This window comes from Actinopolymorpha alba DSM 45243, from assembly GCF_000373925.1.
Taxonomy (GTDB): Bacteria; Actinomycetota; Actinomycetes; order Propionibacteriales; family Actinopolymorphaceae; genus Actinopolymorpha; species Actinopolymorpha alba.
This window is the reverse complement of record NZ_KB892762.1, coordinates 1-57,671: the sequence shown is the minus strand read 5'-3', so window position 1 is coordinate 57,671 and position 57,671 is coordinate 1. Positions and strand designations below refer to the sequence as shown.

At 68.8% G+C, this 57,671-nt stretch carries 49 protein-coding genes, 1 tRNA gene and 1 pseudogene (1 of these 51 running past the window's edge); 33 read left to right on the top strand and 18 right to left on the bottom strand.

Annotated elements, in window-relative coordinates:
- Nucleotides 1-218, top strand: partial view of an NAD(P)H-binding protein gene (locus B141_RS0120860; RefSeq protein WP_020577125.1) — the end only. The gene continues 586 nt to the left of window position 1, outside the view; 218 of the gene's 804 nt are visible here — the last part of the coding sequence; its start codon lies beyond the left edge, outside the window; the stop codon is at nt 216-218.
- A 20-nt stretch (nt 219-238) separates the two neighbouring features.
- On the opposite strand, the gene B141_RS0120855 is transcribed toward B141_RS0120860, so the two are convergent.
- Nucleotides 239-886, bottom strand: a complete 648-nt coding sequence (locus B141_RS0120855) for a Crp/Fnr family transcriptional regulator (protein ID WP_040421950.1) — start codon at nt 884-886, stop codon at nt 239-241.
- Between the two features lie 232 nt (nt 887-1,118).
- Between B141_RS0120855 and nth the strand changes: the two genes are divergently transcribed.
- Genes nth through B141_RS0120835 form a run of 4 tightly spaced genes read left to right on the top strand, consistent with a single transcriptional unit; the run spans nt 1,119 to nt 4,397 of the window.
- Entirely contained in the window at nt 1,119-1,808 is a 690-nt protein-coding gene (gene nth / locus B141_RS0120850) for an endonuclease III (RefSeq protein WP_020577123.1), read from the top strand.
- Nucleotides 1,805-2,512, top strand: coding sequence for a TlpA family protein disulfide reductase (locus tag B141_RS47640; protein WP_020577122.1), 708 nt, complete (start codon nt 1,805-1,807; stop codon nt 2,510-2,512). The genes nth and B141_RS47640 overlap by 4 nt, the downstream gene beginning before the upstream one ends.
- The gene (locus B141_RS0120840; RefSeq protein WP_020577121.1) at nt 2,509-3,222 is read left to right on the top strand and encodes an NUDIX hydrolase; all 714 of its coding nucleotides are present in this window, start codon (nt 2,509-2,511) and stop codon (nt 3,220-3,222) included. The genes B141_RS47640 and B141_RS0120840 overlap by 4 nt, the downstream gene beginning before the upstream one ends.
- Complete coding sequence (locus B141_RS0120835) at nt 3,219-4,397, top strand: MarP family serine protease (protein ID WP_020577120.1); 1,179 nt, start codon at nt 3,219-3,221, stop codon at nt 4,395-4,397. Before B141_RS0120840 ends, B141_RS0120835 begins: the two co-directional genes overlap by 4 nt.
- A gap of 152 nt (nt 4,398-4,549) precedes the next feature.
- Here B141_RS0120835 and B141_RS0120830 read toward each other — a convergent pair whose 3' ends face one another.
- The 4 genes from B141_RS0120830 to B141_RS0120815 all read right to left on the bottom strand — a co-directional run bounded on the left by B141_RS0120830 (nt 4,550) and on the right by B141_RS0120815 (nt 8,414).
- Nucleotides 4,550-5,464, bottom strand: a complete 915-nt coding sequence (locus B141_RS0120830) for an alpha/beta fold hydrolase (RefSeq protein WP_020577119.1) — start codon at nt 5,462-5,464, stop codon at nt 4,550-4,552.
- Nucleotides 5,465-5,587: 123 nt separating this feature from the next.
- Nucleotides 5,588-6,001, bottom strand: coding sequence for a phage holin family protein (locus tag B141_RS0120825; RefSeq protein WP_020577118.1), 414 nt, complete (start codon nt 5,999-6,001; stop codon nt 5,588-5,590).
- A gap of 174 nt (nt 6,002-6,175) precedes the next feature.
- A complete protein-coding gene (gene nhaA, locus B141_RS0120820) occupies nt 6,176-7,438 on the bottom strand; it encodes a Na+/H+ antiporter NhaA (RefSeq protein ID WP_020577117.1) in 1,263 nt (420 codons plus the stop codon).
- 133 nt (nt 7,439-7,571) lie between these two features.
- Nucleotides 7,572-8,414 (bottom strand): TrmH family RNA methyltransferase, encoded by an 843-nt coding sequence (locus tag B141_RS0120815; protein ID WP_020577116.1) that lies wholly within the window; start codon nt 8,412-8,414, stop codon nt 7,572-7,574.
- A 626-nt stretch (nt 8,415-9,040) separates the two neighbouring features.
- Between B141_RS0120815 and B141_RS0120810 the strand changes: the two genes are divergently transcribed.
- From B141_RS0120810 to B141_RS0120795, 3 genes are all read left to right on the top strand, one after another.
- Complete coding sequence (locus B141_RS0120810; RefSeq protein WP_020577115.1) at nt 9,041-9,961, top strand: coiled-coil domain-containing protein; 921 nt, start codon at nt 9,041-9,043, stop codon at nt 9,959-9,961.
- Between the two features lie 293 nt (nt 9,962-10,254).
- Entirely contained in the window at nt 10,255-10,917 is a 663-nt protein-coding gene (locus B141_RS0120800; protein WP_020577114.1) for an MOSC domain-containing protein, read from the top strand.
- Nucleotides 10,918-11,241: 324 nt separating this feature from the next.
- A complete protein-coding gene (locus B141_RS0120795; protein ID WP_020577113.1) occupies nt 11,242-12,975 on the top strand; it encodes an HNH endonuclease in 1,734 nt (577 codons plus the stop codon).
- Between the two features lie 513 nt (nt 12,976-13,488).
- Here the strand turns inward: B141_RS0120795 and B141_RS0120790 are convergent.
- Nucleotides 13,489-13,977, bottom strand: a complete 489-nt coding sequence (locus B141_RS0120790; RefSeq protein ID WP_026257422.1) for a GNAT family N-acetyltransferase — start codon at nt 13,975-13,977, stop codon at nt 13,489-13,491.
- A gap of 205 nt (nt 13,978-14,182) precedes the next feature.
- On the opposite strand from B141_RS0120790, the gene B141_RS0120785 reads away from it, so the two are divergent.
- The 4 genes from B141_RS0120785 (at nt 14,183) to B141_RS0120770 (ending at nt 17,491) form a co-directional block, all read left to right on the top strand.
- Entirely contained in the window at nt 14,183-15,784 is a 1,602-nt protein-coding gene (locus B141_RS0120785; protein WP_020577111.1) for a flavin monoamine oxidase family protein, read from the top strand.
- A complete protein-coding gene (locus B141_RS0120780) occupies nt 15,781-16,419 on the top strand; it encodes a Rid family hydrolase (RefSeq protein ID WP_020577110.1) in 639 nt (212 codons plus the stop codon). Before B141_RS0120785 ends, B141_RS0120780 begins: the two co-directional genes overlap by 4 nt.
- Before the next feature lie 155 nt (nt 16,420-16,574).
- On the top strand, nt 16,575-16,763 hold the full coding sequence (locus B141_RS41815) for a hypothetical protein (RefSeq protein WP_040421934.1): 189 nt from the start codon (nt 16,575-16,577) through the stop codon (nt 16,761-16,763).
- A gap of 71 nt (nt 16,764-16,834) precedes the next feature.
- A complete protein-coding gene (locus B141_RS0120770) occupies nt 16,835-17,491 on the top strand; it encodes a hypothetical protein (RefSeq protein ID WP_020577108.1) in 657 nt (218 codons plus the stop codon).
- A gap of 64 nt (nt 17,492-17,555) precedes the next feature.
- Here the strand turns inward: B141_RS0120770 and B141_RS41810 are convergent, their stop codons facing one another.
- Complete coding sequence (locus tag B141_RS41810) at nt 17,556-18,845, bottom strand: MFS transporter (RefSeq protein ID WP_020577107.1); 1,290 nt, start codon at nt 18,843-18,845, stop codon at nt 17,556-17,558.
- 51 nt (nt 18,846-18,896) lie between these two features.
- On the opposite strand from B141_RS41810, the gene B141_RS0120760 reads away from it, so the two are divergent.
- On the top strand, nt 18,897-19,283 hold the full coding sequence (locus tag B141_RS0120760) for a MerR family DNA-binding protein (RefSeq protein ID WP_020577106.1): 387 nt from the start codon (nt 18,897-18,899) through the stop codon (nt 19,281-19,283).
- Nucleotides 19,284-20,157: 874 nt separating this feature from the next.
- Here the strand turns inward: B141_RS0120760 and acs are convergent.
- The 6 genes from acs to B141_RS0120730 form a co-directional block, all read right to left on the bottom strand.
- Nucleotides 20,158-22,125 (bottom strand): acetate--CoA ligase, encoded by a 1,968-nt coding sequence (gene acs, locus B141_RS0120755; protein ID WP_020577105.1) that lies wholly within the window; start codon nt 22,123-22,125, stop codon nt 20,158-20,160.
- Between the two features lie 220 nt (nt 22,126-22,345).
- Nucleotides 22,346-24,022, bottom strand: a complete 1,677-nt coding sequence (locus B141_RS0120750; protein WP_020577104.1) for a solute symporter family protein — start codon at nt 24,020-24,022, stop codon at nt 22,346-22,348.
- Complete coding sequence (locus B141_RS0120745) at nt 24,019-24,357, bottom strand: DUF485 domain-containing protein (RefSeq protein WP_040421947.1); 339 nt, start codon at nt 24,355-24,357, stop codon at nt 24,019-24,021. Before B141_RS0120745 ends, B141_RS0120750 begins: the two co-directional genes overlap by 4 nt.
- 138 nt (nt 24,358-24,495) lie before the next feature.
- The gene (locus tag B141_RS0120740) at nt 24,496-25,215 is read right to left on the bottom strand and encodes an NUDIX hydrolase (protein WP_020577102.1); all 720 of its coding nucleotides are present in this window, start codon (nt 25,213-25,215) and stop codon (nt 24,496-24,498) included.
- Between the two features lie 20 nt (nt 25,216-25,235).
- Nucleotides 25,236-26,150 (bottom strand): class I SAM-dependent methyltransferase, encoded by a 915-nt coding sequence (locus B141_RS41805; RefSeq protein WP_020577101.1) that lies wholly within the window; start codon nt 26,148-26,150, stop codon nt 25,236-25,238.
- Nucleotides 26,151-26,518: 368 nt separating this feature from the next.
- Nucleotides 26,519-27,580, bottom strand: coding sequence for an HAD family hydrolase (locus B141_RS0120730; RefSeq protein WP_237742759.1), 1,062 nt, complete (start codon nt 27,578-27,580; stop codon nt 26,519-26,521).
- Nucleotides 27,581-27,981: 401 nt separating this feature from the next.
- Between B141_RS0120730 and ssd the strand changes: the two genes are divergently transcribed.
- The 7 genes from ssd (at nt 27,982) to B141_RS45900 (ending at nt 33,220) form a co-directional block, all read left to right on the top strand.
- Nucleotides 27,982-29,076 carry a septum site-determining protein Ssd gene (ssd, locus tag B141_RS0120725; protein ID WP_020577099.1) on the top strand — a complete coding sequence of 365 codons (1,095 nt, stop codon included), beginning with the start codon at nt 27,982-27,984 and terminating at the stop codon, nt 29,074-29,076.
- Complete coding sequence (locus B141_RS0120720) at nt 29,073-30,263, top strand: TadA family conjugal transfer-associated ATPase (protein ID WP_020577098.1); 1,191 nt, start codon at nt 29,073-29,075, stop codon at nt 30,261-30,263. The genes ssd and B141_RS0120720 overlap by 4 nt, the downstream gene beginning before the upstream one ends.
- Before the next feature lie 76 nt (nt 30,264-30,339).
- Nucleotides 30,340-31,065 (top strand): type II secretion system F family protein, encoded by a 726-nt coding sequence (locus tag B141_RS41800; RefSeq protein WP_020577097.1) that lies wholly within the window; start codon nt 30,340-30,342, stop codon nt 31,063-31,065.
- Nucleotides 31,062-31,862, top strand: a complete 801-nt coding sequence (locus tag B141_RS0120710; RefSeq protein WP_020577096.1) for a type II secretion system F family protein — start codon at nt 31,062-31,064, stop codon at nt 31,860-31,862. The genes B141_RS41800 and B141_RS0120710 overlap by 4 nt, the downstream gene beginning before the upstream one ends.
- A 173-nt stretch (nt 31,863-32,035) precedes the next feature.
- Nucleotides 32,036-32,212: a DUF4244 domain-containing protein gene (locus B141_RS50800; protein ID WP_020577095.1), complete on the top strand. Its 177-nt coding sequence runs from the start codon at nt 32,036-32,038 to the stop codon at nt 32,210-32,212.
- Between the two features lie 163 nt (nt 32,213-32,375).
- Nucleotides 32,376-32,765 carry a TadE family type IV pilus minor pilin gene (locus B141_RS41795; protein WP_157181157.1) on the top strand — a complete coding sequence of 130 codons (390 nt, stop codon included), beginning with the start codon at nt 32,376-32,378 and terminating at the stop codon, nt 32,763-32,765.
- Nucleotides 32,762-33,220, top strand: a complete 459-nt coding sequence (locus B141_RS45900; RefSeq protein ID WP_020577093.1) for an Rv3654c family TadE-like protein — start codon at nt 32,762-32,764, stop codon at nt 33,218-33,220. The genes B141_RS41795 and B141_RS45900 overlap by 4 nt, the downstream gene beginning before the upstream one ends.
- Nucleotides 33,221-33,255: 35 nt before the next feature.
- On the opposite strand, the gene B141_RS0120690 is transcribed toward B141_RS45900, so the two are convergent.
- Both B141_RS0120690 and B141_RS0120685 read right to left on the bottom strand, forming a co-directional pair.
- Nucleotides 33,256-34,038 carry a hypothetical protein gene (locus B141_RS0120690; RefSeq protein WP_026257419.1) on the bottom strand — a complete coding sequence of 261 codons (783 nt, stop codon included), beginning with the start codon at nt 34,036-34,038 and terminating at the stop codon, nt 33,256-33,258.
- The gene (locus B141_RS0120685; RefSeq protein ID WP_420313600.1) at nt 34,035-36,359 is read right to left on the bottom strand and encodes a DEAD/DEAH box helicase; all 2,325 of its coding nucleotides are present in this window, start codon (nt 36,357-36,359) and stop codon (nt 34,035-34,037) included. The genes B141_RS0120690 and B141_RS0120685 overlap by 4 nt, the downstream gene beginning before the upstream one ends.
- Before the next feature lie 267 nt (nt 36,360-36,626).
- On the opposite strand from B141_RS0120685, the gene B141_RS0120680 reads away from it, so the two are divergent.
- The 10 genes from B141_RS0120680 to B141_RS0120635 all read left to right on the top strand — a co-directional run bounded on the left by B141_RS0120680 (nt 36,627) and on the right by B141_RS0120635 (nt 53,654).
- Nucleotides 36,627-36,968 carry an STAS domain-containing protein gene (locus B141_RS0120680; protein WP_026257417.1) on the top strand — a complete coding sequence of 114 codons (342 nt, stop codon included), beginning with the start codon at nt 36,627-36,629 and terminating at the stop codon, nt 36,966-36,968.
- Between the two features lie 409 nt (nt 36,969-37,377).
- Complete coding sequence (locus tag B141_RS0120675) at nt 37,378-39,693, top strand: sodium-translocating pyrophosphatase (protein WP_020577090.1); 2,316 nt, start codon at nt 37,378-37,380, stop codon at nt 39,691-39,693.
- A 370-nt stretch (nt 39,694-40,063) separates the two neighbouring features.
- Nucleotides 40,064-41,368, top strand: a complete 1,305-nt coding sequence (locus B141_RS0120670) for a hypothetical protein (protein ID WP_020577089.1) — start codon at nt 40,064-40,066, stop codon at nt 41,366-41,368.
- 55 nt (nt 41,369-41,423) lie between these two features.
- Nucleotides 41,424-43,028: a DUF7059 domain-containing protein gene (locus B141_RS0120665; RefSeq protein ID WP_020577088.1), complete on the top strand. Its 1,605-nt coding sequence runs from the start codon at nt 41,424-41,426 to the stop codon at nt 43,026-43,028.
- Between the two features lie 280 nt (nt 43,029-43,308).
- Complete coding sequence (topA, locus tag B141_RS0120660) at nt 43,309-46,047, top strand: type I DNA topoisomerase (protein ID WP_020577087.1); 2,739 nt, start codon at nt 43,309-43,311, stop codon at nt 46,045-46,047.
- A gap of 223 nt (nt 46,048-46,270) precedes the next feature.
- Nucleotides 46,271-48,538: a dTMP kinase gene (gene tmk / locus B141_RS0120655; RefSeq protein WP_020577086.1), complete on the top strand. Its 2,268-nt coding sequence runs from the start codon at nt 46,271-46,273 to the stop codon at nt 48,536-48,538.
- Nucleotides 48,539-48,854: 316 nt separating this feature from the next.
- On the top strand, nt 48,855-50,090 hold the full coding sequence (locus tag B141_RS0120650) for a DNA polymerase III subunit delta' (RefSeq protein ID WP_020577085.1): 1,236 nt from the start codon (nt 48,855-48,857) through the stop codon (nt 50,088-50,090).
- Nucleotides 50,091-50,132: 42 nt separating this feature from the next.
- Entirely contained in the window at nt 50,133-51,758 is a 1,626-nt protein-coding gene (locus tag B141_RS41785; RefSeq protein ID WP_157181156.1) for an alpha/beta hydrolase, read from the top strand.
- Nucleotides 51,759-51,906: 148 nt separating this feature from the next.
- A complete protein-coding gene (locus tag B141_RS0120640) occupies nt 51,907-53,529 on the top strand; it encodes an alpha/beta hydrolase (protein WP_020577083.1) in 1,623 nt (540 codons plus the stop codon).
- A gap of 51 nt (nt 53,530-53,580) precedes the next feature.
- A tRNA-Thr gene (locus tag B141_RS0120635) sits at nt 53,581-53,654 on the top strand.
- An 89-nt stretch (nt 53,655-53,743) separates the two neighbouring features.
- On the opposite strand, the pseudogene B141_RS52875 reads toward B141_RS0120635, so the two are convergent.
- Nucleotides 53,744-54,246 (bottom strand): annotated as a pseudogene (locus B141_RS52875) (tyrosine-type recombinase/integrase).
- Nucleotides 54,247-54,429: 183 nt separating this feature from the next.
- On the opposite strand from B141_RS52875, the gene B141_RS41775 reads away from it, so the two are divergent.
- The 3 genes from B141_RS41775 to B141_RS0120615 all read left to right on the top strand — a co-directional run bounded on the left by B141_RS41775 (nt 54,430) and on the right by B141_RS0120615 (nt 56,196).
- Nucleotides 54,430-54,987 (top strand): GNAT family N-acetyltransferase, encoded by a 558-nt coding sequence (locus tag B141_RS41775; protein WP_020577082.1) that lies wholly within the window; start codon nt 54,430-54,432, stop codon nt 54,985-54,987.
- A 268-nt stretch (nt 54,988-55,255) separates the two neighbouring features.
- Nucleotides 55,256-55,762, top strand: coding sequence for a hypothetical protein (locus tag B141_RS0120620; RefSeq protein ID WP_020577081.1), 507 nt, complete (start codon nt 55,256-55,258; stop codon nt 55,760-55,762).
- A 71-nt stretch (nt 55,763-55,833) separates the two neighbouring features.
- Entirely contained in the window at nt 55,834-56,196 is a 363-nt protein-coding gene (locus B141_RS0120615; RefSeq protein WP_157181155.1) for a hypothetical protein, read from the top strand.
- A gap of 725 nt (nt 56,197-56,921) precedes the next feature.
- On the opposite strand, the gene B141_RS0120610 is transcribed toward B141_RS0120615, so the two are convergent.
- Nucleotides 56,922-57,287: a hypothetical protein gene (locus B141_RS0120610; protein WP_157181154.1), complete on the bottom strand. Its 366-nt coding sequence runs from the start codon at nt 57,285-57,287 to the stop codon at nt 56,922-56,924.
- Nucleotides 57,288-57,472: 185 nt separating this feature from the next.
- On the bottom strand, nt 57,473-57,671 hold a 199-nt coding region (locus B141_RS41770; RefSeq protein WP_040421928.1), incomplete at its 5' end, for a DUF6966 domain-containing protein.

The window sequence follows — 57,671 nt, the reverse complement described above, 5'->3', positions numbered from 1 at the left end:
CGCTCGGTCGGGAGATCCAGTTCGTCGAGGAGACCCGCGAGCAGGCGATCGCCCGGCTGGCGCCGGGGATGGGGGAGTTCGCCGGGTGGTACGTCGACGGGAAGGCCGCGCTGGTGGAGCATCCGCAGCGCGCGGTGCCGACCGTCGAGACGATCACGGGACGACCCGGCATGACCTTCGCGGAATGGGCGGAGAGGTACGCCGGTGAGTTCCGCTGAGCCAAACCGGGGTGTTGTCTTCAGCGGGCGCGGTTGGCGAGCCGGTCGACGTCCAGGATGACGACCGCCCGCTGCTCCAGCCGGATCCACCCGCGGTGGGCGAAGTCCGCCAACGCCTTGTTGACGGTCTCCCGGGACGCCCCGACGAGCTGCGCGAGCTCCTCCTGGGTGAGGTCGTGGTGGACGTGAACCCCGGTCTCGGTGGCCTTGCCGAACCTCCGGGCGAGGTCGAGCAGAGCCTTGGCGACGCGGCCGGGTACGTCGGAAAAGACCAGGTCTGCGACGGCTTCGTTGAGGCCGCGCAGCCGGGAGGCCAGCTGCAGCAGCAGTCCCCGCGCCACCTCGGGCCGCCCGGTCAGCCAGGTGGCGAGCTGCTCCTGCCCGAGCGCGAGCAGTGTCGCGTCGGTGACCGCCGTGACGGTGGACGAACGCGGGCCGGGGTCGAAGACCGACAGCTCGCCGAACATCTGGCCAGGACCCAGCACCGAGAGGAGGTTCTCCCGGCCATCGGATGACGTCCTGCCCATCTTGACCTTGCCGTCAATGACGACGTACAGCTCCTCGCCGGCGTCCCCCTCGTGAAACAGCACCTCGCCGCGACGAAGCCGCACCTCGTGCATGGCGGCGCGAAGCGCGGACGCCGCGCTTTCGTCGAGCCCCGCGAACATCGGTGCCTGCCGCAGCACGTCGCTCACTCCGTGATCCTCCTCCGAGGCGCCGGCACCGTGCCGGTCGCCGTCTTAGTGTGCCGCGCCGCCCTGCGAACGTGGTAGCGAGGCCACGTAGGCTGACCGCGTGACTCCCCCCACCGCGGCAACGACCGGATCCTCTACCCCGTTCTCGACCAAAGCCGCACCGGGTCGGACACGCGCCGGCGGCGGGCCGGAGAGCCGGCTCGCGTTGGTACGCAGGGCGCGCCGGATCAACCGGATCCTCGCCGAGACCTACCCCCAGGCGCACTGCGAGCTGGACTTCGACAACCCCTACCAGCTGCTGGTCGCCACCATCCTGTCCGCGCAGACGACGGACAAGCGGGTCAACCTGGTGACCCCAGCGCTCTTCGCGAAGTACCCCACACCGGCCGATCTCGCCGCCGCCAACCCGGCGGACGTCGAGACGATCATCCAGTCGACGGGGTTCTTCCGGGCGAAGTCGAAGTCGATCATGGGCATGGCCGCCGCGTTGTGCGAGCGGTACGACGGTGAGGTGCCGGGCAAGCTCAAGGATCTCGTCACCCTGCCCGGCGTCGGGCGCAAGACCGCGAACGTCGTCCTCGGCAACGCCTTCGGCGTACCCGGCATCACGGTGGACACCCACTTCGGGCGGCTGGCGCGGCGGTTCGGTTGGACCACGCAGACCGACCCAGACAAGGTCGAGGCCGAGGTGGGTTCGCTGATCCCCAAGAGCGAATGGACCATGCTGTCGCACCGGCTGATCTGGCACGGCCGCCGACGCTGCCACTCGCGGCGTCCCGCCTGCGGTGCCTGCCCGGTGGCGCCGTTGTGTCCGTCGTACGGCGAAGGGCCTACCGACCCGGCAGTGGCGGGGAAGCTCGTACGCAGTGACGCGGAGGCCCTGGACGAGAAATGACGCGTCAGGGCCGGGGCACGCGGGTGGCGGTGGCCGTCGCTGGGTCAGCGGCGGCCCTGCTGATGCTGGTGGGCTGTACACGACCGGAGGTTGGCGGGGTCGGTCCGCGGGTCGCGCCGACCCAGGAGGCTGACCGGGGTACGCATGGGGCGGGCGGGTCGACGCTGGACTCCCCGGAGTTGGCGAGCCTGCGAGCCCAGGCGCGGGTCGCGCCGTGCCCCGAGCCGTCGCGCTCCGCTGGTGCTTCCGGAACTGCCGCGGATGCCGGCCCCGCCGGCACCCGGCCGCTGCCCGAGGTCACCCTGCCCTGTCTCGGGCAAGGCCCCGACGTCGCGCTGGGCGCTTTGTCCGGCCGCCCGTCTGTCCTGAACGTCTGGGCCCAGTGGTGTCCCCCCTGTCGCAAGGAGGCGCCCCACTTCCAGGCGTTGTACGAACGCGCGGGTGACCGGCTGCTGGTCCTCGGCATCGACTACGACGATCCACGTCCGGAGTTGGCGCTGAAGTTCGCCCACGACCTCGGACTGAAGTACCCCCAAGTGGCCGATCCCGACAAACGGCTCAGGGCGCCGTTCGGCATCATCGCCCTCCCCGCCACGATCTTCGTCGACGCGCGCGGGCGGGTCGTCCACATCGCCCACCAGGTCTACGAATCCGAGCAGACGCTGCGGCGCGACGTGCGAACCTATCTGGGGGTGGAGCTGTGAGCACGAGTCCGCGGGCCGGCGCCGACGGGCTGCCGCCATGGCTGCGACCGGTGGTCGACCTGGCATTGCGGGCTCAGCCAGCCGACTTCGCCCGCGCCCTCCCACCCGACGGAGGTGGCCGGGCGTCGGCCGTGCTTCTGCTCTTCGGTGACGGCCCGACCGGCCCCGACATCCTCCTCATCGAGCGCGCCCACACGCTGCGTTCCCACGCGGGGCAGCCGGCGTTCCCCGGCGGCGTGGTCGATCCGACGGACACCGGGCCGGTGGCAGCGGCCCTGCGCGAGACCGTCGAGGAGACCGGACTCGATCCCACCGGTGTCGAGGTGTTCGCGACGCTGCCCGACCTCTACCTCCCGCCGTCCGGGTACCTGGTGACCCCCGTGCTCGCCTGGTGGCGTACCCCCTCGCCGGTCGCGGTGGTCGACCCCGCCGAGGTCGCGTCTGTGCATCGGGTCCCCCTCTCGACCCTGGTCGACCCGGCGAACCGGCTCCGCGTCCGACACCCGTCGGGTTTCGTCGGTCCGGCGTTCACTGTTGCGGGGCTCATCGTTTGGGGATTCACCGGCGGGATCCTCGACCGCCTGCTCGCGCTCGCCGGCTGGGAACGCCCATGGGACCGCGACCGGGTGGAGAACCTCCCGGCGCACCTGATCGAGCTCTCCCGGGGACCACAGACGACCCGGGACGCGAACGTACGGGGGCCACAGTGAATCTCTTCGACCTGATCCTGGTATTCCTCGCGATCGGGTACGGCGTGTCGGGATACCGCCAGGGCTTCCTCGTCGGCGCGCTCGGGGTCGCCGGACTCATCGGTGGCGGGCTCGCCGGTGCGTTGCTCGCGCCCGTCATCCTCGACCAGTTCGCGCCGAGCGTCACCGTGTCGCTCATCGCGCTCGCCCTCGTCCTTGGTGGTGCGCTGCTCGGTCAGACCGTGGGCGCGAGCCTCGGGGGTGCGCTGCGCGACCGCGTGACCTGGCGGCCGGCGCACGTCGTCGACGCGGGTGCCGGTGCGGTCCTGAGCGTCGTCGCGATGCTGGTCGTCGCCTGGATCCTTGGTTCCGCCGTGGCGAGCGCGCAGTTCGGTGAGGTGTCGCGGTCGGTCCGGATGTCGCAGGTCCTCGCGACCGTCGACCGGTTCATGCCGCGCGGTGCTGAGCAGGCGCTGCTGGCGTTCAGCAGGGTCGTCGATCCCGGGCTGTTCCCGCGCTACCTCGAACCCTTCGCCTCTGAGCAGATCACGCCGGCCCAGCCCCCGACCGCCGGAGTTCTGAAAGACCCCGACGTCGTACGCGCGGGGAGGAGCGTCGTACGCGTGACCGGTGTGGCGCTGCGCTGCTCGCGGTCGCTGGAAGGTTCGGGGTTCGTCTACGCGCCCGGGCGGGTCATGACAAACGCCCACGTGGTCGCCGGGATCAGCGAGCCGAAGGTCGAGACGCGGTCGGGGCGGAGCTACGACGCGCGGGTGGTTCTGTACGACCCTGACCGTGACGTCGCCGTCCTCGCGGTTCCTGACCTGTCGTTGCCCGCCCTGCCGCTGGACGCGGGTGCGGAGTCCGGTCACCAGGGAGCGGTGCTCGGCTACCCCGGCAACGGGCCGTTCTGGGCGGGACCCGCGCGGGTCCGGGGCGAGCAGCGGCTCCAAGGGCCCGACATCTACGGCGGCCGGATGGTCGTCCGCGACGTCTTCTCGCTGTACGCGCAGGTCCGGCCGGGCAACTCCGGAGGTCCGCTGGTGTCGCCGGAGGGCACCGTCACCGGGCTGGTGTTCGCCGCGTCGGTCGAGGACAACCGGACGGGGTACGCCCTGACCGTCAACGAGATCCTGAACGACGCCCGGGCAGGTGCCAAGGCGACCGCGCCGGTGTCAACGGGGGGTTGCGCCTAGGGCGTGTTTCTCGAGTGCGCCACGGGCCCTTTCGGTGATCATGATCTTTTTCATGAAGGGTTTCGGGACACATAGCCCCATTTGCCTTCATGATCACGAACATGATCACGGGATCGGGGCTGGCCGGGCTCAGCTTGGGCTGGGTGCGGGGCTCAGCTGTCGTCGAGCCAGGCGAGGAGTTCCTTGGTGAAGGCGTCCGGCGCTTCCTCGTGCGGGAAATGGCCGACCCCGTCGAGGAGGCGCCAGCGGTAGGCACCCGCGACGTACTCCGCCGACCCTTCGGCCGTCGCCGGCAGCACAGACGGGTCGAGCATGCCGTGCAGCTGCAGCACCCGTTGCGTCACCGGCTGCTTCATCCGTCCGACGAACCGCCGCCCGTCCGCACGGAACGCCGCCCGCACCAGCCAGCGGTAGTACTCCAGCGCGCAGTGCGGAGCGGGCCACAGCTGCATCGCCTGGCGGTAGCGGCGGGCCGCCTCCGGGTCGGGGAACGCCGAACCCGGTGCCGCCCAGCGCCGCAGCAGCGTCTCGACGAGTGCGCCGTCGTCGGCGACGAGCTGGCGTTCGGGCAGGATCGGCGTCTGGAACGACGCGACGTGCCCGGCCGATCGCAACTGCCGGGCGCTGCGGAACGCCGCCTGCCGGAGCCGCAGCGGATGGGGTGCCGCGACCACGGCGAGCCGGTTGACCTGGCGCGGGTGCAGCGTGGCGGTGGCCCAGGCGACGTACCCACCCCAGCCGTGCCCGACGAGGACGGCGTCGGAGTAGCCGAGTGAGCGCACGAGGCCGGCCACGTCTCCGGCGAGCGTCATCGGGTCGTACCCGCGGGGTGTCTTGTCGCTCCCGCCGTACCCCCGCAGGTCCATCGCGGCGGCGCGGTAGCCAAGCTCGGCGAGCGCGGGGAGCTGGTGCCGCCAGGCCCACCAGAACTCCGGGAAGCCGTGGAGGAAGAGGACGAGGGGACCGTCGCCGGCCTCGGCCACATGGAACCGGGCACCGTTGGCGGAAACCCACCGGTGGACCCATGGCCCGTCGATGTCGACGACCCCGCCGGCTTTGGCGTTCATGGTCCCACTGTCCCATAGCGGACAGTCAGGTGCCGCCGTGGAGCGGGGGATCGCCCCATGTCGTGTCGGACGAGCACCTCCTGCGCCGGTCGTCCATGCTTGCCGGGCTCGAGCGGATCTGCCCTAGTCGCCGCTCGAGCGGGCCATGATCGCCTTGGTGTCCTCGATCGACTTGATCGTCCGGGCGGGCGGGCCGGCCTTGCGTACGCTCCGGGCGCCGATGGCCGCGAGGATTCCCGCCACGATGAGATAAACGCCCGCGACGATGAGGAACCCGAGCGCTGGGTGCAGGCCCGCGGCCACCAGGCCGAACGCCGCCGCCACCGAGAGGAGGAGGAACGCGACGTACGCGAGGAAGCTGGCCGCACCGAACATCCCGATGCCCTTGCCGGCAGCCGAGGCGCTTTCCTTGAGCTCGGCCTTGGCGAGTTCGATCTCACCGCGGATGAGAGCGGAGAGGTCCTGGCTCGCGCTCGCGACGAGTTGGCCGAGGGATCGTTCGTCGTGCCCTGGCATGGTCTCGTCCTGGCCCGGCATGGTCGCTCCTTGCCTCGAGGATGACTCCCGGAGAGCCTCTCGTACGTCGTACCCACGGCGATCTTGGGGTATGCGCGGGCCGCTGGCAACGACGGCGCACCGTGGAGGCCCGATCTGGCGGGCAGTTCTGGCGTACGAAGGTCTGTCTTAGGCGGTTCTGTCGTACGCGATAGGTCAGGCGGCCCGGTCACTGTCGGCGACCTCCCCCTCGGACTCTGACGGCATGTTGAGGTAGGCGCGGTGTCGCCGCCGGAGCAGCAGCGTGGCCACCGTCGCGGCGATCACGGACCCGACCAGGACCGCCGCCTTGACCCGTGCGACCCGCTCGGGGTCGCCGGCGAACGCGAGGTCGGCGACGAGCAGCGACACGGTGAACCCGATGCCGGAGAGGACGGCGACCGCGAAGACGTCTCGCCAGGCGAGGTCGCTGTTGAGTTCGGCGCGGGTCAGCCGGGCGGTGAGCCAGGCGCCACCGAAGACACCGATGGTCTTGCCGGCGACCAGGCCCACGATGACCCCGACGGCCGCGGCGTCGGAGACCATCGCGCCGAGCGCGGCGGCGGTCACGGGCACCCCGGCGGCGGCGAGCGCGAAGACCGGGACCGCCACTCCCGCCGACAGCGGGCGGAGCCGGTGTTCGAGGCGTTCGGCCGGTGAGTGGTCTTCGTCAGGATCGGGCCGGACGCGGGTCAGCAGACCCATCGCGACCCCTGCGACGGTGGCGTGCAGGCCGCTCTCGTGGACGCACCACCAGGTCGCCACGGCGAGCGGGAGGTAGAGGAACGGCGTCGTGATCCGGCGGTGCTGAGCGAGGGCGTACACGCCGAGCAGCAGCACGGCGAGGCCGAGCCAGGCGAACTCGAGGTGGTCGGTGAAGAAGACGGCGATGACGGCGATCGCGCCGAGGTCGTCGACGACGGCGAGGGTCAGGAGGAACGCCCGCAGCGCCGATGGCAGCGCGGAACCCGCCACCGCAAGGACGGCCAGGGCGAACGCGATGTCGGTCGCCGTCGGCACCGCCCAGCCGCCCAGAGCGCTCCGGTCACCGGAGCCGAGGACCACCGTGGCGAACAGCAGGACCGGCACGACCATGCCGGCGATCGCGGCGATCACCGGCACCAGCGCGAGCGACAGCCGGCGCAGCGAACCCGTGATGAGCTCCCGTTTGAGCTCCAGACCAGCGACGTAGAAGAAGATCGCGAGGAGTCCGTCGGACGCCCACTGCTCGACCGAGAGCGGGCCGATCATGAACTCCCGCACGTGCTCGTAGCCCCCGTGCCACGGCGAGTTCACCCAGATCAGCGCGGCGAGGGCGGCGATGAGGAGGAGAGCGCCGCCGACGGTCTCCTGGCGGAGCGCGTCACCGAGGAAGGTGCGCTCGCGACCTGACTGGAACGGAAAGACGAAGCGTCGCAGTCGTGCGGCCGGGCGTGCCATGGAGGTACCCCTTCTCCTGGTCGGCTGGTCACTCCCGAGGGGACGGGGGACACGTGATCACTTCGCCGACCAGACTTCCCGGCACACCGACGTCCACCTTACCGGCGGGCGTCAACCTCTCCGGCGCTGGCGATCAGTCGCTGGCGCGCCTGCCACGGCGGCGCTGGCGGGCCGCCTCGTAGAACACCACGGTCGCGGCCACCGAGGCGTTGAGCGAACTCGCCGTACCACCCATGGGGATGCGGGCTGTCAGGTCGCAGGCGTCCCGCCAGGCGGCGCTCATGCCGCGGGTTTCGTTGCCGACGACGAGGAGGTTCGGGCCGGTGAGGTCGATGGCGTCCACGTCCGCCGAACCCGTCTCGTCCGTGCCGACGATCCGCAGGTCCACGGCGTTCGCGCGAAGACGCTCCACCCAGTCGAGCACCTCGCGGGTCGATCCCAGCCGGATGGTGGGTACGGCGAACAGCGAACCCGTGCTCGCGCGTACGGCCTTCGGGTCGTACACGTCCGCGGCATGTCCCGTCACGACGACCCCGCAGGCACCGAACGCGTCAGCCGAGCGGATCAGCGTGCCGATGTTGCCCGGGCTCGCCGGCCGGTCGAACACCACCACGAGCCCGTCCGGCGGAACCTCGATGCGGTCGGGGTCGTCCGGCGGGATCTGGGCGATGGCGATGAGCTCCGGGGTTTCGTCGGCCTTTTCGCCGAGTTCCCTGAGGAGGTCAGGCGCGACCTCCACGTGTTCGAGGTCGGCGTTGACTTTGCGGGCGGCGACCTCGGCGAGCAGACCGGTTGCCCAGCCGGAAAGGCGTACCCCGGCTGGGCGGAGAAGTGCGTGGATCGGCCAGTCGTGTTCGACCGCGAGGGTGATGGGGCGTACGCCGTGGACCACGAACTCGCCGAGCTGTTGCCGCTTGGTCCGGTTGTCGAGCAGAGCCCGCCACTGCTGGAAACGCGCGTTCCGCACGCTCACCATGGAGGGGGAACCACCGGAGCTCTGTCGAGGCTGCGATCGGCCGGCGCCCTGTCGGGGTTGCGTACGGCCGGCGCCCTGTCGGGGTTGCGTACGGCCGGCGCCCGGCCGGGATCGAGGGGCGTCAGCGCCCTCCTTGGGAGTTCTCCGCGTCCTGCCCGCCACGAGCCCGATGCTGGCACATCGTGCTGGCTGGCCCGCGCGCGGCGTGACGTTCCCATGAATTCTCGCGCAACGCACTTGACCTCGATCCGGTCCCGGGCATTGCCTGACGACCCGCCGCAATGCCGCGGTGAATGCTGGCGAATTGTGCGACTTCGCAGGTGAAGGCGCGTATGGAGGGCGCGAGGTGCGCCGGTGGAGAGCGCGACCGTCAATGCCCTGGTCTGCCGGCATGTTGTCGCGGAGCGGCCCTGCCGGCTCACGGTTTGCGTCGGCCCTCTGGTGAGCGGCCGCCTGCGGTGGCTAGGATCTCACGCACGCCGCCGCGGGTCCGTGATCCACTCGCGCACCGGCGTACCAGATGCTCGCAGGCCGACGCCGACACGCATCCCTGTGTGGCGTGGGCATCGATGCGTTCGCGGGATCTGTGTCCCTTGTCGCCGCCGCACCACAGAGGACGAGAGCACATGAGTGAGACGACCACCGGCGCCTTCCGTTTGGTGCGCCGGGGCTACGAGCCGACTCAGGTCGACCACCGGATCCGGCAGCTCACCGAGGCTGTGGACGCCGCGAGGCGTCAATCGGTCGAGCTGGCCCGGCGCGTGGAGGGCCTGGAGTCGTCACAGTCTGAGCGCGCGGATGACGTGAAGTCGTCGGAGCCGTCGTTCTCCGAGTTCGGTGAGCGCATCGGACGCATCCTCGCGCTCGCCGAGGAGGAGGCGTCCGATCTGCGTTCCGTCGCGGCCGCGCAGGCCGACGAGGTACGCCAGGAGGCTCAGCAGGCCGCCGCGGACATTCGTAAGGAATCCGAGCGGTACGCCGTCGAGAAGCGCAAGGAAGCCGACGGCGAGTCCGACGAGATCATCGCCCAGGCGAAGTCCAAGGCCGGCGAGATCCTCGACGCCGCGGACCATGACGCCACCGCCCGCCGCGAGGAAGGCGAGGCAGTCTTCGAGCAGCAGCGGGCGAAGGCCGCGCAGGCTGCCGCCGACCTCGAAAAGACGCTGGCCCAGCGTCGCGAGCGGGCCGAGCAGGACCTCGTCGAGCGCACCGCCGCCGCCGAGCAGCACCTGGCCGCCGTCCTCGAGCGTTCGGAGCAGACGCACGCCGAAGCCGAGCGCGCCCACGCCGAGGCGATGCAGAAGGCCGAGCGGATGGTCGAGGAGGCGCAGCGCAAGGCGCACGAGATCGTGTCCGAGGCCAAGACGCGGGCCGACCGGATCCGCAGCGAGTCCGACCGCGAGCTCAAGGCGCTCACCCAGCGCCGGGACAGCATCAACGCGCAGCTGTCCAACGTTCGCCAGATGCTGGCGACGCTGTCCGGGACGGACCCGTCGGCACTGCTCGGTGCGGCCAACCTTGGCGGAGAGGCCGCGAAGAAGGGCTAGGCGGGACTCCCCGCCGTTTCCTGCCGGCGCCTTCGTTCGGGCCGTCAGGCACACGTAGCTGGTACGCAGGCGAAAGGGTGCGCTCCCTGGGTTGTCGGGAGCGCACCCTTTCGTTGTGGGTGGCGTACCCGGATTCGTTTTGGGGTGGCGTACCTCGATTGTTTTTGAGTGGCGTCCGCGGGGGGCCGGACAGTAGCGTGCGGGCGCGATGACCTGTGACCTGTCCAAGCCCGAGCGCCATGTCCGCGACAACGCGTTCGCGCTGCGGCTGTCCGAACGCCTGCGAGGTTGAGATGGCGCATATCCAGTCCGTCAACGTGGGCAAGGCCCGGCCGAACCCGCACAAGAATGTGGGGCAGACCGGCATCGACAAACGACCGGTCGCCGAAGCCGTGGAGGTGCGGGCGCCGGGCCCCAAGCACGGCGGCCTCGGCAGCGGGCTCGTGGGCGACTTCGTCGGGGATCGGCGCAACCACGGTGGTGATGACCAGGCGGTGTACGCGTACGCCCGGGAGGATCTCGATGCGTGGTCGCTGGATCTCGGGCGGCCCTTTTCCGATGGCGCCTTTGGCGAGAACCTCACGACCGTTGACCTGGATGTCACCGGCGCACTGATCGGGGAGCGCTGGCGGATCGGCATTGACGTTGTGCTGGAGGTGTCGGTCCCGCGGATTCCGTGCGCGACCTTCGCGGGCTGGCTGGCGGAACGCGGCTGGATCAAGACGTTCACCCGGCGCGCCGTTCCCGGCGCCTACCTGCGGGTGATCAGTCCTGGCCTGATCCGGTCCGGTGACGCGGTGGTGGTCGAACGCCCCGACCACGACGTCAGCATCGGGTTGGTGTTCCGTGCGTTGACGCTGGAGCCGGAGTTGTTGCCCCGCCTGCTGGCCGCCGACGCGCTTCCGGATGAGGCGAAGGAACGCGCCCGCAGGCGCCTGCCGTTCGACCTCGACTGAACTCAGGTGACGATTTGCCTGTTCGTCAAACGCCTACCCGCCGAGGCAATCAGCCGGATCTGAGCCACGGGCGTTCTCCGACCGTAGCGATCGGGGTCCTCGTGCGGAACCTCATGATCGACCGGGTGAGTAATTTAGCCGCTCCGTCTCCGTCAGGGGGCCGATTCTGGGAGTTACCTGAACGTCGACGATGGCGAGACCGAAGATCCTCTGGCAAGAGATCGGTGACCTTCCTTCATGTAAGGCGACATCCCTTGTAAATAAGGCGTTCCGACGACCATCGCCAGTTGCGAACCATGATCTAGATCGTCTAGACTCGAACGTATGAGCGACGGCGATGGTGTGCGGGTCTCTCCGCTCCCGCCCGGGTTTGGCGACATGCTTCCCGGTCCGGAGTTGGTGGCGGCGCTCGCTGGCGTCGATCGGAGCGCCTGCAACGGGTTTGAGGTGGGGGAGCTGGTCCGCGCGGGTCGGAAGGTTGCCCGCTGGGCTGAGGCGTTGAGCCTTGGTGACACACAGGCCTTGGCGCACTGCCCACCATGCTTCAAGGATGATGAGGCGGAACGCTCGTCTCGGCCGGAGCCGCGCGCTGCTGAACTGCTAGCGCCGATGTTGGGGTGGACGAACTACCGCAGCGATCAGTTCATGCTCATCGCGTTGGCGTTGTCTGATCTGCCGAACACCCGCGGTGCGTTGGAACGCGGCGAACTTGAATACTCCGAGGTTCGGACGATCGTTGACCGGCTCACCCTCCTACCCCCGGCCGACCGTGCAGCGGTGGATGAGGCGATCTTCCCCGAGGTGTTGAAGCTGCGGGGCGGGCTATTGCGGCTCTACATCGAAGCCGAAATCTTGAAGGTCAACCCCGAAGCGGCGAAAGAACGCCACAAGAAGGCCCGCGACGATCGGGGTGTGGACGTCTATCCATCCCTGGATGGCGTCTCCGACCTGCGGATCCGTGGGATCTCCCACGACGTGGCCGCCCAGATCTGGGGATACCTGGACGCCATCGCCCGCACCATGAAATCCGGCGGCGACGAACGCACCCTGCCGCAGTTGCGGGCCGACATCGCCGCCTCCTTGCTGTCCGGTGAAGCCGACGTGATCGTCTGTAACGGCGAGAAAGAAGCCTGTGACAGTGGCGGCGAGGACGGCGACTGCGACGGCGAGAACGGTGACGGGGGAAACGGCGACGACGCCGGCCCGCGTCAAGGGTCCTTTGACGACCTGCTCGAGGAGCAGAACAACGCCGACAGCCCCGCCCAAGGCGAAGCTGAGGGTGCGCAGGACAACTCCGCCACCGAACCGGATGGGTGCCGGCACACCGGGTGCGGCCACGACCTGCACCTCGAGGGTTGCCCGTGTGAAGATTGCAAACCCGCCACCTACACCCACCCCCTCGACCAGCCCCGCCGGAAGCCCCGCAACGACAGGCCGGCCGGCAAAGCTGCTGATGAGAGCGGTCCTGATCGGGAACCGATCCCAGAGCAGGAGATCCCGGCCGCGTTCCGGTCCTGGAGAGCGGCGATCAAGGCGAAACTTCAGCTGAACGTGCCGATCACGACCCTGTTCGAGCTGGCGGAGCGGCCAGCGGAGCTGGGCGGGTTCGGGCCCGTGCTCACCGAAGTAGCGCGGCGGTTGATCGCGAACCATCTGGATAATCCGGATGCGATGTTCGCCATCGGTATCACCCATCCGGTGACGGGGCAGTTGTTGAGTTTGCATCCGCTGTCGAAACGCTTCCTACGCGGTCTCCCGGCGGAGTTCGTGCAGTCGTTGAGCCAGCGCTGCACCTGGATGCTCTGTAGGCGCCCAGCGATCTCCTGCGACCTTGACCATACGAAACCCTACGCTCAAGGCGGCGAAACCTCCGTGGCGAACATGGCACCAATGTGCCGACGCCACCACCGCGTGAAGACCGAGGGCGACTGGAAGGTCGAACAGACCAGTCCAGGACACCTCAGGTACACCGATCCGCACGGGCGGGAGTACCAGGTGACTCCGCCACGCCTCACCGATCCGGTACAACCAGACGATCCCGACCCCCCGCCCTTTTAGAGGTAGCGGCCCCCGGACAGCTTCAGATCCGCCAACAGGCTCGATAACCCTTGAGGAGAAGGGCTATCGAGCCTGTCCGCATGCCGAACCCAGTGGTCGGCGGCGTAGCTCGCGGGGGTTAGGGCGTGTCCCGTAGATCAGGCTGGGTCAGCGAGGGGCACGCATCCCGTGTGAGGTGGCTGGTCGGTGGGGTGGGTGGAACCTGCTCGAGCTTGTGTCTCACCTTCTGGTCAATCCAGGGGGTTGTCTCACATTGTGTACACCTGGCGGGTAATTCACCTGGCTAGTGCCTGCTTTGCATGGCGTCCATGCCGTGTGAAGCCCGTAATGACCACGTATACGTGATCATTCAGGGGGCTGGCCTCCACCGGAACGCCTGATCTACAGGACATGGCCCAGGGTGTGGGGTCGTCGAGGTAGAGGCCGCAGGTGAGGTTCCCCGAATCCGTGGCGGCTTCAGCTAGCTTGGCACACCACAGCAGGGGACAAACGTTGGCTGATGCCGCACTGGGCTCAGGTGAGGCGCTGAAACATGACGTGGAGGCCCACGCGACCAAGTGTTGGGTGCTCGAAGGCCTCGGGAACGGTGCCGATGAGCTCGAACCCCAGCTGCTTCCAGAGTCGTACGGCGACGTGGTTCGACTCGACCACCGCGTTGAACTGCATCGAGGCGTATCCGTTGTCGCGGGCCCACGACAACACGTACTCACCGAGGGCGCGTCCGACGCCACGGCCTCGCCCGCCGCTGGCCACCATGAAGCTTGCCGTCGAGACGTGCGAGCCGGGACCAGGACGGTTCGGGCCCATCTTGGCGGTACCCAGCACCTCGGAGCCGTCACATGCCACCACCGTCAGACCAGGCGGGCGTTCGACCCACAGGGCGCGGGCCTCGTCGGACGTGGCCGCGGGGTCGTACGCGTAGGTCTCCCCGGCGGTGACCACCTCGCGGAAGATCGGCCAGACGGCCGGCCAGTCGTCGTCAACGTACTCACGGATCAACACCCAAGCACCGTACACAGCACCGCCGTCCCACCTGCTCACTGGCCCCGCTGTCCGCGAACGGTCAAGCAGCGTTGGGGTTTTGGCCTCGGAGGGCGCCTGAACCAATGCTTGTGAAGATTTCACAACCGGTTCGGAACGCTGGTGATATTCATCGGCAACACCCCGGCTCCACGGTTGAGCCCGTCGTCAACCGAGGGAGAGGTGCATGGGACAAGGCGGGACGCGACGCGACTTCCTGAAAGCGGTCGGCGTGGCGGGCGGCGCGGGGGTGTTGTACGAAACCATGGGTGCACTGGGCCTGGCGCCGACGCCTGCCGAGGCCGCGGTGCCAGACTTCGCGCCACCGCGCGCATCAGACCTGGCGCTCACTGGCAGAGCAGCCAAGAAGGTGGTGATTCTCGGCGCTGGAATCGCTGGACTCGCAACGGCGTACGAACTCCGAAAGGCCGGCTACCAGTGCCGGATCCTCGAGGCCAAGGACCAGCCAGGCGGGCGTAACTGGACCGTGCGTGGTGGCACTCAGCTGCGTGACCTGGATGGCAACCTGCAACGGGCGACGTTCTCCGCGGGGCAGTACATGAACGCCGGACCCGCACGGATCGCTCAGTCAATGGTCACTCTCGACTACTGCCGTGAGCTGGACGTCGCGCTCGAGCCGTTCATCAACCAGAACGCGGATGCCTATATCTACAACGAGAACGCTGGACCGAGCGGCAAGCCGACCCGGTGGCGGACGGCGAAGGCCGACGTCTACGGCTACATCTCCGAGCTGCTCGCCAAGGCGACGGACCGGGGCGCGCTCGACGCGGAGTTGACCGCCTCTGACAAGGAGCGGTTGCTGGCGTTCCTGCAGAACTTCGGTGCCATCAAGGGGAAGGCGAAGAACTTCGCGTACGAAGGCACCGACCGGCGCGGCTACTCCGTCGAGCCCGGCGCGGCTGAGCAGGCGGGCACCGTGCTCAGTCCACCACCGTCGATGTCTGACGTACTCGCCAGCCAGTTCGGGACGAGGTTCTCGTTCGAGTTCGGCTACGACCAGGCGATGATGATGCTGCAGCCGGTCGGCGGCATGGACCGGATCGCGTACGCCCTGGTCAAGGCGGTGGGTTCTGACCTCATCTCCTACCAGTCGGAGGTACGCCGGATCACCGACCTGGCCGACGGCGTCGAGGTGGTCTACCGCGACGCGAAGGGCAAGGAACGTCTGGAGCGGGCCGACTTCTGCGTGGCCACCCTCCCGCCGATGGTTCTCGCGCGGATTCCCCACAACCTCGGAGCGTCAGTGACGTCGGCGCTCGGGTATCCGACGGCCACCCCGGTCGGCAAGATCGGCCTGGAATACAAGAGCCGTTGGTGGGAGACCCGCAACCGCATCTACGGCGGCATCAGTCCAACCGACCTCGACCTCGCGCAGATCTGGTACCCGTCGCACGGCTTCCACAGCCGGCGCGGCACGCTCATCGGCTACTACAACACCGGCGCCAACGCGAGGGTTTACGGCCAGCTCTCACCAGCGGAGCGGACCGAGCGTGCGGTCGCCCAGGGGGTGAAGATCCACGGCGACATCTACCGGACCGAGCTGGCGTCGGCGTTCTCGGTCGCCTGGCACCGTACGCCGTTCATCGAAGGCGGCTGGGTGTCATGGCCGTCGCGGACCAGTGGGGAATACACCCTGCTCAACAAGCCGGCGGGGCACGTCTTCTTCGCCGGTGACTGGCTCAGCTACTACATCGCCTGGCAGGCCGGGGCCTTCGACTCCGCCCGCAAGGTGGTCACCGAACTTCACGAGAGGGTGATGTCGTCATGAGGCGCCGGATCATCGCCGCGGTCTGCGTCCTGGCCGGCGTACTCGGTACCACCACGGCAGCGACAGCAGGGGGTTCGATGCCGCGACCGAAGGAAGTCAAGGTGGCGTTGCCCGCCGGCAACTCCAACCCGTCGATCGCCAACGGGGTCGCCACCGGCTCGGAGGTCGCTCTCTACACCAGCAGTGGGCTGGGGCCGCTGGAGGGCAATCCGTCGGCTCCGCCTGGTTCGCCGGAGCGGTGTACGGATCTGTCGCTGTTCCCGGGCGGCACCTGGCCGGCGGGGGTGACGGTCACCGAGGCGCAGGCGTTGAGCGTGCTGTCGCGGATCCGGGACAACCTCGCCGCCGCCGGGCTCACGCCGGCCAACGTGATCACGATGAAGGCGTACCTCACCCGGCCCGCGGGCGCGTCGGCGGCCGACTACGCGGGCTGGAACCGCGCGTACCGGCAGTTCTTCGCCAACGTTGACCTGAAGACCGGAGCGACGATTCCGGTGCCGATGGGGACCAACGCACCCGCGCCCCCGATCCTCGCCAACAAGGCCCGGCCGGCCCGGGCGACGATGGAGGTCGCTGGCCTCGCGGTGCCCTGCTGGCTCGTCGAGGTTGAGGTCGTCGCGGCGTACCAGCGCTGAGCCGGCCTTCGGCTGAGCTGGCATCCCGCGGAGCCGGCGTTCGGCTGGCCTGGCTGTGCGGGTGGCGGAGGCGTCTCGGGTTCTGAGCCGAGATACCTCCGCCACTTGCCGGGGACGGCCGGCCAGACAGCGCCAGTCCTGGCAAGATCACGCTCATGGAGACGGTGACGCTGTGGCGCCCAACGGGGCCTGAGGAATTCGCGCTGGTCGAGCAGTCCGGCTGGCGCGAGTGGCCGCCGCGTCTCCCGGATCAGCCAATCTTCTACCCCGTGCTGAACGAGAAGTACGCCACTAAGATCGCCCGCGACTGGAACGCGACTGGAACGTCAAGGCCAGCGGGGTAGCCGAGTACCGATGAGGCTAACGATGGGGGCGTTGTGATCATGGGTGAGCGTGGGTTCGAGGAGGCCGGTCCGTGCTCGACACCCTGTCCGATCGGAAGTCGCAGCTGGCGTTGCGAAGGGAGCTGATCACCCGCCTGGCGACTGAGCCACGGAACGCCGCGGTCGGCCGGCTGCGGCAAGTCCGTCAGGCACGCGTCACGGTTCCCGCGGCGGAGCTCAACCCCTCCGTTCTCCGGCGACTCGCCGTGATCCAGGCCGCGGACCTGTCATCCCAACCCGCCGTCGCCGAGTCCGTCAGGAAGAACAGCGAGTTGCGGGTCCACTTCGAGTACTGCCTGCTCACCATCACCCGACGGCTCGCTGGAAACCGCTGGTGGCATGCGGAGTTCATCGCCGACGACGGCTGGTATGTGCCCGGCATGAAGCGCGGGGAGCTGGTGGAGGAGCCGACTGAGGAAGGTTACGGCCGCTTTTTACCGCAGGCGCTTCTCGTCGTACGCAACGTCAGCCTCACCGGTTCGTGGTCCGACGAGGCCCGGCTGACGATGAGTAACAACCCGATCTCCTACGTCGGTCCGTTCCTCACGCGTACGCCGGTGTCAACCGAGTCGAGTACGGGGACTGCCGAACAACTCACCGTCCTGGGCGCCGGAGTCCAGGTCATCGGCGAACTTTGCTCTCCCCTCCCGCCCCTTCCGCCGCAGAGCGATCCGGAGCTTCGGTCCTGACCAACCGCATGGTCACGGACTGGCTGGCACTAGCCCAGAAACCCCACGACCACAGGCTCGGAGTTCACGATCCACCTGCCAGGCGCCGGCGCGTCCGGCTCGTCCGGCTCAAGATGAGTGCCCCGGTAAGCACCCCGGCGAGCGCGAGGATGACGGTCGCGGCTCCCGATCCGGTCAGCACTGCTCGTGGTCCGAACGCCGTGGTGAGTGGACCGCCGAGGGCCGCGCCCACCGGGCTGGCGGTGAGAAGCGCCGCCGAACGCGCGGCGAGCACGCTCGACAGGTGCGCGGGCGGCGTACGGGACTGGAACAACGTGAACGACAACGCGGGGAACGGTCCGTAGACCAGCCCACCGAGCGCGAAGCAGGTGAGCGTGACCGGCACCGGAAGGGGCAGGGCGAACGGCAGCAGCAGGACGCCCCAGCAGGCCACGATGCCGAGCGTCGCCGGCCACAACGGAAGTCTGCGCAACGCCCCCGCGGCGAGGCCGCCGACGACGGCGCCGGCTCCGAAGAGCGTCCAGTACGCACCAAGGAGATCCGCCTCGGCCCGCAGGTCCGCCGTGATGTGAAGGGGGAGTGCCACCTCCACCGGGCCGTACAAGAAGTTGAAGAACCACGTCAGGACGAGCAGCCCGAGGAGTTGTGGTTGCCGGCGCAGCAGACCCCGAACGGTGACCGCCTCGCCGCCGGCATTGACGGGTACGGGATCGGCGGGTGCCGGTCGGGTCCGGATCCGGCTCGTGAGGACGGCGAGGGCGGCGAACGAAAGCGCGTCGATCCCGATGATCCAGGCCGGACTCAGCCGGGTGGCCAGCAGGCCCGCGAGTGCCGGACCGACCACGATCGCCCCCGAACTGATCGAGCTGACCAGGGCGTTCGCGGCCAACCGCTGCTCGGCGGGCACGATCTCGGCGACGAGGGCGTACTTCCCGGCGGCTCCCCAGGCGTGGAGCAGCGACGACGCGGCCAGGATTCCCACGTACGCCACCGGTGACAGGACGCCAGCGAACCACGCCACGGGCACGCAGCCGAGAGCCAGTGCTCTCACCAGGCTGTCGGTCACCACGAGGCGGCGACCCGCGAGTGCCCGCAACCAACGCCGGAACACCAGCATCCCCACGACACCAGGAAGGGTGGACGCGGCGACCGCGGCGCCGACCAGGACGCCACTGCCACTGCCGCTGCCACCGCTTGGTGCGATCGCGATCGCCAGCAACGGCACCGCCACCATGCTCATCCCGTCACCGAGGTCAGAGACGGCGAACGCCGGGACCAGGGCACGCAGGCCTCGGTGGGCGAGGAGCCGTCGGTAGGGTGCGGGAATCAGCCGGTTGGCCAGGAGCAGGGGCATCCGGTCAGGGTTCCGGGTGAAGCGCGCTTGAGGTCAAGAGGGAGCGGTTCGATGCGGATGCTCGACATCGGAGAGCTCGGCCGGCGGGTCCGCATGCGCCCGTCCGCTCTTCGCTACTACGAGAAGGTCGGCCTGCTGCCGCGGGCCGAACGCGTCGGCGGGCGCCGTATCTATCCGGCCAACACCGTACGCCGGATCGCGTTGATCAAGATGACCCAGCAGGCGGGGTTCACTCTGGCGGAGATCCGCGCGTTGCTGGACGCCGGTGACTCCGACCGAGGCACTACCCGACAGTGGCGTTCCCTGGCCGAACGCAAGCTTCCCGAGCTGGACGAACGCATCGAAGCGCTGCGGGCCCTACGTCAGGCCGTGGCGGACTGCCTGGCCTGCGGATGCATGAGCTTCGTGACGTGTGGGCTCCTCGCCGCTCCGGAGTAATCTTTGCGGCGGCGGGGGCATCCGGGTAGCTCACTCGTTAGTTGCCTCACGATCGCGCTCGGCGAGGCTGAACCCGTCCGTCTGCTTTGGTAGAGGCAACAGAGCCGGCCTGGTGTCCAGCCTGGGCGTGCCGCCGGCGATGTCTCACATTGTGTACACCTTTTCCGGTGCGAGGCGAGGCAAATTCCTACCAGGCAAGGCAAATTTGCCTAGTGAGGTGGGGAGTTGGCGCGTGGGGTCCGCCAAAGGGTGCACACAATGTGAGACCAATGCCTGGCTTCTCACTTTCCGATACAACGGGTGTACGCCATTCGAGGCGCGCGATACCTCACCTGGCATTGCCCCACGGAGCACGCTCAATTCACCCTGCACCTCTGCCACGTCAGGGTTACGTCGGTTGCCGATCTCGCATGGTGAGCGATCTTCGAGCGGTTCATGAACCGGTTGTGAGTCGTCCGGTAAGCCATCCATAATGTGGACGGCTCGGGGTGAGTTTCGTCGAACCTTGAGTAGATGACCAATTTCGGGTCGAGAGTGGGCATCTACTCAAGGTTCGGTCTGAGAGTTCGGTCATCGCCAACCTCAGTAAGACCGTGGAAACTCCAGGGTGTTATAGCACCCCGGAAGCTCCACGATCTGAGCTGGCCAGGCTCTCAGAATGAGGCAATGCGTACAGCAACGAATAGGCCTCGGTCAGACTCGGGGATCGCTCACTAGGCGAGGCGCTTCTAAGCCTCCCAACGCTTACGAGGACCCGGCTGGACTCTGACGGAGAGCGATCTCGACCGCGGTGGCCGTAAACGTGTTGGAGGAACGTCGGCAAAGAAGCCGACAAACCTCCAACAGGTCGTTCTGGCGGGGGTCCGCCGTCTGCTCAGTCCTCGTCGGTTGCGCCGCCAGGCTTGCCGAGGTTGGTACGGATGAGGTCCATCACCGAGGAGTCGGTGAGGGTCGTGACGTCGCCGAGTTCGCGGTTCTCGGCCACGTCGCGCAGCAGCCGGCGCATGATCTTGCCCGACCTGGTCTTGGGAAGCTCCTCCACGACGAGGATCTGCCGCGGCTTGGCGATCGGGCCGATCTCCGACGCCACGTGGTTACGGAGCTCCTTCGCGACGTCGGGTCCGCCGTTCGCCGCCGACCCACGCAGGATCACGAACGCCACGACAGCCTGCCCGGTGGTGGCGTCCGCCGCCCCGACGACCGCCGCCTCGGCGACCTTCGGGTGCGACACGAGGGCCGACTCGATCTCGGTGGTCGACAGGCGGTGGCCCGAGACGTTCATGACGTCATCGACCCGGCCGAGCAGCCAGATGTCGCCATCCTCGTCCTTCTTCGCCCCGTCACCGGCGAAGTAGCGGCCCTCGAAGCGCGACCAGTAGGTGTCGACATACCGCTGGTCGTCTCCCCACAGAGTGCGCAGCATCGACGGCCACGGCTCGGTCAGAACGAGGTAACCGCCGGACCCATTCGCGACCGGATTGCCGGCATCGTCGACGACCTCCGCGCTGATGCCCGGCAGCGGGGTCATCGCCGCACCCGGCTTGCCGCTGGTCACACCCGGCAGCGGGGTGATCATGATGGCGCCCGTCTCGGTCTGCCACCAGGTGTCGACGACGGGTGCGCGGTCGCCGCCGATGTGCGTGCGGTACCAGACGTACGCCTCGGGGTTGATCGGCTCGCCGACGCTACCGAGGACGCGGAGCGACGACATGTCGTACTTCGCCGGGATGTCCTCGCCCCACTTCATGAAGGTCCGGATGGCGGTCGGCGCGCAGTACAGGATCGTGACGTCGTACTTCGCGACGATCTCCCACCAGCGACCCTGGTGCGGGGTGTCGGGCGTCCCTTCGTACATCACGCTCGTGACGCCGTTGGCCAGCGGGCCGTAGACGATGTAGGAGTGACCGGTGACCCAGCCGATGTCGGCGGCGGTCCAGTAGATGTCGGTCTCCGGCTTGACGTCGAACACCGCCCACTGGGTCCACGCCACCTGCGTGAGGTAGCCGCCGGTGGTGTGCAGGATGCCCTTGGGCTTGCCGGTGGTGCCGCTGGTGTACATGACGTAGAGCGGCTGCTCGGCGTCGAAGAACTCCGGCGTGTGCTGGTCGCTCTGGCGTTCCACGACGTCGTGCCACCACAGGTCGCGGCCGTCGGTCCAGTCGACCTCCTGGCCGGTCCGGCGTACGACGAGAACGTTGCGGACGTCGGGGCACTCGGCCAGCGCCTGGTCGACCTGCGGCTTGAGCGCGCTCGGTGCGCCGCGGCGGTAGCCGCCGTCGGAGGTGATCACGACCCGGGCGTCGCAGTCCTGGATCCGGTCGCGGAGCGCGGTCGCGGAGAACCCGCCGAACACCACCGTGTGCGGTGCGCCGAGTCGGGCGCAGGCGAGCATGGCGACGACCGTCTCCGGAATCATCGGCATGTAGATCGCGACCCGGTCGCCGGCCTTGACCCCGAGCTCGATCAGGGCATTGGCCGCCTTGGAGACCTCGCGGAGGAGTTCGGCGTACGTGATCGTGCGGGTGTCGCCGGGCTCGCCCTCCCAGTAGTAGGCGACCTTGTCGCCGTTGCCGGCCTCGACGTGCCGGTCGACGCAGTTGTACGCCGCGTTGAGCTTGCCGCCCACGAACCACTTCGCGAACGGCGCGTTGCTCCAGTCGAGAGTTTGGTCCCAGTCACGGGCCCAGTGCAGGCGGCGGGCCTGCTCCTCCCAGAAGGCGATCCGGTCAGTGTTCGCCGGGGCGTAGGCGTCGGCGGTCACGTTTGCCTGAGCGGCGAGCTCCGGCGGGGGCGGGAACCGGCGATCCTCGTGTAGAAGGTTCGACAGTGCTTCGCTGCTCACAGGTCGCTACCCCTCTCAGAGCTTCGATGTCTCCGGACCCTTGTCCTGCTGACCATGTGTCCTGCCGACCCTAGTCCCCCAGGGCAGCGGGGGACAGCAGGGCCGGAGGTGCTGGGCGGGCTCGCGTTGGGTCGGGGGCACCCGGGTACGGCTCTGTTGGACAGGGGTGCCCCCGACTCAACGACGGTCCTCTCGACGCGGTGCGGTGGAGGCGTGGCGCTCAGTGGCCGCCGGCGGCTGGCTCCGCGCCGGAACCGGTCATCGCCCGCACCTCGAGTTCGACGTACCGGCGGGCCGCCTCGCGATCCTTCGACAGCACGGTGCCGAGCCAGCCGAGGAAGAAGCCGATCGGGATCGAGACGATTCCGGGGTTCTCCAGCGGGAACCACGCGAAGTCCACACCGGCGGGGAACAACGAGCCGCTCTTGCCGTCCGCCAGCACCTTGCCTGACACGATCGGTGAGAAGAACACCAGCACCACCGCGCTGATGAGGCCGCCGTAGATGCTCCACACCGCGCCCCGGGTGTTGAACCGGCTCCAGAACAGGTTGTAGAGGATCGCGGGCAGGTTGGCCGAGGCGGCGACGGCGAACGCGAGCGCCACCAGGAAGGCGACGTTGAGCCTCTGTGCTGGGATCGCCAGCAGGATCGCCACCGCGCCGATCACGACCGCCGCGATCCGGGCGGTGCGTAGCTCCTGGCGTTCGCTCGCCTCACCCCGCTTCACCACGTGCGCGTAGATGTCGTGCGCGAACGACGAGGCCGATGTCAGCGTGAGTCCCGCGACCACGGCGAGGATGGTCGCGAACGCCACCGCGGCGATCAACGCGAGCAGGATGGCGCCTCCGGTGGTGCCGGCCCCACCGCCCGCGGCCTGCGCCAGCAGGGGCGCCGCCACGTTGCCGGCCGTTGCCGCCACCTGAGACTCGGGACCGGTGTCGAGGAGCGCCGCCGCGCCGAATCCGAGCACCAGCGTCATGAGATAGAAGGTGCCGATGATGCCGATCGCCCATTGCACGGAAGTACGCGCGGTCCGGGCCGTGGGAACCGTGTAGAACCGGATCAGGATGTGCGGAAGACCGGCCGTCCCGAGCACGAGCGCGAGCCCCAGTGAGAGAAAGTCGATCTTCGACGTGAGCGTCTGGCCGTACTTCAGACCGGGTTCGAGGAACGCCTGACCCTTACCGCTCCTGTCGGCCGCCGTGCCGAGGAGGTCGGAGAGGTTGAAACCGAACTTCGCCAGCACGATCCCGGTGACGAGGGCCGTCCCGCCCATGAGCAAGACGGCCTTGACGATCTGCACCCACGTCGTGCCCTTCATACCTCCGACCGTGACGTAGAAGATCATCAGCGCGCCGACCAGCACGATGGTGAGGTTCTTGGCGGTGTCGCTGGTGACCCCGAGCAGTAGAGCGACCAGCGAGCCGGCACCGACCATCTGGGCGAGCAGGTAGAAGATCGAGACGCCGAGCGTCGAGACGGCCGCGGCGGTGCGGACCGGGCGCTGGCGCATGCGGTACGCCAGCTGGTCGGCGAGCGTGAACCGCCCGGAATTCCGCAGGAGTTCGGCGACGAGCAGCAGCGCCACCAGCCAGGCGACCAGGAAGCCAATGGAGTAAAGGAAGCCGTCATATCCCGACAGGGCGATCGCCCCGGAGATACCAAGGAACGACGCGGCTGACATGTAGTCACCCGAGATCGCCATGCCGTTCTGGAAACCCGAAAAGGAACGGCCGGCGGCGTAATAGTCGGCGGCGGTTTTGTTCTGTCGGCTGGCCATCAAGGTGACGTACAACGTGATCGCGACGACCGCGAGGAACAGCACCAGCGTGAGCGTGCGGTGGTCGGAAGGGGCGGGTGCCGCGAGAATCCCGGTGGCGGTGAGGGAAGCGCTCATGAACCAACCGCCTTCCGGTAGCGGGCGATGAGTTTGTCGGCCAGCGGGTCAAGACGTCGACGGGCGTGCCGGCTGTAGAGGAAGGCGATGACGAACGTCGACACGAACTGCAGGAGCCCGAAGACCAACGCCACGTTGAGGTTGCCGAGCACCTTCGTGCTCATGAATCCTGGCGCCCAGTTGGCGAACACGACGTACAGCAGATACCAGATCAGGAAGGCGGCCGTCCACGGAAACGCGAACCGGCGGTAGCGCTGTCGGAGTTCCTGGAACTCCTCGGCACGGGCGATTTCGGTATACACCTGATGCTGTTTGACCGGTGTCAGTTTGGCCACGTTGACCACCTCCCGTGATGACGACGGCGCGGCTCCCTGTCACGCGACGGTGCTCACCGTAGAACCGCTACAGGCGATCGGGAAGGGTTTTCCCGTTTTCGGCGCGTCCTGATCCGTCGATCTCAGTCGAAGTCCGTCTCAGTCGAAGTCTGTATGGCGGCCCGGATCACGGTGGTGGGCGAGGAGGATGGCGAGCTGCTCGGCGGTGCAGCGGTTGGTCGACAACTCCGGGAGATGCTCGAGGTCGAAGAATCCGACATCGGTCGTCTCACCGTCGAGTCCAGCTCGCGGCTCCGCGTCATCCAGCCGTTCGACAAGGAAGAACAGCTTGTAGGTGTGCCAGGGGCTACCGGCGTGGCCGTTGCGCCGCGACCCGTCGAGGACGGCGGCCAGCTTCGCCGCGCGCACCGGCAGGCCGGCCTCCTCGTGGAACTCCCGCTCGACCGCTTCCGACGGCGCGTCGAGCGCGTCGGCCCAGCCACCAGGCAGGGTCCAGCGCCCGTCCCGCCCCTCCCGGACCAGCAACACCCGGCCGTCCTCGACCAACGCGCCACGCACATCGACCTTCGGCGTGGCGTGCCCGGCCTCCGCCGCCAGCGCAGCCTGGAACTCACCGGCGTCCGCGCCCGCGACCAGTCCGAGGATCTCGGCCGTCATCGCTCGCATCCGGTGGTAGCGCGCGAGGTCATAGCGGTCGGTGCCGTAGGTGAGGCCGTTCTGGGCCATCGCGGCGAGCTCGACCGCAAGCGCGTGGAGACGCGGGCCGGGGGCGGTCAGGTCGGGAGTGACCAGGTCGGTGGAGGTCGGGTCGGGAGAGGTCGGGTCGGTGACGGTGGCGGGCTCGGTCTCCGATGTCATGCGGGCCAGTCTCGCAGGCCTCACCGTTTGCGGACGCGGGTGCGAAAGCACGTCGTGACGTACGGCATCACGAGTCCGTCCGGCTGTCGCGCGGTCATGTCATACAGCTCGCCGACGTGGTGGAGCACCTCCTGGCGCTCGGCCGGCGGGAGGTGCGCGACGTACGACCGGGAGGCGACAAGGTGCAGCAACCCGTCGCGGTCAAGCTTCTGCCACAGGCGGAACCCCGAGTACTCCGGGGGTTCGAAGAGCCGGCTCCACTCCAGGGTCTCGATCAGCTCCTCCGCCTGGCGGGCCTCGATCCGCTCGGCGGCGGCGAGCAGACTGGAAAGCTGGCGGACCCAGGGCACCGACTCGTCGCGGTAGTTCCAGACCAGGCCAAGGGTGCCGCCGGGGCGCAGGACGCGGGCGATCTCGGCCAGCGCGGCCTCGGTGTCGAACCAGTGGAACGCCTGCGCGACCACCACGGCATCGGCGGACGACGCGACCAGCGGGATCTTCTCCGCGACCGCCTGCACAGGAAGCGCGTACGGCACGTGGCGGACGAGCCGGGCGAGCATCGACGCGGCCGGCTCGACCGCGATGACCCGGTGGCGGTCGGCGACCAGGGAAGTGGTGAGCTTGCCGGTGCCGGCGGCGAGTTCGACGACGGTCGCCGGCTCGTCGACCGGCGTGGCACCGGCGTGCTGGGTGTCGTGCGGACTGCCGTCGTAGCGGCTGGTGCCGTCTTGGTAGCCGTCGTCGACGACCACGGCGTAGGAGTCGAACGCCGAACCAGGAGGCCGGCCGTCCGGCGCGGATCCGGGATACGAAGAGACGTGGTCTGCGAGCAGCCAACGAACGGCCTCGGCGGGATAGCCAGGCCGGCTGCGTTCGTAGACGTCGGCGACGGACCCGAATGACCGACTCCGCGACCGCCGTACCGACTCGTCCATGGTGTCGCGATGCTACGCGAAGTCGGGCGGTCCGTGACGTTTCGGGGTTGTCGGGCCGCGATCTTCACATGCGAACGGCGCTCTCGTTCCTGCCGGAGAGCGCCGCCGCTGGCACGACCAGTCGGGTTACCAAGCGCGCAACTCACATGGTGTCGCCCCAGCGAGCCTGGGATCGACTGCCCTCGAAGACGGGCTGGTCGCCGTGTGGGTGCCCGACTGTCGTGTGTGTCTCGTGGTGATCAGAAGCCGTGCCGTGGCGCTTCTTCTGGTCCCACGGGACATAGCACCTTTCTACGACGTTCGGTGGCGAGAGTGAAGAGCCTGGACCAAGATCTTTGTATTTTTTGGTCAGACTCCTGGGTCTGGGCCTATTCCTGGCGTTGTTCGTGAGAGCTGGCGAACGCTTCGGCGTGATTCCCCAACGGCGAATGGGGCTCGGTCCGAAGAAATGCGGGTGTGAAGCGCCCCCGGCGGACGAACCACAAAACGGCCGCGGCGGCGACGGCCACGGCGGCTCCGGTCAGCATGGGTCGATTCGCGCCGAATCTGGGTCCTTCCTTCACGACGACGGGCCGGCTGAATATCAGCACCGGCCAACCGCGTTCGGCGGCGGTTCGGCGAAGAGAGCGATCGGGGTTGACGACATAGGGGTGGCCGACTTCCTCGAGCATCGGGAGATCGGTGATCGAGTCGGAATAGGCATAACAGCGGCCAAGATCATAATGTTCGGACTCGGCGAGCTCCCGAATGGCCTTCGCCTTGTTGTCGCCGTACGCATAAAAGCCGATCTCGCCGGTGAAACGTCCGTCGTCGATCACCATGCGGGTCGCGATCACCCGGTCGGCGCCGAGGAGTTCGCCGATCGGCTCGACGACCTCCTGGCCGGAGGAGGACACGATCACGACCTCGCGACCGGCGGTCCGGTGCTCGGCAATGAGGGTCACCGCCTCGGCGTACACCAGCGGATCGACGACATGGTGCAGAGCTTCGGCCACGATGTCCTTGACCGTCTGAACCTCCCAGCCAGCGACCAGCGTGGAGAGATATGCGCGCATCTTCTCCATCTGATCGTGATCGGCCCCGCCCAGGAGATAGACGAATTGCGCGTACGCCGACCGGATGACGGTTCGCCGGTTGATCAGGCCGCCCTGATAGAAGTGGCGGCTGAAGGCGAGCGTGCTCGACCTGGCGAGAATCGTCTTGTCCAGATCGAAGAAGACGGCGGTGGGGGCGGCATTCGGTCGGGACCCATCGGTGGCGCTCATCTTTGAGAGCCTAGGCTGGTCGGGCAACAATCTCTGCTGATTAGCCGGACATTTCAGGGCAACCTTCGCCAACCCGGTAACAGCTCTGCGACTGTTTGACACTCTTTGCCTTTGCGGGGATTGGCGCGGTGCTTCCTTCTGGGTCACACTGGAGGCACGCTCCACGAGAGTTTGAGATCTCTCGAGGAGGGAACGTGGCATTTCAGCGGTATCCCCCCGCCGCTGGTGCCGGCCCGGCTCGCTGGTGGAGCTGCGGCCAGGGGCAGCCCCCGCTCTCCCCCCCGGCGGGGGCTGTCGCCTTTCCACGTCATTTCCTCTTCTGCCCAGGCGTTCTGGAACCGAACCTTTGTTGGGCGGGTGTTCTGGAACCACTGGAACCCTCTGTCGTCGGGGTATGGGTCGGTGCTGCCTGCCACATCTTGTCCACAGTCGCAGATTCCGCGTGCTCATCCACAGCCTTGGCCTTCGCGTTCCTGGCCAGGCCTTCGTGCGGCGATCGTGGTGGTCACCCGGGCGCGTACGCCTCGCCCGCCCGGGTCCGCTCGTCCGTCGAAAGGTGCCCCACGGTGTCCGCACTCCCACCACCCGCCCACCCCCTCGCCGTCACGGCCGACCTCACCCTCCTCGACGATCTGGTCCGGCTGGCGACCGCCGGTGGCGTCGCTCTCGACGTGGCCAACGACGTCGGGTCCAGCCGGCGGGCCTGGACGTCGGCCCCCTTGGTGCTCGTCGGCGCCGACCTGGTGGCCGACCTCGCCCGGGCCGCACCACCTCGGCGGCGCGACCTTCTGATCGTCAGTCACGACATCAATGAGCGCGGCCTCTGGGAAGGCGCCGTCGCCCTCGGTGCCGAGCACGTCCTCAGCCTTCCCGACGCCGAACGCTGGCTGGTCAGCCGGCTCGCCGACACGGTCGACGGCGCGACCCGGGAGTCGGCGACGGTCTGCGTGCTCGGCGGGCGGGGTGGTGCCGGCGCGTCGACGCTGGCCACCGCCCTGGCCGTGACCGCGATCCGGTTGGGCCGCATCAGCTATCTCATCGACGGTGACCCGCTCGGCGGCGGTATCGACCTCGTCCTGGGTGGTGAGGACTCCGCGGGCATGCGATGGCCCGACCTCGTGGCGACCGAAGGCCGGGTGAGTTCTGGTGCGCTGCGGTCCGCTCTGCCGTTGGTCGAAGGGCTCGTGGTGCTTTCCTGGGATCGCGGCGACCTCCTCACCATTCCGAGACCAGCGATGCGGACGGTGCTGAGCGCGGCCCGCCGGGGCGGCGACCTGGTCGTCGTCGACCTGCCCCGCCACACCACCGAGGCAGCCGAGGAAGCACTGTCCCAGTGCACAACAGCGCTGCTCGTCGTCCCGGCGGAGGTGCGTGCGGTGGCCGCGGCATCCCGGGTCGCCAGGACGCTCACCACTGTGGCTCCGGACGTTCGGCTGGTGGTCCGTGGGCCGGCGCCGTCAGGTCTCGACGGCCGCACTGTGGCCGCGACCCTCGACCTCCCGCTCGCCGGCGAGATCGCCGCTGAGCCACGCCTTGACCTGATGCTCGAACGCGGCCAGGCTCCAGCCCGGCACGGCAAAGGGCCGCTGGCGGCGTTCTGCCGTTCCCTCCTCACCGATCTCGGCGTCCTGCCCGCGGACCGGAGCGGGACGGCGGCGTGAACGCCCGGATCGCGGGCGTCGACCCGGCTCTGCTCCAACGGGTCCGCGCCACGCTCGCGCTCGACGCGGGGGAGCCGACACCGGCCCGAGTGGCCGCCGCGCTCCGGTCGGAGGGGCGACTCCTGGGTGACGCGGTGGTCCTCGACGTGGTGGAGGCGCTGCGCAGAGACATCGCGGGTGTGGGACCGCTCGAGCCGCTGCTGGCCGAGCCGGGCGTCACAGACGTGCTCGTCCACGGTCCCGCGCAGGTCTGGATCGATCGGGGATCCGGTCTCGAGCCAGCGGGCGTGACCTTCGACGACGACCATGCCGTACGCCGGCTCGCGCAGCGGCTCGCTGGCTCGGCCCGGCGTCGCCTCGACGACGCCACGCCGTTCGTGGACGCCCGGTTGCCGGACGGCAGCCGGTTCCATGCGGTGCTCTGGCCGGTGTCGACCGGCGGCACCTGCATCTCCCTGCGGATACCACGGCGGCGGGCGTTCACGATGGACGAGCTTGTTTTCGAGGGTTCGGTCCCGCCTGACGGTGCGCGGTTGCTGGCCAGGATTGTCAAGGCGAGGTTGGCATTCCTGGTCTCGGGTGGCACCGGGGCGGGCAAGACGACCCTGCTGGCCACCCTGTTGTCGCTCGTCCCCACCAACGAGCGCCTCGTCATCGTCGAGGACGCGAGCGAACTCACGCCGGCTCATCCCCACGTTGTCCACCTCGAGGGCCGGCCACCCAACGTCGAAGGCGCCGGCGAGATCGACCTGCGCACGCTGGTACGCCACGCGTTACGTATGCGACCTGACCGGCTGGTCGTCGGCGAGGTGCGTGGTGCGGAGATCGTTGATCTGCTGGCCGCTCTCAACACCGGCCACGAAGGTGGCTGCGGCACCCTCCATGCCAACTCCGCCGTCGAGGTCCCCGCGCGGGTGGAGGCATTGGGGGTCGCCGCCGGCCTCGACCGCGGTGCTGTCCACAGCCAGCTGGCGGCCGCGGTGGAGGTGGTCATCCAGGTCGCCCGGGGTCGAGACGGGCGCCGGCGAGTGGATGAGATCTGTGTCTTCGAGCGCGCGGCCGACGGGTTGGTGAGGGCAACGCCCGCGGTGGAGTTCGGGGCGGCGGGCGAGGTCGTCCCTGGTGCCGGTATGGCCCGGCTCTCGGCCCTCCTCACCCGCCGGCTCGCCGAGGAGGGCGCCTCGTGAGCGAGCGCAGCGAGCGAATCGTCCAACACAGCGCGCCTGGTGCCTCGTGCGCGCCCGGAGCGGAGCGAGGACGCGCATGAGCGTGGGTCTGGTGATCTGCCTCGGCCTCGCGGCGTCGGCAGCCGCACTCGCGATGCCGGCGCGGCCGGGCTCCCTGCTCGCCCGCCGCCTGGGTACGCCGGATCCGCGAGCTCATGCAACCGGTGCCGGGCTGGTCACGCGACTGCGGCGGTGGCTCTCAGAGACTCGGTTGGCACGGAGCGGCCGGACCCACCAACAGGCCCGGGCCGCGGTCCGCGAGGCCTACGACGTCCTCGCCGCCGAGCTGCGGGCCGGTCACAGCCCGAGTCGAGCGTTGTCGGCGGCGGCCGAGGTGCTTTCCGAGCTCGGACCCGCGGCGGCGGCGAGTCGCGCGGGCGGCGATGTGCCGGCCGCGTTGGCGGGAGTTCCACCACCCGTGGGCGACGTGCTGCCCGGGCTGGCCGTGGCCTGGTCCGTCGCGGCTGGCACGGGTGCGGGGCTCGCCGCCGTTGTGGACCGGCTCGCTCTTGGCGTTCGGGCGGAAGATGCGCTCGGACGTGAGGTCGCCGCCGCACTCGCCGGGCCACGGGCGACCGCACGCATCCTTGCTGCCCTGCCGCTGTTTGGACTGGTGGTCGGGATGGGCGCCGGGAGCGATCCGCTCGCCTTTCTGCTCGGAACGCCCCTCGGTTGGGGCTGCCTCCTCCTCGGTGGGGTCCTCGCGGCGCTGGGCCTTGTCTGGGTCGAGCACCTCGCGCGGCGAGCGGAGGACCCGCGGTGACCGCGTTGGCCGGACTTCTGGCGGGGCTTGCCGTCCTGTTCTGGTGGTGGCCGGTGGGGTCGAGGCGGCGGCTGGTCTCGCTGCGGCCGGCGGCGGGGTGGGAGGGCGGCGGGTCAGCTGGGCCGATGAGGTCAGACCACGGTGGCGCCACCACTGGGATTCCCGCGAGGCCTGCCCGGGTCGGCCAGCGTCACCTGGGGCAGGGGAGAGCTCGGTGGCTGGTCGCGGCGTTCGCGGGCCTGGTCGCTGGTTTCGTGGTGGGTGGCGGGGCGGGATTCGTCGCGGGGGCGGTCGTGGCCGTGCTCCTCGGCCAGGTCCTCGCGCGCCTCGAACCCCGCGAGAGCCGGATCCGCCGCGAACGCCTCGCCGCCGAACTTCCGCTGGCGGCCGATCTGCTGGCGGCCTGCCTCCGCGCTGGGCATCCGCCGGGCCTGTCGATCGAGGTGATCGGACGAGGGATGCGGGGTCCGCTCGCGGCCGAGCTTCGCCAGGTCGCGGCCGCGCTTCGGCTCGGTAGCGATGCCCAGACCGCCTGGTCGGGCTTTCTCGAGGACTCCGTGCTCGCACCCTTCGGTCGGTCGATGGTCCGCGTGTGGGACACCGGCGCGCCGCTCGCGAGCACTCTCGAGCGGCTCGCCGACGACGCACGCCAGTCCAGGCGGGCCGATGCGGACCAACGCGCCCGCGCGGTCGGCGTGAAGGCGGCAGCGCCGTTGGGGCTCTGTTTCCTGCCGGCGTTCGTGTTGGTCGGGGTCGTCCCGCTGGTCGCCGGGGCTGTCACCGGGTTGCTGCGATGACCAGCCACACGCATGCTCTGCCACCGAATTGTCCACAGCTTGCCGGACTGCGGAGTTGTCCCCAGACCCTCGCCGGAGCCCGCCAGCGCGACCGCCACCGGCGCATTCTCGATTACGCCCCGATCCGGGGCGCCGCGCCGGCCGGCTGCCGGACACCCCTGAGGAGGTCTCCCTTGCGCACACCACGGTCGCTTGTCGACGACGAGCGCGGCATGGCAACGGCGGAGTACGCCATCTGCACCGTCGCCGCGGCCAGCTTCGCCGGGCTGCTCATGAAGCTGGTCGGCGGTTCGGAAGTGCAACAGCTCCTGATGAAGCTGATCAAGGCCGCGCTCAGCATCGCGAGCTGACGCGCGTGGCGGGTGGCCGGCCAGGCCGGCGCGCGGGGCTTTGCTCGGCCACCCAGCCCAGCCAGCCGGACGGGCTGGCGGTCAGGAAGAAGGCAGTCAGAAACAAGGCCGTCAGAACGAAGGCAAGTCAGAAACGAAGGCGTCAGAAAGGAGGTGCGCTGTGATGCGGGTCGGGCTTTCACCCGCTCTCCCCGGGCGTAGTCCAGAGCGGGGAATGGTGACCGTGGAGACAGCGCTCGCGCTCACCGCCCTGGCGGTGGTCACGGTCGGCATGGCATGGGTCGTGTCGGTCGTGGGCGCCCAAGCTCGGTGCGTGGACGCGGCGCGCGACACCGCTCGGGCCGTGGCGAGGGGTGAGACTCTGTCCGCCAGCCGAGCCGAGGGGATGCGAAGCGCCCCTGAGGGTTCGCGGATCGCGATCCAGGTGGAAGACGGCCTCGCCACGGTCCGGGTTCGGGTGGCTGCGCGGCCACCGTGGCAGGTCCTGTCCGGAGTGCCTGGCATCGAGGTCACCGGGCAGGCCGCCGTCGTGCTCGAGCCGGGATCGCCATGATTGACAGGCGCCGTGCGGCGGGCTCCGGCGGTTCGGGGGAGGTGCGCCGAACCTCCCCGCTCGGCACCGAACGCGGTAGCGGCAGCATCTGGACTCTGGCCGTCGCCGCTGTGCTGATCCTGGCCGGACTCGTCTCGGTCACCATCGTGGCGGTGATGTCCGCTGGGCGTCGTGCTGACACCGCCGCCGACCTCGCCGCCTTGTCCGCGGCTGCCGGCGGGCCAGCGGCGATGGACGGTGCCTGTTCGGTCGCTGCTCGGATAGCCGCGGCGCATCAGGCTCGTCTGATCAGCTGCACCCTGACCGGTGCCGTGGTGGACGTCGTGGTCGAGGTTCGACCGCGGACGCTCGCAGGCGACCTGCTCACCATGCGAGCTCGGGCCAAGGCGGGCCCGACCTCGGAGTGGGGCCGTGCCCGCCATGACATGGGCGCGTGGAGCCGTGCTCCGCCGTGACGGGCGAGCCGCCGGCGGATGGCAGGCCTACCGGCCTAGGGATGCCAGTCGTGCTCGCTGTCGCTTCGCGATCGGCGAGGGATCGCACGCCCGGACTCGTCCGGACGCTCTTCGCCGTCCGCCCACTGCGACTGCGCTCGCCACGACTGTGCGCGCTGCGACTGGGTGGGTTGGGACTGTGTGGGTTGAGACTGCGTGGGCTGGGACTGCGTGGCTTGGGACTGCGCCCGCTCGGACGGATATGGCGCGGTGTGCCACGGGTGTTCGTCGGTGGTCGCCTCACCTCGATGCCGCGACGGAGGAACGTCCGGTGACGACGCCGCGGCACGAGGCGACGTCCAGGTGCCAGAGAGATCGACCGACTCTCGTCCGGCCCACGTATCCGGCCTTCCGGCCCACGTATCCGCTGAGGACGCCTCACGATCACGTTCCTCTGGACGCTGCTCGGCGATGCTGGGGTACGGCTCGGCGGTGCTGGGGTACGGCTCCGCGACGGCGCCCGGTTGCGGAGCCGCGGACCCGGGGAGAGCCCGTTGGTCACCTTCCGGGAACGCCGGAGCTGACCTTTCCTGCGGACGTTGGCGTAGCTCGTGGAGTACCTCCCGCCGGTGGCGCCAGCGCCTGACGCCAAGGAGTACGAACCACACCCCGACCACGGTGGCCAAAGTGACTCCCACGCCAAAGAAGAAGAACGTCGACGTCGAGCTCTCGATCCGAAGGCTGCCGATGTCCACTGTCGTGGGTTGTGAGCCGCCCACCACGAAGCCGGCGACCACCGCGATCGCGAGGAGGATGAGGATGATGCCGACGATGATCATGGCGAGCCGTCATCTCCTTTGGTCGGTGCGGACTGACGTGGGGCATGTGACAGCAGGACGTCGAGCAGCCGGACCGCGCCGGCCTTGTCGAGCGGATTGTTCCCATTCCCGCATTTCGGTGACTGTACGCATGACGGGCAGCCCTCGGCGCATCCGCATGCCGCGATCGCCTCCCTTGTGGCCCGCAGCCACGCCGCGGCGGCGGTGTAGCCGCGCTCGGCGAAGCCCGCGCCGCCCGGGTGGCCGTCGTACACGAAGACCGTGACCCGGCCGGTGTCGGCGTGGCGTCCCGTCGAGACACCACCCACATCCCACCGGTCGCAGGTGGCGAAGAGGGGCAACAACCCGATCGCGGCATGCTCGGCGGCGTGCGCGGCACCGGGTACCTCATCGGGGCCGAGCCCGGCCGCGGCCACCTGCTCGTCAGACACCGTCCACCAGACGGCGCGAGTTTGAAGGGTGCGCGGTGGAAGGTCGAGCGGGACCTCGCCGAGCACCTCGCCCGAGGCCAGCGCCCGCCGGAGATAGGAGACCACCTGGTTTTCGACCTTGACCGATCCGAAGTCGAGGGTCGCCGGCCCCCACGCCTCCGACCGCTCGCTCTCCAGCACCTCGATGTCGGTCACCTCGCGCGCCGTCGTCGTGTAGTCGGGGTCGGCCGCCTCGACCAGCGCCACCCCGGCTTCGAGCTCGAGCCGGTCCACGACATACGTCACGCCCTGGTGGAGATAGACCGCACCGTCGTGGACAGACGTGTGGGCCGCGCCGCCGTCGACCGTACCCAGCAACCGGCCGGTCGACCCCTCCACGACCCGGACCAGTGTTCCGCCGAGGGACCGGATGTCGGCGAGATCGCACGCTCGCCCGCGCCGCGTCCAGAACCACCCGTGCGGTCGCCGCCGCACCATGCCCTCGGCCTCGAGCTCCTGGAGCGCCCCGGCCGTGGACGGGCCGAACCTCTCCAGGTCGGCGTCGGTGATGGGCAGCTCGGCCGCGGCCGCCGCGACGTGTGGTTTGACGACGTACGGGTTGTCCGGATCGAGGACCGTCGCCTCGACGGGCGGCCCGAAGACCGCGTCCGGGTGCTGCACGAGATAGGTGTCGAGCGGGTCGTCGCGGGCGACGAACACCGCCAGCGCCCCCTGCTGGCCCCGTCCGGCACGGCCCGCCTGTTGCCACAGGGACGCCCGCGTTCCCGGATATCCCGCCACCAGCACCGCGTCGAGCCCGGCGATGTCCACACCAAGCTCCAGTGCATTGGTCGCGGCGACCCCGAGCAGCCGCTTGTCCTGCAGAGCGCGTTCGAGGGCGCGGCGTTCCTCGGGGAGGTAGCCGGCGCGGTAGGCCGCCACCTGCTGGCTGAGTTCGGGGGAGACATCCGCGAGGTGTTCGCGGGCCTGGATCGCGACCACCTCCGCGCCGCGCCGGGACCGTATGAACGCGACCGTGCGCACGCCGTCCGACACCAGATCGGCGAGCAGATCGGCGGTCTCCGCGGTGGCGCTGCGGCGTACCGGCGCTCCGCGCTCACCCGTCTGCCTGGTGAAGGGCGGCTCCCACAGGGCAAAGGCGAGTCCGCCGTGCGGCGAGGCGTCGTCCGTGACGGCCGTGACAGGAGCACCGGTGAGCCGCGCGGCGGAGGTCGAGGGTTCCGAGACCGTGGCGGAGGCCAGGACAAAGGTCGGGTTCGCGCCGTAGTGGGCCACGATCCGCCGCAACCGGCGCAGCACCTGCGCGACGTGGGAGCCGAACACGCCCCGGTAGTGGTGGCACTCGTCGATGACGACGTACTCCAACGCCCCCAGGAAACGGGCCCACCGCGCGTGTGCCGGCAGCACCGACCGGTGCAGCATGTCGGGATTGGTGAGGATGAACGCCGCGTAGTCCCGCGCCCAGTCGCGCTCCTCCCACGAGCTGTCGCCGTCGCAGGTGGTGGCCAGGACGTCAGGCCCGGCGAGTTCGGTCAGCGCCCGGAGCTGGTCGGCGGCGAGCGCCTTGGTCGGCGCGAGGTAGAGGGCGGTTGGCCCGCGTCGCCGTGCCTGACGTGCCGCCGGGTCGGGGAGTACGTCAGACAGCACCGGCAGGAGGTAGCCGAGCGACTTGCCCGATGCCGTTCCGGTGGCGATCACCACGTGCTGGCCGGAACGGGCGAGTTCGGCCGCCGCGACCTGGTGGGCCCAGGGGCGCGTGATGCCGTTGGACCGGAGACCTTCGAGGACCCGGTCGGGTACCCAGCTCGGCCACTCGACGGTTTCGCCGGCGCGGGCGGGCACCCACTCGACGTGGGTCACCCGGGCCGCGCGGCCAGGCCCCGCGCACAGGCGCCGAAGAAGGGACTCCGGACGCCTGGCCGCCGCGGCGCGCGTTTCGGGAGCCGTTATCGGCGTCGAGGGCTCGGCAGCGGGTTCGTCGCCGGTGCGGGTTCGGTGCGGCTGGCGAAGGGACACGTCGGACAGTGTCACACCGAGTTGGCGACAGGCACAGGGCCGTTGGCATAAGGTCATTGGCGCCCCTTGCCACGCCGCCGTCACAGCAGGTGATTGAATTCCCATGCGGTTGGTCGTCGGCGTGAAGTGCTGGAGGAGTTCGTGGACCTTTCCCTCTCGAACCACCCTGCAGGCGACCACATGGTGGTCGAAGTAGGTGGGGAGATCGACGTCTACACCGCACCCAGATTGCGGGAGAAGATGGTCGAGTTGGTCAATGCCGGCCACTACCACCTGGTGGTGGACATGGAGGGCGTTGATTTTCTCGACTCGACCGGGCTAGGCGTGCTCGTGGGAGGGCTCAAACGGGTCCGCACCCACGATGGTTCCCTGCGCATCGTGTGCACCCAGGAGCGGCTTCTGAAGATCTTCCGCATCACGGGACTCACCAAGGTGTTTCCCATCCACAACACCGTGGACGAGGCGGTCGCGCCGCCCGGGTGACGCGGCCGGACCAGCCGCTCATCACGTCGCGGCGTCGCCCACCGAAGCGACCTGGATCTTCAGTCGTTCGCCTCGTGTTCGGGTCACCGTCACCATGGCGGGGGGCGCGTCCCACCAGGCAGGTGCCGGCGCTGTAGGCTCTGGGCCCGTCCCGGATTCCATCCGGTGGCACCAGCTGTCCGTGCGCCTTCGACGATGCCGGTCGGTGCCGGCATTCGGTGGTGCGGATGGAGCGCTGGACCGGGGAGCACGCCCTCTCCCGGCTGGCACCGACGAGGAGCGCCCAGGCGCGGAAACCACGCGGTTCGGTCGGAGACGGTAGCCCTGATTCTGGTAATTCTGTCCGCACGGCCTCACCGTCAAGGTGCTCACGAGGGGGACCAATGAAGCCCCCCGCCAAGGAGGACGAATGTCCGCGTTCCTACTCGCTGCCGAGGGGGACGTCGTCTCGCTCAGTGGCGGCAATCTCGGCTACGTAGCCGCGGTTGCGTGCATCGGCGTGGTAGCGCTGGTGATGGCGGCGGTCTTCAGGCGCGAGGTACTCGCCGCGCAAGAGGGCACCGCCAAGATGCAGGAAATTGCCCGCGGTGTCCAAGAAGGTGCCTCGGCTTACCTCAACCGCCAGTTCAAGACGCTCAGCATCTTCGCCGTCCTGGTGTTTCTCGTTCTTTTCCTACTACCCGGTGACACGAGCGTCCGGGTCGGCCGTTCGATCTTCTTCCTTGTTGGTGCGGTTTTCTCCGCACTCATCGGCTATCTGGGCATGTGGCTTGCGGTCCGTGCCAATGTCCGGGTCGCCGCGGCGGCTCGCGACCAGGGGCGTGAGCCGGCTATCCGGGTGGCGTTCCGTACCGGCGGCACCGTCGGTATGGCGACTGTGGGTCTCGGGCTCCTCGGCGCCGCCCTCGTCGTCCTCATCTACCGCAGTGACGCGCCGAGCGTGCTCGAAGGATTCGGCTTCGGCGCCGCGCTTCTCGCGATGTTCATGCGGGTGGGTGGCGGCATCTTCACCAAGGCCGCCGACGTGGGTGCCGACCTGGTGGGCAAGGTCGAGCAGAACATCCCCGAGGACGACCCGCGCAACGCGGCGACCATCGCCGACAACGTGGGCGACAACGTCGGTGACTGCGCCGGTATGGCGGCCGACCTGTTCGAGTCGTACGCCGTCACGCTGGTCGCGGCGCTGATCCTGGGCAAGGCCGCGTTCGGCTCGCAGGGCCTGGTCTTCCCGCTGATCGTTCCGGCGATCGGTGCGCTGACCGCCGTCCTCGGCGTCTACATCACCCGGCCACGTGCCGGAGAGAACGGCCTGCGGACCATCAACCGCAGCTTCTACATCTCCGCGGTGGTCTCGGCTGTCCTTTCCTGTATTGCCGCGTTCGTCTATCTACCGTCAACCTTCGCGGGCCTGTCAGGTGTACCCCCGCAGATCGCGGGTCTCGGCGGCGATCCACGGCTGATCGCATCCGGAGCAGTCGTCCTCGGGATCGTGCTGGCCGGTGTGATCCTCACCCTCACCGGCTACTTCACCGGCACGGAGCACCGCCCCGTCAAGGACGTGGGCAAGACGTCCTTGACAGGTGCCGCGACGGTGATCCTGTCCGGCTTCGCCCTGGGGCTCGAGTCGGCCGTCTACACCGCGCTGGTGATCGGTGGCGCCGTCTACGTCGCCTTCCTGCTCGGCGGCGGCTCGATCATCGTCTCGCTGTTCGCGATCGCTCTGGCCGGCTGTGGTCTGCTCACGACGGTCGGCGTGATCGTGGCGATGGACACCTTCGGCCCGGTGAGCGACAACGCCCAGGGCATCGCGGAGATGTCCGGTGACGTCGACGGCGAAGGCGCACGGATCCTCACCGAGCTCGACGCCGTGGGCAACACCACGAAGGCGATCACCAAGGGCATCGCGATCGCGACTGCCGTGCTCGCGGCCACTGCGCTGTTCGGCTCTTACAACGACGCTGTGGCCACTGCGCTGAGCGCCGCTGGCGTCAACCTCGCCCAGGCCGGCGCCGCCTTCAGCACCCTGGTGGACGCGCCCAACGTGCTGGTGGGCCTGATCATCGGTGCGTCGGTGGTGTTCCTCTTCTCCGGCCTCGCGGTCAACGCGGTCAGCCGGGCCGCCGGCGCGGTGGTGTACGAGGTACGCCGGCAGTTCCGGGAGATCCCGGGAATCATGGACGGCACTGGCAAGCCTGAGTACGGCAAGGTCGTCGACATCTGCACCCGCGACTCCCTGAGCGAGCTGGCGACGCCCGGTCTGCTCGCCGCGATGGCACCGATCGCGGTCGGCTTCGGTCTCGGGGTCGGCCCGCTGGCCGGTTATCTGGCGGGTGCGATCGCGGCCGGCACGTTGATGGCGATCCTGCTCGCCAACTCCGGCGGGTCGTGGGACAACGCCAAGAAGCTCGTCGAGGACGGCACTCACGGCGGTAAGGGATCCGATGCACACGCGGCCACCGTGATCGGTGACACCGTGGGTGACCCGTTCAAGGACACCGCCGGCCCGGCGATCAACCCGCTCCTCAAGGTGATGAACCTGGTGTCCGTGCTGATCGCCCCCGCGGTGGTGCAGCTGTCGGTGGGCTCCACCGCCAACACCCCGCTGCGGGTCGGCATCGCGGTGGCCGCCGTCCTCGTCGTGGTCGCCGCGGTCACCGTCTCCAAGCGCCGGCCGGTGGCGCTCGGTGCCGAGGACAGCGACAAACAGCCCGCCGAGGTCGCCTGACGACGCGGGTTACCACCTGTTCGCCCACTGCCGGGCGAGGTGTTCGAGGCCCCGGCACATCGGTCCGTCGATGTGCCGGGGCCTCGTCATGTGGTTATCCACAGGCCGATTCGCGCGGCCCGCGGGCGGGTCGTACTGATCTCTAGGATGAGCCCTGCTCCAGCGTCGCTGACGTTGTGGTGCGAGCCGGCGACGTGCCGGCTACCAGGTGATGCACGGACTGCCGAAGGTCCCACTCGCCTCATGGCGGTCCTTCGTCACCTGGTCTCGGCAGAAGATTGGGGATACGGGGATGGCACGCTTGCGACGTGCGTCTGTCGTTTTTGTCTTGCTTAGTCTTGTTTCAGCAGCCAGCTGCAGCAGTGGTGCGGTGACCTACTCGGGCGGGAAGGTCAAGGAGCCAGAGCAGTTCCTGGCGAGTGTCGACAACCAATGGCGCAACGACCTCGGCGGCGCCCGGGTCACCAGGCACAAGGAAGCGCGGTGTTACTTCTCCGCCCCCACTGAGTCCAAGGAGCTCGACTCGTCGGTCTACTGCGGTCCGGTCCGTCACTTCGTCGACCAGATCAAGTCAGACTCGACCTCAGATGACTCTTCGGACAGCCAGAGCTCTGAGGACTCCGAGGACACCAAGGACCGGCCCGGCCCGGGTGTCTGCACGGACCTCCCCGGCAGTCTCCAACTACTCCGGCCGGACGGTCAGAAGCCGCCCGCGGACGGAGACAAGCTGGTCGCGCCACCGCCTCCGCCGGTCGAGGCGGGATACCTCGATCCGCAAGCGCAGGTTGACATCAAGGGCGGCACGAAGCCTAAGGATGGCCGGGTCATCACGCCGCGGAAGACCGTGACCGTCGAACAGGTGGGCACCACCGACAAGGTCGCGACCGACGACGGTACGAAGGGGCCCGCCAGCGGCGAGAAGTTCGTGGTGGCCACGTTGTCATTCGCGGGCGGCCCCTTCGATCAGACCTACGGCGGCACCTGGGACTCCAGCGATCTGGTCAACGCCGACGTGAGCTACGCGCTCCAGGTTGGTAGCAACCGCAAGCCGATCAAGTGGCAGGAGTCCTACGGCAACGACGGCGCCGCTCCCAAGACGATCGTCGCTTCCGTGCCGAAGGACGCCGACCCGATGCTCGTCGTCAGCGCGGCCGGCAAGGACCAGACCATCTCGCTGGCGACCGGCGAGCGCAAGGAGGAGGTCGCGGGCTTCTACCGGAGCAAGACGGAGGTGGGCGTCTCCCGGCAGTACGCCTCGAAGCAGTTCACCAAGGGCGACTTCGAGATGTCGGTGTCCCTGCTGTTCAAGGACGCGCAGCTCACGCCGTTCGACCCGGCCCGCGGTTGGGCACCGGACGGCAAGACGTGGCTGGTCCTTGGCACCGAGCAGGTGGAGTTCGACTGGAACTCCTATAAGTACTCGGTCTTCATCGATCGGGCCAAGACCACCACGGTCAAGGGCGACAAGGGTGGTAGCTATCGGGACCTCACCCCGTCGGACACCAAGGACAGCTCCTCAGATGACCTCTCGCCGATCTTCGAGGTCGACGAGAAGGCAACCAAGTTCGACGTGACCTTCGCGCCGACGTTCACTTTCTCGGCGACCAGCGAGTACTTCACGCCCAGGACGGGCAGCGGCAGTCTCGCGAAGCTGGAGTTCGCGCTGGAGTTCTGACATAAGGAAGGCGGCCGGTGCGGGTGTCCCACACGTTCAGGGCAGGATGGTGAGAATGTTCGACCTGCCCGATGACGTCGTGGCGCGGTTCCGGGACCACCTCCAAACTGTCGACTACACGGTCGACGGCGTGGGCGAGCGACTCGGTTCGCTCGCCCACGCGGCGCTCCACCGCAACGAGACAACCCCGGGACTCCGTGCGACCACCGACGGCGACCCGCTCGCCACGCTGATCCGGCTCTGGCTCCTGCAGGCACCGGTGCCGCGCGCTCAGGCGGCGCGGGCATTGCCGGAGTTGCTGGACCCCCTGCTCGCCGCGGGGGTCCTCCACCGCTACGGCGAGGAGGTGTGCGCCCTTGTTGACGTACGCCCTTACGGCACCAGCGGCGACGGGCCTGATCGCGACTGGTGGGTCGTCGCCGACCTCACGCCCGGCATGGACGGCGCCCGCCCCACCGTTCCGCCCGACCACGTGCTCGGCGTCAACAGCGCGGCCACCACCTTGGCGCAGCTGACCGTACGCCGGCCGGTCGGCAGAGCGCTCGACCTCGGCACGGGCTGCGGCGTCCAGGCGCTCCACCTCGCCTCGCACGCGGCCGAGATCGTGGCGACGGACGTCAACCCGAGAGCGCTGGCGATGGCCCGCCTGACCGGCGCCCTCAACGGACTTCGGGTCCCAAGCACAGAGAGCGGGCACGCCACGCCTGCCGGACAGCAGGCGGGAGGCGCCGGGCCCGCCCCGTCGTCCGCTCTCCTCGACCTGCGGGAGGGGAGCCTCTTCGAGCCGGTCGACGGCGAGCGGTTCGACCTCATCGTGTCCAATCCGCCGTTCGTCATCTCACCGCGTGGCGGGCTCACCTACCGCGACAGCGGGATGGCCGGCGACGAGGTGTGCCGGTTGCTCGTGGTGAACGCCGCGAGGTACCTCAACGAAGGCGGCGTCTGCCAGATCCTCGCCAACTGGCTGCACATCCGCGGCGAGGACTGGCGGGACCGGTTGTCCACCTGGCTCGTCCGCGCCGGCGGCGACGCATGGGTGGTGCAGCGGGAGGTGTCAGACCCCGCGGAGTACGTCGAACTCTGGCTCAAGGACGCCGGCCTGCACGGTGCGCCCGGCTACTGCGAGCGGTATGACGAATGGCTCGGGTGGTTCGAGGCCCAGAACGTCGAGGCGGTCGGTTTCGGTTGGCTCACCCTGCGACGCGACGGCGGCCGGCGACACACCCTCGTCGAGAACTGGCCGCACGCGATCGCGCAGCCGCTCGGGCCTCCGGTGGCGCGCTGGCTGGACGCCACCGACCGGCTTTCGGCGTACGACGACGAGGCGTTGCTCGCGGCCCGCCTGGAGGTCGCCTCCGACGTCGACCAGGAGCAGCTCGGCCGGCCTGGTGCGGCCGATCCCGAGCACCTCATCCTGCGGCAGCGACGAGGCATGTGCCGCGCCGTTCAGGTCAGCACGGCCGAGGCCGGCCTGGTGGGTGCGTGCGACGGCACCATGACGGTCGGGCAGATCACCGACGCGCTCGCGACACTCCTGGAGGAGGACCACCGTGAGCTGCGCGAACGCCTCCTGCCACGGGTCCGTGAGCTGTACGCCGAGGGCTTCCTGTCCGAACCCGGCAGCCAAAGGTCCGGTTCGGATGCGAGTCTGGCCGGGTAGGACCTCACCCGGCCTGGTCGCGCGGCGCCCGTGGTTAGACGTACTCTCACTCCTCGCGACGTACGTTGGTGGGGATCTGCCCCAATCTCTCCCGGCGACGATGCAACCACGGAGCGTGCAGCGGAGTTGGGCACCCAGAGGTAGCAGCGTGGGTACCCGCGGAACGAACGACCGCGCGGAGCGGTTACCGTCTAGCGGGCCGCGTGCGCCGCGGCTCCAGCCGGACAGCCCAACCAGACAGCTCCAGCCGTACAGATAAGGGATATAAGAGAGGAACAACGTGCCCGCCAAGAAGACCTCCACGTCGACCGAGGATGGTCACCGGCTCGTGATCGTCGAGTCGCCTGCCAAGGCGAAGACGATCGCCGGTTACCTCGGCCGCGGCTACGTCGTGGAGTCGAGCGTTGGTCACATCCGTGACCTCCCCGGCGGCGCGTCCGAGGTTCCCGCGAAGTACAAAAAGGAGCCGTGGGCGCGGCTCGGCGTCAACGTCGACGAGGGGTTCACGCCGCTTTATGTCGTTCCGCGCGACAAGAAGCCGACCCTCAAGCGCTTGAAGGACCTGGTCTCCGACGCCGGCGCCGTCTATCTCGCGACAGACGAGGACCGCGAGGGCGAGGCGATCGCCTGGCACCTGCTTGACGAGCTCAAGCCCAAGGTCCCGGTCCACCGCATGGTCTTCCACGAGATCACCCCCGAGGCCATCACGCAGGCGGTCAGCAACCCGCGCCAGATCAACGACCACCTCGTCGACGCGCAGGAGACGCGGCGCATCCTCGACCGGCTCTACGGCTACGAGGTCTCGCCGGTGCTGTGGAAGAAGGTCATGCCGCGGCTGTCGGCGGGCCGGGTCCAGAGCGTCGCGACCCGCCTGGTCGTCGACCGGGAGCGGGACCGGATCGCGTTCCGCGCGGCCTCCTACTGGGATCTCGTGGCAGACCTCGACGCGGGCGAGACGAAGGACCCCCGGTCGCTCACGGTCCGGCTGGTCAGTCTCGACGGGCGTCGGGTGGCGCAGGGCCGGGACTTCAGCTCCAACGGTGCCCTCAAGGACGCCGTACGCGACGCGGTCGTCCACCTCGACGAGGCGCGTACCACCACACTCGCGGCGGGCCTGCGCGACTCGACCTTCACCGTGCGCGGCGTCGAGTCGAGGCCGTACACCCGTAAGCCGTACGCGCCGTTCCGCACCACCACGCTGCAGCAGGAGGCGGCGCGCAAGCTCGGCTTCGGCGCGGCCCGCACCATGCAGGTGGCGCAGCGGTTGTACGAAAACGGCTACATCACCTATATGCGTACCGACTCCATCACGCTGTCGGAGACGGCGATCGGCGCCGCCCGCGCACAGGTGCGCCAGCTGTTCGGCGCCGACTACCTGCCGGACAAGCCGCGGGTCTACCAGAGCAAGGTCAAGAACGCGCAGGAGGCGCACGAGGCGATCCGGCCCTCTGGCGACCGGTTCCGTACGCCCGCCGAGACCGGACTGCGGGGCGACGAGTTCCGGCTGTACGAACTCATCTGGATGCGGACCGTTGCCTCGCAGATGCGCGACGCCGAGGGTCGCAGCGTGACCGTCCGGGTGGGAGCGCGCGCGGCGACCGGTGAGGACGCGGAATTCAGCGCGTCCGGCAAGGTCCTCACCTTCCACGGGTTCCTCAAGGCCTACGTCGAAGGTGTCGACGAGCCGACCGCCGAGACCGACTCCTCCGAGCGCCGGCTGCCCAACGTCGTCGAGGGCGACGCGCTCAGCCCCACCAGGGTCGAGGCCGAGGGCCACGAGACCAGGCCGCCAGCCCGCTACACCGAGGCCACGCTGGTGCGGGAGCTGGAGGAGCGGGAGATCGGCCGGCCGTCGACGTACGCCTCGATCATCGGGACGATCCTCGACCGCGGGTACGTCTACAAGAAGGGCACCGCGCTGGTGCCGACCTGGTTGGCGTTCGCGGTGGTGCGGCTCCTGGAGCAGCACTTCGCCCACCTGGTCGACTACAACTTCACCGCCAGCATGGAGGATGCGCTCGACGAGATCGCCCGTGGCGGGTCCGACATGCAGACCTGGCTGGCGAGGTTCTACTTCGGGAACGGCGATGACGGCCTGAAGCACCTGGTCACCGAGCTAGGCGAGATCGACGCGCGGGAGATCTCGACGTTCCGTATCGGCGATGAGGACGACGGCATCGCGGTGCGCGTCGGACGCTACGGACCGTACGTCGAGGACAGCGACGGCAACCGCGCCAACATCCCCGAGGACCTGCCGCCCGACGAGCTGACGGTCGAGGGGGCCCGCGAACTCCTCAGCCAGCCGGCCGGTGCCGAGCGGGAGCTGGGGACCGAGCCCGAGACCGGGCGCACCATTGTCGCCAAGGTGGGCAGGTTCGGGCCGTACGTCACCGAGGTCCTCGAGGAGGATGTGCCCAAGGGCGCCAAGCCACGGACCGCCTCGCTGTTCAAGCAGATGAGTCTTGAGACGGTGACGCTGGACGACGCGCTCAGCCTGCTCTCGCTCCCGAGGTCGCTCGGCAAGGACCCCGACAACGGCGAGGAGATCACCGCCCAGAACGGCCGCTATGGGCCGTACGTCAAGAAGGGCTCAGACTCCCGGTCGCTCGGCTCCGAAGAGGAGCTGTTCACGGTGACGCTGGAGCAGGCGATCGAGCTGTTCAAGCAGCCGAAGGCCCGCGGCCGCCGGGGGGCGTCGAGCGCGCCGCTGCGCGAACTCGGCGCGGATCCGGAGACGGGCAAGCCGGTGGTGATCAAAGATGGACGATTCGGGGCGTACGCCACCGATGGGGAGACCAACGCGACCCTCCGCAAGGGGGACGAGGTCGAATCGGTGACGCTGGAGCGGGCGGCGGAGCTGCTGGCCGAGAAGCGCGCCAAGGGCCCGAGCCCGCGTCGGCGTACGGCCAAGAAGACGGCGGCGAAGAAGACCACGGCCAAGAAGACGGCGGCCAAGAAGGCGACCACGGCGAAGAAGACCGCCGCCAAGAAGACCAGCGGGTCCACGTCCAACAGCTGAGGTTCCCGCTGACGTTCCGGGGATGCGACGCAGCCGCCAAATGACCACGTATACGTGATCATTGCCGGCCTCGTGGGGCCCGTTTGCTGATGCCCAGGTTTGGGGTCATTGATCATCTCCGGTTCCTCCGCGCCAGCAATCTCTGAGTCGGTCCAGGCCGACGCGCCGGGCGTACGTTGGTGGGAAAGGGAGGATGTAGGGGGCTTCTGGTTAGGCTGGCCGCGTGTCTGAGCGAGAGCGGTCCACCCGTACGAGCGAGCGAGGCGCCGCGGACCCCGCCTACGACGTGCGCGGCGTCCTGCGGATCGCGCCATTCCGCACGCTCTGGATCGCCTTGGGGCTGTCCAGCCTCGGCGACTGGCTGGGACTCCTTGCGCTCACCGCGATGGCGGGCCAGTTGGCCGCCGGCAACTACCGCGCCGAAAACTTCGCGATCGCGGGCGTCCTCCTCCTCCGCCTGCTGCCGGCGGTCGTGGTCGGCCCCCTGGGCGGCTACATCGCGGACCGGCTCGACCGGCGATGGACGCTCGTCATCGGTGACGTCATCAGGTTCGCGCTGTTCGCCTCGATCCCCGTCGTCGGCACCCTGTGGTGGTTGTACGTCGCGACCGTCCTCATCGAGGCGGTGAGCCTCATCTGGCTGCCGGCCAAGGACGCCGCCGTCCCCAACCTTGTGCCGCGCGAACGCCTGGCCGTCGCCAACCAGATCTCCCTCGTGACGACGTACGGCTCCGCCCTGCCGGCCGCGATGCTGTTCACCTTCCTGGCCCTGATCAACACCTGGCTGTCCAAGACGCTGCACGTCTTCACCAACTCCGTCGACCTGGCGCTGTACTTCAACGCGCTGACGTTCCTTGTCGGCGCGATCGTGGTGGCGCGGCTGCGCGAGGTGTCGGGTCGACCTGGTTCGCGGGAGGCGGAGGCGCAGCCCAACGTCATCCGCGCGGTGGTCGACGGCTGGCGGTTCGTCGGCAGCAACCGCCTCATCCGCGGCCTTGTCATCGGGGTGGTCGGTGCGTTCGCCGCGGGTGGCGTGGTGATCGGCCTTGGCCGGACGTACGTCACCGACCTCGGCGGTGGCGCGGCGGGCTACGGCGTCGTGTTCGGTGCGCTCTTCCTCGGCCTCGCCGTCGGCATGGCGGTTGGTCCGCGGCTGCTGGTCGGACTGTCCCGGCGGCGGATCTTCGGCCTGGCCCTCACCGCGTCGGGCGTCGCCCTGGTCGCCGTCGCGTTGTTCCAGAACCTCGTGCTCGTGGCGTTCTGGACGGCGTTGCTGGGCGCCTTCGCCGGCATCTCCTGGATCATCGGCTACACCCTGCTCGGGCTGGAGGTCGAGGACTCGATCCGCGGCCGGACCTTCGCGTTCGTCCAGTCGCTCACCAAGATCGCGCTGGCGGCCGTCCTCGCGGCGTCGCCCGCCATCGCGGGTTCGATCGGTGCCCACCGGGTCCAGCTTCCGGGTGCCATCACCCTGACCTACAACGGCGCCGCGATTACGCTGCTGCTCGCGGGGATCGCCGCTACCGCCATCGGCGTGGTGTCCTACCGGCACATGGACGACCGGGCCGGCGTATCCCTCGCCCGCGACGTCCGCGCGGTGTTCGGCGGCTACGACCGGGGTGTCTTCTCCGACTCGGGCCTCTTCATCGCGCTGGAAGGCGGGGAGGGCGCCGGGAAGTCCACGCAGGTACGCCGGCTCGCCGACTGGCTGAGGTACGACGGGCACGAGGTGCTGGTCACCCACGAACCCGGCGGCACGAACCTCGGGCTGGAGTTGCGGCGCCTGCTCCTCCACAGCGAGGACCACCACATTTCGGCGCGTACCGAAGCGCTGCTCTACGCCGCCGACCGGGCCGAACACGTCGAGTCGGTGATCCGGCCGGCGCTCCAGCAGGGCGCGGTCGTCGTCACCGACAGGTACGTCGACACGACGCTCGCCTACCAGGGCAGCGGGCGCGACCTTGGCCACCAGGACATCCTCAAGCTCTCCCGATGGGCGACTGGCGGCCTACGACCGCACCTCACCATCGTTCTCGACCTGTCACCGGAAGTGGGCCTCGCCCGGATGGACGGGCCTCCCGACCGGCTGGAGCGGGAGCCGTTGGAGTTCCACCAGCGGGTCCGGCAGCAGTTCCTCGACCTGGCGTCGCTCGATCCGGAGCGCTACCTGGTGCTGGACGCCACCCTGCCGGCGGACGCGCTCGCGACTCGGATCGAGGAGCGGGTGCGGCAGCTCCTTGCGGCGAGGCACTTCCCCGGCGCGGGTGAGTCGCCCCGGGCTGACACCACGGCCACCGCTGATGCCGCGGAGCCGAACGGCCGGGCCCGTCGTCGTGACCTGGTGGGCCCGCTACCGGACCCGGATGATCCGGATGTACGGGACCGGGACGAACGAGACCGGGACGAACGCGATCACGACGTACGCGACCAGGCCGTACATGATCAGGACGTACGGGAGTCGACGCCGACCGGGCGGGAGGCGCAGACGTGACCGAGCGGAGCGAGCGAATCATCGAACACAGCGCTCTGAGTGCCTCATGCCCGCCCGCAGCGAAGCGAGGACGGGCATGAGCGAGCGGAGCGAGCGAATCATCGAACACAGCGCTTTGGGTGTCTCATGCCCGCCCGCAGCGAAGCGAGGACGGGCATGAGCGAGCGGAGCGAGCGAATCATCGAACACAGCGCTTTGGGTGTCTCATGCCCGCCCGCAGCGAAGCGAGGACGGGCATGAGCGAGCGGAGCGAGCGAATCATCGAACACAGCGCTTTGGGTGTCTCATGCCCGCCCGGAGCGAAGCGAGGACGGGCATGAGCGAGGTGTCAGGCGTCTGGGCTGACCTGGTGGGCCAGGAGCCGACCGTCGCGGTCCTGCGCACCGCCGCCCGGGCCGCGGCCGCCAGACTTGCCGCCGAAGCGGCCAAGTCCGCGGGCGAGGGGGCCGCGCCGAGCCAGCCGGCCGGCCGGTCGGGCATGACCCACGCGTGGCTCATCACCGGGCCACCGGGGTCGGGGCGTTCCAACACCGCCCGGGCGTTCGCGGCCGCCCTCCAGTGCGAGCGCCAGGGATGCGGCGAGTGCACCGCCTGCCGCACGTCCCTGGCTGGTACGAATCCCGACGTCACGCTGGTCCGCACAGAGCAGCTGTCCCTCCGGGTCGACGAGATCCGCGAGTTGGTCCGCAAGTCCGCGATGTCGCCGGTTGGCCGGCGCTGGCAGGTCCTTGTCGTCGAGGACGCCGACCGGCTCACCGAGCAGGCGGCGGACGCGTTGCTCAAGAGCCTCGAGGAGCCGGCCGACCGTACCGTCTGGGTGCTCTGCGCGCCGACCGTCGAGGACGCCGTACCCACCATCCGTTCCCGCTGCCGGCTGCTGGTCCTGCGTACCCCTCCCACCACCGCGGTCGCGCAGGTGCTCCAACGCCGGTACGCCGTCTCGCCCGACCTGGCGGTGTTCGCGGCCCGCGCCTCGCAGGGGCACATCGGCCGGGCCCGCGCGCTGGCCACCCAGGAGGAGGTGCGTGCCCGCCGGGAGCAGGTGCTCTCCGTGCCCTCGAAGCTTCGGGATCTCGCCGGCTGCCTGACCGCCGCCGCGTCCCTGGTCGAGCTCGCCGCCGAGGAGGCGCGGGCGGCTACGGCCGAGCTGGACGCCACCGAGAAGGCCGAACTCGAACGCGCGCTGGGGGTCACCGGGAGCGGGGGGAGAGGCCCGCGGCCGCGGCAGCTGCAGGCCGCCCAGAAGGAGCTCGAGGACCAGCAGAAGGTCCGCGCCAAGCGTCTCCAGCGGGATGCCCTCGACCGTGCCCTGCTCGATCTGGTGGCGTTCTATCGCGACGTCCTCGTTGTGGCGCTCGGCGCGAGCGCGGAGCTCGTCAACGAGGAGTTGCGGGACGACATCGAGCGGCGCGCGCACGCCAACCGGCCTGAGCTGATCCTGCGCCAGATCGACGCGATCCTGGCCTGCCGGGACGCGATCGCGGCGAACGTCGCCCCCCTGCTCGCCGTCGAGTCGATGACCATCGCCCTCCTCGAACCCACCCGGCGCTGAGTCCCCACGTACCCCTACCCTCCTTTGCGGGGAGGGGAGATCGTGCGGAAGATTCGATGGGTGGGGTGTGCGGCGATCCTGGCCGCTGGGGTGGTTTCGATAGCGGCTGGGTGTGCGGTGGTGCCCAGTGCGGCACCGCTGGCGCCCACGCCGACCGGGTCGCCGGCGCCCGCCACCCCCAGCGCGGCACCGCCGCCGGTCACCGCCGATCCGGCGCCGACCGCAGGGACCCCGCCTGAGCTCCGTCGCTTCTACACCCAGCGGCTGGAGTGGGAGAACTGCGAGAAGCACTTCGAGTGTGCCGAGCTGGAGGTCCCGGTCGACTACGCCGACCCGGGTGCGCTCAGCGTCATGCTCCCGGTGCTTCGACGTCCCGCGAGCGGCCCCGGCAGCCGGCTCGGGTCCCTTCTCGTCAGCCGGGCCGGCTACGGCTACTCAACGGCATTGCACGCGCAGAACACCATGGGTGAGGACCTCCTCGCGCGGTACGACATCGTCGGGTGGAATCCGCTGTCGATGCAGATCCAGTGCCTGGACCCCTACGAGTTCGACAACTACCTTGCCGCTGACGTGTCGGCGGACACGGCCCAGGAATGGCGGGCGCGGCTGGCGGCGGCCAGCAGGTTCGCCAAGGAGTGCGCGTGGCGGTGGGGAACACAGGAACTCTCGCATCTCGACAGCGGCGACGCGGCGCGTGACCTCGACATCCTGCGGGGCGCTCTTGGCGAACGCACGCTCACCTATTTCGGCGCCGGCTACAGCACCGAGTTCGGTACGGCGTACGCCCGGCTTTTCCCGGAACGCGTGGAGCGGATGGTGCTCGACGGTGCGGTCGACCCGGGCCTGACCGCGCAGGAGTTCGCGCTCGGCCAGGCACGGGGTTTCGAACGTACGCTGCGCGTGTTCGTGGACTACTGCGTCATGAGCGAGGAGTGTCCGCTCGGCGAGTCGCCGGCAGAGGCGTACGACACTCTCGACGGTTTCCTCGCGAGCCTCGACACCGCGCCGCTGCCCGGATTCGAGGAGCGCAAGCTGACCCAGACGCTCGCGCTCACCGGCGTGGTCATGGGGCTGCTCTACGACAGTGGGTGGGATCGTCTCAGTTCCTCGCTCGGGGCCGGGTTGCGCGGCGAAGGGCGCCCGTTGATGCGGCTCGCCGACGAATACATCGGGCGGTCGGTGGACGGCTCCGTCTCGCCCTGGATGGCGGCGATCACGGCGACCGGGTGTCTGGAGCGCCCCGACGTCGACTCCCAGGTGGCGGCCAGCGACCTCCGGCGTGCGCTGATCAGGGCTTCGCCGCGGTTCGGAGCACTCCTCGCCCGCGACCAGCTGCCGTGTGTTTCCTGGCCGGTCCGCCCCGGTCCGCGGCGCGAAAGAGGCCCGTCCGGGCCGGCCGGCTCGACCCGCGCTCCGGCACCGATCCTGGTGGTTGGTACGACCGGTGACCCGATGACGCCGTACGCCTGGGCACGGTCGCTTGCGGACCGCCTGGACGGCGCGGTCCTGCTCACCTACGAGGGTGAGCGTCACACGGCGTACGCCGCGGGCGACCCCTGCGTCGACGCGGTCATCGAGCAGTACCTCTTGGCCGGTTCGGTCCCTGTCGACGGAATGCGGTGTACGCCGGAGAGCGGTGCGTACCAGCCGGTTCGCCACTGGTCGTGAGGGGTCATGACGGGTTGTCGGGGCCGTCCCGATCCTGGGGACAACCTGTGGACGACCCACGGCGGCCTCTTCCGCAGACCCCTTAGGGTGGCCTGGTGAGCACGTCCGTCGCGCTCGGCGGTGTGCGCAGCCAGACTCCGAGAGGCAGATGCGGGTGCGACGAACGTTCAACGCACGGGTGAGTGCCGTGCTGGTGGCCCTGGTGGCCGTGGTGGTCCTCAGCAGCTGCGGCCTGGCACCCCGGGCCGTCGACGCCGCCGGTCGGTTGTCGGTCGACGGCACACCGGGACCCACCACGTCGGGTCGGTCGTCCGACCAACAGCAGCTCCAGTCGCGCCCGGCACCCATACCGTCCGACGTCTCCCCGGATCTCCAGCGCTTCTACAACCAGCGGCTGCAATGGGAGAAGTGCCAGGTGGGCGGGTCATTCGAGTGCGCGACCCTGCAGGTCCCGCTCGACTACGCCAACCCGGGCGGCAAGGTGATCGAGCTTGCCGTTCTCCGCGTCCGAGCCAAGGACCAGAGCCGCCGGCTCGGCTCGCTGGTCCTCAACCCGGGTGGGCCGGGCGGGTCCGGTGTCGAATACGCCGCGGCGGCGCCGTGGGTGGTCAGCCGTGCGGTGCTCGACCGTTACGACGTCGTCGGCTTCGACCCGCGTGGCGTCGGCCAGAGCAGCCCCGTCAAGTGCGTCACCAATGCGCAGATGGACCACTACCTCAGCATCGACGGCTCACCCGACACCGCACGCGAACGCCAGGACCTGCTCCAGACGGCGCGGCAGTTCGCGCAGGGCTGCGAGTCTCGTAGCGGTGAGCTTCTCCCACACGTCTCCACCATCGACGCGGCGAAGGACATGGACGTCCTCCGCAGCGCCCTCGGTGACAAGGAGCTGACCTACCTCGGCAAGTCCTACGGCACGTTCCTCGGTGCGACTTACGCCGAGCTCTTCCCCAAGCGGGCCGGGCGGCTGGTGCTCGACGGCGCTCTCGACCCCACCCTCAGCGCCCGCGAGCTGGGGCTCGAGCAGGCCAAGGGCTTCGAGGTGGCGCTCCGGGCGTTCATCGAGGACTGCGTACGCCGCAGCGACTGCCCGCTCGGCGGCAGCGTCAGCCAGGCGTACAAATCTCTCGACGGCTTCCTGGCAAAGACCGACACCACTCCGCTCGCCACCGGCCAACCCCGCAAGCTCACCCAGGCGCTGGCGGTGACCGGGATCATCATGCCGCTGTACGTCAAGGAATACTGGCCGCGCCTGCGGACGGCCCTCCGGATGGCGCTCAACGGTGATGGGAGCCGGCTGCTGAGCCTGGCCGACGAATACGCCGAGCGCGGGCCCGACGGCAAGTACCGCTCCAACTCCGGTGAGGCCATCCTCGCCGTCAACTGCCTCGACCGGCCCGACATCACCTCCGTCAAGCAGGCGATGGCGGAGGAGCCGGCGTTTCGGGCGGCCTCGCCCCGGTTCGGGCCGTTCATCCTGTGGGGCTCGTTGACCTGCGCCGAGTGGCCGGTGAAGCCGACCGGCCGGCCGGGTGCGATCCATGCGACGGGCGCGAAGCCGATCCTCGTCGTGGGTACGACGCGCGACCCGGCCACGCCGTACGAATGGGCCGTACGCCTGGCCAAGCAGCTCGACTCCGGCGTACTCCTGACCCGCGAAGGCGACGGCCACACGGCGTACATGAGCGGCAACCACTGCATCGACCAGGCGGTCGACCGCTTCCTCATCGAGGGCAAGCCGCCCAAGAACGGGACCAAGTGCCCGGGGTGAACACCTCCGAGGATGGGCCAGGTATGCTCATCGCTCGTGCCCGAGGCACATGCCGCCTTAGCTCAGTCGGCCAGAGCGACGCACTCGTAATGCGTAGGTCGTGGGTTCGATTCCCACAGGCGGCTCAACATCAACAGGCCTTTGACCAGCGGAGACGCTGGTCAAACCTCTGCCCGCCGCATCAGTAGCGACCGTCGTGGGCTCAGTTGTGGTCTCAATTGCGTTCACTGGGCACCTCCACCGAGGTCCCGAATAGCGCCCGCCCGATGCGCGCCGCAGCGTCTTGCGCGAGCACCGAACCGACGTGTGTGTAGCCCTGCGTCACTCGTAGATCGGAATGGCCCAAGATCTCCTGAACCACCCGGATGTCAACGCCCTGCTGGTCCCCGCGGTATGGCGTCCGTCATGCACCCGCGCGTCAGCGACGCCGGCAAGCTTCAGCAGGGTCTTCCACTCCTCCCAGTCGTCTCGTGGATCGACAGGGCGGCCATTGGGCTGAGCGAACACCAGGTCGTGGTCCTCCCACACGTTCGCCGCGGTGACCCGCTCCCGCTCCTGCCACTCCCGATGCGCCTGCAGCACTGGCACCAGCTCCGGCGGCAACGGCACTGTGCGTCGACTCTTGCCCTTGGGCTCCCGGAAAACCAAGCCGCCGCTTCGGCGCTGAGAGCACCGCGATGCATGCCGCTGGCATCCAGGTGGCAGACAGGCGGGCATCCTCTTAGCGCCTTGGCATGCGTCTTGCAGTTCGGGCGACACGGCTCGATCTTGTGTAGCCGGGCCCCGCACGCGTAAGGAGCGTCCGCTGCGGCTCACGCTCACGATCTTCGCCGGCGACCGCAACCGCATCATGTACGAGCTGGGCGACCTCGAGGCCTACCGCCGAGAGGACAGCGCCTCGTGATCATCGAAACAGCCAGCATCACCGACCTGCCCGTGGTGCTCGCGATGCGGACCGAGGCCAGCGAATGGCTCGCCGAGATCGGCATCAATCAGTGGCGCCAGCCATGGCCAACACACGAGGCCATGGTCGAACGGAGTGCCGCGAGCATCCGCGCCGGCGAGACCTGGATGGTGCGCGACAACGAAGGAGCAACCGCAGCGACCATCACTCTCGACACCTACGCGGACCCGCAACTCTGGACGACACGGGAACGCGCCGAACCTGCGATGTACGTCCACCGCCTCATCGTCCGCCGCGGCTGGACCGGACTCGGCACCCGCATCCTCAACTGGGCCGCAGCCAAGGCAGGCCGCCAGGGCAACGACTGGATCCGCATCGACGTCTGGACCGACAACAAGCCCCTACACAACTACTACCAACGCAACGGCTTCGAACACGTCCGCACCCTCCACTCCGACTACCCATCCGGAGCCCTGTTCCAGCGCCCAACCAAAGTTGCCCCCGTTCCAGGGCCGCCCACTCTTGCCGAACAGGTTCAGAGCCTGACCGACTGAGAACCGACCGTGTGCCAGCAATCCACTCTCGCTGGGAATAAGTCCCGCCACCCACACGCGGTACAGCATGCTTCTAGGCACGTTCGGGGCGAGCCACCCTCGCGCCCGCCGGCCACGCCCGCGGGGAGGTGAGGCGAGCACGTCGGAAGGAACCTGGACGCTGGAGCGAGCTGCGCCGTGCGTAGTGCGATGGTCAGGTCCGCGGTGGAAGTCTCGTCGCAAGTATGGGTACTTATCGGCAGGCGGGTGGTGGATACTCGGAATGTAAATGTTCCCCCAACTCGATGAGGCGATGGGCGCGGTGATTGCCAAGCTCGCTTCCACTTCACTTCAAGCTTTCTTCGACCGGGCACTTCTCGCGCTCATGGATTTAGTCTTTCGGAAGTTCGGTCAAGAAATGCACCTGATTCACTACTACGAATCAGGTAAGTTCCAGGATGTAAGCGACAGTCAACTGGAGGAGGAGTTACGAAAAGACATCAAGGAAGCCGTAGTAGGGTTGTGGTTCACATTGGCCACTGTTGCTTGCCTAGCTGGGCTCGCCATACGTGGTCGAATTACGGTTGGCGGGGCAATCGAAGTCTTCCTCGTCGCCACGTTAGCGCTAGCTTTGGCAATACCATTCTCACTATTTGTTATCCACGGCATCTTGGATGCAGTGAGCGCGAGGCGAAGATGTGCTTCTTATTTTCATCGACTCAGGCCAAGGAGTAACTTCGTTGCACTATTGGTTTGGATCATCGTCTCAGTCCTCGCGTATGTAATCTATATCTGATCTGAACCATCGAGTTAGGTTAACGTGGCCGGTTGACGCGGACTCAACTTTGGGGGGGTTTAGTGATTGTGATGCCCGCAGCGACATTCCTATTCTCCTTCGCCTTATTGCTATTGGGCGTGCTGAGAGATAGGCGACTGCTCGGCTCGCGGCTTCCGCTTGCGTTAGTGGCGTGGGCCCTCAGTGCAGGCGCCGTCGCCGTTCGGGCGAACATGGAGGGGCAGGGGATAGGAGAGATACTGTTTTGGCTGAGTGGGATGAATTTCCTTGTCCTGCTGTGCAGCCTTGGCAGGCCCGCTCTTCTCATGACCGACCTATTCGAAAATGAGTATGGAGAGAGCGAGCTCCCAAAGAAACTGCGTCGACGAGGGCGTATTGGCCAAGTGCTGTACATCTCTGGCGTAATCATCGCGGTTGTCATCTTCACGGATTAACGCAGCTAGCCACCCAGCTTGCCTTTGAGGGATGCTCACCATGCCAGTCCCGGGAAGCCGGCCAGGTATTAGCGTGGACCCGCAACCTCACCGACCGGGCAGCCACCCTCGACCAGATTGGCGATCTCGTCTGGCAGATATGTGCGGCTGAACCGACCGCGAGTGTGATCCGACAGCTGATCCGCGACACGCGTCCGCCAGTTGATGCCTCGACACCGCCAAGCTGCTCGTCTGACTGACCGGCTATGCCATCGGTGTCGCACGTCAACTAACGGACGGGTGTCGCACATCAGCCGACGGAGCACACTCCTGCATAGCTCGAACCGGTGAGAACTTTCTGTACGTCTTCAAGGGCGGCCCCAAACGGGCCGCCGCGCCCGCCACAACAGGCGCCGGCCCTCCCTCCCGCCTGACGGCTCCGGTCGGCCGGCGCGGCTGGGCGCGAAAACGAGGGCCGCCAGAAGACTGACGACCCTCACAGTGTCGGCACCGGTTCCTCGAGGAAACCCGGCGGTGGTCGGGGCGGGCCGGCGGCTTTACCCACCTCGCTTGGTTCGGGTCCCGAAGACCGGGGGCCCACGGCGGACGGTTGGCGGCAGGCAGCAAGCTGCCCGCCGAGCCGGGCAAGGCTACGGGCCCCGGCCTCCCGGACCAAGCCAGGCCACCGGCCAAACCCGCCGACCCTCGAGGCCGACCTGGCGCCGACGCCGGCAAGGCCCGCCGACCTACTTGTCGAAGGTTCCGTCGTTGACGGCGGCGACGAGCTCGGCGATGCGGAGGTTGGGTGACTGTCCGGCTGTCAGTCTCTCCTTGTAGACGACCCGAATCCGGCCGCCCCACTTGGTGTCCTTGACGCGGACGACCCCGACCTTCCAGGTCTTGACTCGACCCCAAAACAGGAACGCAGCGCCCTTCATGATCGGAAGCAAGATCAACCCCACGAGAGATCCATCCCAGGTGAGATTGCCGACAAACGGCTCCCCGACCTTGACGCCCCTGACGTAGAAGATCCAACCACCGCGAGCAACGCACACATCGTGATCTCGCGGCGTGACCCGAATTGGCTCCCACTCCCGGCCGGTCCTTACCACTTCGGGGCTCCTCAGCGTATGGCCTGCGACTGTACCGCCTGCTCGGCGACGACGCGAGGACGACTTTGGCCGCCTGACCTGCGCCGACGTCCGGGCGCCCGAGGAGTGGCCGCTGGCCGGCGGGCGAGCGGGGCTGTACAGCAGGAAGGCGCTGTCTGCGGACTCGGGACAGTTGACCGTGGAGGTCAGCCGCCGGACGAACCAATGGTGCGCCGGATCGCCGTCGTCTCAGTCCAGATGGCGTTACGGAGTTCAGCGAGGCGCGTGTTAACGGCACCTTCTTGTGCCTCATTGATCTCGTGGCCGTTGACGCGAAGCACCAACAGGTCGTTGAGGCTGCCCATGCCACCGAACGCGCTAAGTAGGTGGTCGAGGCCGTATGTG

Excerpts from the sequence above, each read along its gene's own strand:
- B141_RS0120855 (WP_040421950.1), bottom strand. The coding sequence starts at position 886 with ATGTTCGCGGGGCTCGACGAAAGCGCGGCGTCCGCGCTTCGCGCCGCC.
- B141_RS47640 (WP_020577122.1), top strand. The coding sequence starts at position 1,805 with ATGACGCGTCAGGGCCGGGGCACGCGGGTGGCGGTGGCCGTCGCTGGG.
- B141_RS0120830 (WP_020577119.1), bottom strand. The coding sequence starts at position 5,464 with ATGAACGCCAAAGCCGGCGGGGTCGTCGACATCGACGGGCCATGGGTC.
- B141_RS0120825 (WP_020577118.1), bottom strand. The coding sequence starts at position 6,001 with ATGCCGGGCCAGGACGAGACCATGCCAGGGCACGACGAACGATCCCTC.
- nhaA (WP_020577117.1), bottom strand. The coding sequence starts at position 7,438 with ATGGCACGCCCGGCCGCACGACTGCGACGCTTCGTCTTTCCGTTCCAG.
- B141_RS0120815 (WP_020577116.1), bottom strand. The coding sequence starts at position 8,414 with ATGGTGAGCGTGCGGAACGCGCGTTTCCAGCAGTGGCGGGCTCTGCTC.
- B141_RS0120810 (WP_020577115.1), top strand. The coding sequence starts at position 9,041 with ATGAGTGAGACGACCACCGGCGCCTTCCGTTTGGTGCGCCGGGGCTAC.
- B141_RS0120800 (WP_020577114.1), top strand. The coding sequence starts at position 10,255 with ATGGCGCATATCCAGTCCGTCAACGTGGGCAAGGCCCGGCCGAACCCG.
- B141_RS0120795 (WP_020577113.1), top strand. The coding sequence starts at position 11,242 with ATGAGCGACGGCGATGGTGTGCGGGTCTCTCCGCTCCCGCCCGGGTTT.
- B141_RS0120785 (WP_020577111.1), top strand. The coding sequence starts at position 14,183 with ATGGGACAAGGCGGGACGCGACGCGACTTCCTGAAAGCGGTCGGCGTG.
- B141_RS0120780 (WP_020577110.1), top strand. The coding sequence starts at position 15,781 with ATGAGGCGCCGGATCATCGCCGCGGTCTGCGTCCTGGCCGGCGTACTC.
- B141_RS41815 (WP_040421934.1), top strand. The coding sequence starts at position 16,575 with ATGGAGACGGTGACGCTGTGGCGCCCAACGGGGCCTGAGGAATTCGCG.
- B141_RS41810 (WP_020577107.1), bottom strand. The coding sequence starts at position 18,845 with ATGCCCCTGCTCCTGGCCAACCGGCTGATTCCCGCACCCTACCGACGG.
- B141_RS0120760 (WP_020577106.1), top strand. The coding sequence starts at position 18,897 with ATGCGGATGCTCGACATCGGAGAGCTCGGCCGGCGGGTCCGCATGCGC.
- B141_RS0120750 (WP_020577104.1), bottom strand. The coding sequence starts at position 24,022 with ATGAGCGCTTCCCTCACCGCCACCGGGATTCTCGCGGCACCCGCCCCT.
- B141_RS0120740 (WP_020577102.1), bottom strand. The coding sequence starts at position 25,215 with ATGACATCGGAGACCGAGCCCGCCACCGTCACCGACCCGACCTCTCCC.
- B141_RS41805 (WP_020577101.1), bottom strand. The coding sequence starts at position 26,150 with ATGGACGAGTCGGTACGGCGGTCGCGGAGTCGGTCATTCGGGTCCGTC.
- B141_RS41800 (WP_020577097.1), top strand. The coding sequence starts at position 30,340 with ATGAGCGTGGGTCTGGTGATCTGCCTCGGCCTCGCGGCGTCGGCAGCC.
- B141_RS41795 (WP_157181157.1), top strand. The coding sequence starts at position 32,376 with ATGCGGGTCGGGCTTTCACCCGCTCTCCCCGGGCGTAGTCCAGAGCGG.
- B141_RS45900 (WP_020577093.1), top strand. The coding sequence starts at position 32,762 with ATGATTGACAGGCGCCGTGCGGCGGGCTCCGGCGGTTCGGGGGAGGTG.
- B141_RS0120690 (WP_026257419.1), bottom strand. The coding sequence starts at position 34,038 with ATGATCATCGTCGGCATCATCCTCATCCTCCTCGCGATCGCGGTGGTC.
- B141_RS0120675 (WP_020577090.1), top strand. The coding sequence starts at position 37,378 with ATGTCCGCGTTCCTACTCGCTGCCGAGGGGGACGTCGTCTCGCTCAGT.
- B141_RS0120665 (WP_020577088.1), top strand. The coding sequence starts at position 41,424 with ATGTTCGACCTGCCCGATGACGTCGTGGCGCGGTTCCGGGACCACCTC.
- B141_RS0120650 (WP_020577085.1), top strand. The coding sequence starts at position 48,855 with ATGAGCGAGGTGTCAGGCGTCTGGGCTGACCTGGTGGGCCAGGAGCCG.
- B141_RS0120640 (WP_020577083.1), top strand. The coding sequence starts at position 51,907 with ATGCGGGTGCGACGAACGTTCAACGCACGGGTGAGTGCCGTGCTGGTG.
- B141_RS0120620 (WP_020577081.1), top strand. The coding sequence starts at position 55,256 with ATGTTCCCCCAACTCGATGAGGCGATGGGCGCGGTGATTGCCAAGCTC.
- B141_RS0120615 (WP_157181155.1), top strand. The coding sequence starts at position 55,834 with ATGCCCGCAGCGACATTCCTATTCTCCTTCGCCTTATTGCTATTGGGC.